Here is a 56755-nt window from a genome sequence, read left to right as displayed (position 1 = left end):
GTTCCCGGACGACGCGCCGCGGACGTCCCGTCCTGCCGTCCCGGACGGGTCCGCCCACGGTCGCCGGACGCTGGTGGCCGCTCCCCGAGCGCGAGCCCGCCGCGACCCTGCGCTCCCACGCGCTCGCCGAGGCGCTCCTGGAGCGGTACGGCATCGTCATCCGCGGCGCCGTCGCCGCCGAACGCACCCCCGGCGGCTTCTCCGCCGTCTACCCGGTCCTGCGCGCGTTCGAGGAGACGGGGCGCTGCCGGCGCGGCTACTTCGTCGAGGGCCTGGGGGCCGCCCAGTTCGCGCTGCCGGGCGCCGTCGACCGGCTCCGGGCGCTCCTCCCGGCGGCGGCCGCCGCACCGGACGACATCTCCGCCCTCTGGGAGACGCCCGGCAAACCCGCGGTCCGCGCGCTCGTGCTCGCGGCGGCCGATCCCGCCAACCCGTACGGCGCGGCGCTGCCCTGGCCGGAGCGCGCCGACGAGGTCGCCAGCGGCCACAAGCCGGGCCGCAAGGCCGGCGCGCTCGTCGTCCTGGTCGAGGGGCGCCTCGTCCTCTACGTCGAGCGCGGCGGGCGGACGCTCCTGACCTGGGACGACGATCCCGGCGTCCTGCAGCCGGCCGTCGACGCGCTCGCCCTGGCCGTCCGCGAGGGTGCGCTCGGCAAGCTGACCGTGGAGCGCGCCGACGGCGAGGCGATCGGCGACTCCCCGCTGGCCGCCGCGCTCGAGTCGGCCGGGTTCCATCCCACGCCTCGCGGGCTGCGGCTGCGCTCCTGACCGCCCGAGCCCCGAAGCGCGACGGTCACGGCGGCGGCGCATACGAGCACGCCCAGGAGTGACGGCAGGGTGAGCGTGCTGCCGAACATCAGCCATCCCCACAGCATCGTCGTGGGCGGTGTCAGGTAGAGCAGGGCGGACACGCGCGCGACCCCTGTGCGCCGGACGTTGACCCAGTACAGCCCGTACCCGCCGAACATCGCCAGCACGACGAGGATGGCGATGGCGGTCCAGAACGCGGGGTCGGCCGGCGGAACCAGTGAGCCGTCCACGCCGGCGAAGCCCGAGAACACCACGGCGCTCACGCCGGCCTGGACGGCCAGCGCCTCCGGGAGCTCCAGCGAGGGGCGCGTGCGGCGTTCGACGAGGGTGGCGCCGACGAGGGAGAGCATGGCGGCGAAGGGAAGCGCGTACGCCCAGGCCGGGGCGTCCGCGCTCAGGTCGCCGCCGACGACGAGGGCGACGCCGCCGAGACCGGCGGCGAACCCGGCGAGTTGCCGGCGGCCGACCGGTTCGCCGAGCAGGGGCGCGGCGAGCGCGACCGCGACGAGCGGCTGCAACGCCGTGATCAGGCTGTTGACGCCCTCCACGACGCCGTGCTCGGCGGCGAGGAACACGCCGGAGAGGTAGCCGACCTGCCCCAGCGTCCCGATCAGGGCGTGCAGGGCCAGGTCCCGGGGCGGGATCCGGCGGCGGCGCCACAGCAGCCAGATGCCGAGCGCGCCCGCGCCGATGACGAACCGCCAGGCCAGCAGCGCGCTCGCGGGCGCGCTGCGGGTGCCGAGCTCGGCGCCGACGAACCCGGAGCTCCACATGACGACGAACGCGGCGCCCAGCAGGGCGTCCGATCGGCGGATGTCCACTGGCCCTCCCGAGGTATACATACCGGTATACCTACAACGTAGCCATACCGGTATGTATACTCCGAGTCACCCCCCGAGGAAGGAGCCGAGATGCCCGCGCACGACCGGCCGCTCACCCCCGCCGCCCGGCGGGTCCTCCAGGCCGCGAGCGAGCTGTTCTACGAGCGCGGCATCGGCTCGGTCGGCATGGAGCTGATCGCCGCCGAGGCGGGCGTCACGAAGAAGACCGTCTACGACCGGTTCGGCTCGAAGGACGCGCTGATCCTGGCCTACCTGCGGGCCCGCGACGAGCGGTGGCGCGCCTTCACGACCGGCCGGATCGCCGAGGCCGGCGGCGCCCGCGAGCGGGTGCTCGCCACCTTCGACGCCCTCGGCGAGTGGATGGCCGCCGAGTGCGGGCGCGGATGCTCGATGGTGAACGCCTGCGCCGAGCTGCCCGACCCGTCCCACCCGGTCCACGGGGCGGCCGCCGAGCAGAAGGCGTGGGTGCGCGCCCTCTACGCCGGCCTGGTGGGCGACGGCGTGCTGGCCGACCAGCTGCTCATCCTGCACGAGGGCGCGATCGTGGCCTTCAGCGTGGCCGGCGTCCGCGACGCGGCGGCCCTCGCCCGCGCCGCCGCCGAGGCGATCGTGCCCCGGGAGCTCAGCGCCGCCGCCCCCTGAACATGTTGATCAGCCCGCGCAGGGCCCGCTCGTCCAGGGACCCGAACGGGTTGTCGTGGACGAGGTAGGTCCAGGTCGCCGACGGCCGCTTCAGCCCCGCGGAGTCGAGGTCGACGCCGTCCTCGGAGGCGGTGAGGGCCTCGAAGGCGGCCACGGACCGCTTCCGCGCGTCGGACAGGAGCCGCTTGCCCGCCGGGACGGCCTCCCGGTTGAACTCGACCAGCGGGTCCAGGCCGCGGCCGAGCGACCGCAGGTGGATGCCCTCGCGCAGGTCGGCGAGGAAAGCCAGGTGCTCGGCCCAGCAGCGGTCCAGCTGGTACAGGACGATCTGCCGCGCGGCGCCGGCCACCGCCTCCGCGCCCGCGATCGCGGTGAGCTCGGCGTGCCGGTCAGGGGTGTCGGCCGCCATGGCCTTGTCGGCGGCGTCGCCGTGCAGGACGGCGTCGCGCTCGGCGAGCACCTCCCGCCGCTGGAGCCCGATCAGGTGGTTGTACCGCCACGTGTTGCGGTGCAGCTCCAGGTCGACGCCCTCCGCGACGCGCTGGGCGTGGCCGACGATCCAGTGCGCGCCCTTGTCGGTGATGAGCCCGTCGTCTCCGGCGGGCGCCTTCGACTCCTCGTCCGGCGCGTAGCGGGTGACGAGGTCGTCCTGGAGGCTGGTGAAGAACACCGAGCCGCCGGGGTCGCCCTGCCGTCCGGCCCGGCCCCTGAGCTGGTCGTCCAGGCGGCTGCTGTGGTAGCGGCCCGTCCCGATGACCAGCAGGCCGCCGGCGCGCGCGACCCGGTCGTGGTCGGCGCCGTCCCGCTCGGCCGGGGCCGTGCCCGGGGCGGACGGCGAGGGGCTGCCGCCCAGCCGGATGTCGGTGCCCCGGCCGGCCATCTGGGTGGAGACGGTGATCGCGCCGTACGCGCCCGCCTCCGCGATGATCGCGGCCTCCTCGGCGTCGTTCTTGGCGTTGAGGACGACCCGGTCGAGCCCGGCGCGGGCCAGCCGGCGGGCCAGCCGCTCGGACTCGGCGACGTCGCCCGTCCCGACCAGCACCGGACGCCCCTCGGCGTGCGCGGCGGCGATCTCCTCGACGATCGCGACCTCCTTGTCGGCGGCGGTCGCGTAGAGGCGGTCCGGCTCGTCCTCGCGGACGCACGGCCGGTTCGGCGGGACGACCGCGATCGGCAGCGAGTAGAACTCGGTCAGCTGCCCGGCGACGGCCATCGCGGTGCCCGTCATGCCGCACCGGACGGGATAGCGCCCGATCAGCTCCTGCACGGTGATCGAGTCGAGGATCTCCCCGCTCGGGGAGGCGTCCAGGGCCTCCTTCGCCTCGACCGCCGCCTGCAGGCCGTCCGGCCAGCGCTGCAGCAGGGCGACCCGGCCCCGCGACTCGCTGACCAGCTTCACCGCGCCGTCGCGGACGATGTAGTCCACGTCGCGGTGCAGCAGGACCTCCGCGTGCAGCGCCACGTTCACCGCGGTGAGCGCGGCGAGGTTCTCCGGCGCGTAGAGGTCGAGCCCGAGGGCGCGCTCCACCTCGCGCGCCCCGGCCGCCGTGAGCTGGACGTTGCGCGCCTCGTCGTCGGTGGCGTAGTGCAGCCCGGGGCGCAGCCGCCGGACCAGGTCGGCGTGCCGCGGATCGGCGGCGTCGAGGTCGGCGGCGCCCGCGAGCACGAGCGGCACCATGGCCTCGTCCACCAGCACCGAGTCGGCCTCGTCGATCAGCGCGACGGACGGCTCGGGCAGCACGAGGTCGGCGGCGCCGGTGGCGAGCCGGTCCCGGAGCAGGTCGAACCCGACCTCGCTGACCGGCGCGTACGTCACGTCCGCCCGGTAGGCCTCGCGCCGCTCGGCGGGGGTGGACGACTGGCCGACCCAGGCGACGGTGACGCCCAGCATCGTGTAGAGCGGGCCCATCCACTCGGCGTCGCGCCGCGCCAGGTAGTCGTTGACCGACATCACGTGGACCCGGTGGCCGCGCAGCGCGTGCCCGGCCGCCGCCAGGGCGCCCGCCAGGGTCTTGCCCTCGCCGGTGGCCATCTCGGCGACGTGCCCCGACAGCATCGCGAGCGTTCCGAGCAGTTGCACGTCGAAGGGCCGCTCCCCCAGGGTCCGCCGGGCGGCCTCCCGGCCGAGGGCGCACAGCTCCGCGAGGTCCTCCTTCCGGCGGAGGGCGGACGCGGCGGCGGTCAGCTCCGCGTCCGGCAGCTCCCGGACGCGGGACTCGCGCGCCGCCGCCTCGTCCACCAGGGCGCGCAGCGGCGCGAGATCGACGCTTCCCGGCTTCTGGACGAGGCGCCGCAGACGGTCACGCAGCGCCATGAAGTCCCCTCGGTTCGTCGCTCACGGTTCCCCCAACGGGCGGGTAGAAGTCGGCGTTCCCCATGATCTCAGCGCGCCGGGCCCGCGACTGTCCAGGGCGGGCCTCCGCTGTTGGTCTGACCTCGAAGTCATTCCTCGGGCGGATACCCCCCGGCCCTTCCGTTTGAGAGCATGGCCGCATCACGGGGTTTGCGGTGGCCCAGGGGAAAGCGCCACCGCGGAACGGGGTTTCGGCATGACACCTACGGCACGCAAGGCCGCCGCTCTCCGGCGCAAGCGTCAGATCATCAGCCAGACCGTCATCGACCGCGCGCTGAACGACCCTCGGCGTCATCCGGAGGTCGCCGTCGCGGCGGCGTCCGCCAAGTAGGGGAACGGTCCACCGCGCGATCGGGAAGCGCCCGCGCCCGGCGGGCGCGGGCGCTTCCCGCTTGCGCCGACGCGCCTTCCTACGATGCCCCCGCGGCCGAGAAGACGTCGTCGCGGGCCTGCTCCAGCGCCGCGTGCAGGGCGCCTCGCAGGACGGGGTTGCCCTTCACGCCGGTGACGGCGACGGCGGGGCGGGTCGGGCTGATCCGGCCGACGATCGACTCGATGCGGGTGGCCAGCGGCCGCCCCCCGGCCCGGCCGAGGCTGCCCGACAGCACCATGAGCCCCGGGTCCAGGACGATGTTGACCGAGGTCACGCCATAGGAGATGCGGTCGGCGAGCTCGTCGAGGAACGGCCCGCCGCGGTCCTCGTCGGCGGCGGCCGCGCGGACGCAGTCCACGGCGGTCGGCTCGGCGATGCCGTGCTGGTGGGCGAGGGCTCGGACAGCGTCGGCGCCCACCAGGGCCCCGTAGCCGCCGGCAAGGGTCGGGATCCCCCAGGTCGTCGACTCGGTGACCCCCTCGTCCTGCGTGGCGCGCCGGGCGGCTCCGACCGGCAGCGGCGCCCCGGGTACGGGAAGGTAGCCGATCTCCCCCGCGCCGCCCCACCGGCCGCGGTGCAGCCGTCCGCCCAGCATCACCGACAGGCCCATGCCGCGGTCGAGCCACATGAGCGCGAAGTCGTCGGCGTCGCGGGCGGCCCCGTAGGCCCGCTCGGCGATCGCGGCGAGGTTCACGTCGTTCTCGATGGTCACGGGCCGGCGCAGGTCGGTGCGCAGCGCGGCGAGGACGCCCTCGTGCCAGGCGGGCAGGTCGAAGGAGAACTGGACGTCGCCGGAGCGCGGGTCGACGACGCCGGGCGTCCCGATGACGAACGCGCTCAGCTTCGACACCGCGACCTTGGCCGAGCGGCACGCCTTGACGACGGCGCTGTGCACCATCTTGACGGGGTCGTCGGCGCCGTTGGGGTCCACGGTCACCTGGGCGACGATGTGGCCGGTGATGTCGGCGACGCCGGCCGTCACCCCGTCGGGCCCGACCTCCAGGCCCGCGACGTACGCGCTGGACGGGACGACCGCATAGAGTGCGGCGTTGGGGCCCCGCCCCCCGGCCTGCTCCCCCACCACCGAGACGAGCCCGCGCTCCTCCAGCCGTGACAGCAGCTGGGACGCGGTCACCTTCGACAGCCCGGTGTGCTCGCCGATCTGCGCGCGGGTGAGCGGGCCCTGCTCGACGAGCAGGTCCAGCGCCGCGCGGTCGTTCAGCTCACGCAGCAGCCTCGGCGTTCCCGGGCGTCTTGCCATTGCGACCCCTGATGTCTCAATCCGCTAACGAGCAGTTTTGTTTAGGAAAGTTTCTTGTTAGTTTACGCCCAAGCGCCGACCGGCACGGTACCCCGGGTCGGGGGCGCTCGCAGAGCGCGGACTGGCGAGCAGGGCGCCCGCGAGCGATGCGAACGCGAGAGGGGCATGGCTGGGACCCTAAAGGGTCCGCGCCGTCTCCACTCGCACCGCAGGCCACAAGGCCGCGCGAGGCGATGCCGGAAAGGAACCCCCAGTGAAGTACATCAAGGTTGCGGCCGTGACGGCCGCGATCGCCCTGGCCGCCACGGCCTGCGGCGGCGACGGCAAGGACGGCGACGCGGGCGACGGCAAGGACCCGGCGCAGCTCAAGGTCTGGATGATGGGCGACGGCACGCCCGAGCAGACCAAGATCCTCGACGGCGTCGAGGCCGAGTTCAAGAAGAAGCACCCGAACACCGACGTCCAGGTCAAGTACGTGCCGTGGCCGCAGGTCGCCACCACCTTCCAGAAGGCGGCGGCCGGCGGCGAGGGCCCCGACGTCACCGAGCTCGGCAACACCGACGTCCAGTCCCACATCGAGCAGGGCAGCCTCGCCGACATCACCGACGAGTTCAAGGGCTGGGCCGACGGCAAGACGCTGAACAAGACCGCGCTCGGCAACGACACCGCGGACGGCAAGACCTACGCGGTGCCGTGGTACGGCGGCGTCCGCGGCGTCTGGTACCGGACGGACTGGTTCCAGGAGCTCGGCATCCAGCCGCCGAAGACGTGGGCGGACCTCACCGCCGCCGCGAAGAAGGTGCAGGAGGCCAAGAAGGTCCCCGGCATCGGCATCCCGAGCGACCAGACCAACGCGCTGCTCAGCTTCGTGTGGGGCAACGGCGGCGAGGTCGCCGTCGACGACGGCAAGGGCGGCTTCAAGGGCCAGCTCGACCAGCCGCAGGCGGTCGAGGCGGTCAAGTACTACGCCGGGCTCGTCACCACCGAGAAGGTCGCGCCCGCCAAGTACGTCGGCAAGAACGAGCTGGAGGGCCCGCAGCGCGACTTCGCGCTCGGCAAGCTCGGCATGTACGTCGACGGCAGCTGGGCGCTCAAGGAGATGAAGAAGATCTCCGAGAAGAACGCCGACAAGTGGGGCGTCTTCCCGATCCCGAGCAAGACCGGCGGCAACGCCCCGGTCATGGCGGGCGGCTCCGACCTCGCGGTCTGGAAGGACAGCAAGGCCAAGAGCGCGGCCTTCGACTACATCACGCTGCTGAACGACGCCAAGAACGCCAAGATCTGGGCCGACTACAGCGGCTTCTCCTCCATGCGGTCGGACGTGAAGTTCTCCGACCCCAAGCTGGAGGTCTTCACCTCGATCGCCGGCAACACCAAGTTCCCGCCGATCAGCGCCGGCTGGGGCGAGTTCGAGCAGGCCAAGAAGGTGCTGCCGAACGCCGTCAAGGCGATCATGCAGGGCAAGTCCGCCGAGGAGGAGATGAAGAAGGCGAACGAGCAGGCCAACACGCTGCTGAACCCGTAGTACCCGGCTGATCGGAACGTCCATGCTCGACACCGCTCCCGCGGTGCGGAGAGCGCCCGGCCGGAGAACGTCCGGCCGGGCGCGCCCCCGCCGCAGGCCCCGCTTCGGGCCCTACCTGCTGATCGCGCCCACCGTGCTCGTGATCGCCGTCCTGATGTTCTGGCCCATGATCCAGATCGGGGTCATGTCGTTCCAGAAGGTCGGCAACCGCCAGCTGCGCGGCGAGCCGGCCGAGACGGTGGGGACCGAGAACTTCGACAAGATCTTCAACGACCCGTTCTTCTGGCAGACCCTGCGGCACACCGTGCTGTTCGCCGTCGTCGCGGTGTCCCTGACCCTGGTCGTCGGGACGCTGGTGGGGCTGCTGCTCAACAAGCTCGGCAAGCGGATGTCGAGCTTCGTCGCCGGCGGCGTCATGGTCGCCTGGGCGACCCCGCCGGTCACCGCCGCGATCATCTTCAGCTGGCTGTTCGGCACCACCGGCGGCCTGGTCAACTGGTGCCTGGACCTGCTGCCGAACTTCCTGGTCGGCGGCGGCTGGAGCGACTACAACTGGTTCGCCACGCCGCTGTCCACCTACACCGTCCTCACCGTGTGCGTCGTCTGGCAGGCGTGCCCGTTCGTCGCGGTGTCCGTGCTGGCCGGGCTGAAGAGCGTCCCGGGCGAGCTGTACGAGGCGGCCCGCGTCGACGGCTCCGGACCGTGGCGGACGTTCTGGAGCCTCACCTACCCGATGCTCAAGCCGATCTTCCTCGTGCTGGTCGTCATGTCGATCATCTGGGACTTCAAGGTCTTCACGCAGCTGTTCATCATGGCCGGGATGGCCAACCGCGACGCGTTCAACCTGTCGCTGTACGGCTACTCCGAGGCGTTCGGCTCGCTGAATCCGAAACTCGGCATGGGCTCGGCGATCGCGCTCGTGCTCACGCTCATCCTGCTCGTCGTCACCGCCCTCTACGTGCGGGTCATGGTCCGTCAGGGGGAGACCCGATGAGGCGCCTGCCGCGCAAGCTGCTGCTGAACGGGACGGGCCTGCTGGTCTTCGCGATCGCGGTGTTCCCCGTCTTCTGGATGGCCTCCACCGCGTTCAAGCCCAACACCGAGATCTTCAGCACGACGCCGAAGCCGCTGCCGTCCCATCCGACGCTGGAGCACTTCGACCTGGTGCTGAACGGCGGCATCGCCGAGGTCTCCTTCTGGGAGTACTTCCGCAACAGCGCGATCCTGGCGCTCGTCACCGTCCTGGTGTCGGGGCTGCTCTCGCTGATGGCCGCGATCGCCGTCGCCCGCTTCCGGTTCCGCTTCCGCACCACCTTCCTGATCATGCTGCTGGTGGTGCAGATGGTGCCGTGCGAGGCGCTGGTCATCCCCCTGTTCCTGGACCTGAAGCAGCTGGACCTGCTGAACAGCCTGGCCGGCCTCGTCATCGTCTACATCGGGTTCGCCGTCCCGTTCGCGATCTGGATGCTGCGCGGCTTCGTCGCCGCGGTGCCCCGCGAACTGGAGGAGGCCGCCGCCATCGACGGCGCGGGCCCCGTCCGGACGTTCCTGCGCGTCATGCTCCCGCTCGTCGCGCCCGGCCTGGTGGCGACCAGCATCTTCTCCTTCATCACCGCCTGGAACGAGTTCATCTTCGCGTTCACGTTCCTGGACGACCAGACCAAGTACACCCTGCCGATCATGCTGCAGTTCTTCTTCGGCCGCAGCGGCAACGCCTGGGGGCCCATCATGGCAGCGTCCACGCTGCTCACCATTCCCGTCATCGCCTTCTTCCTGATCGTCCAGCGCCGCATGGTGTCCGGGCTCACCGCCGGGGCGGTGAAGGGGTGACGACCGACGACATCGCGACCACGGCCGAGATCGCCCGGCTCGCCCGCGGCACGCTGCTCCCGTCCTTCCCCGGCGCGACCGCGCCCCACTGGGTCCTGGACGAGCTGGAGGCCGGCCTCGGCGGCGTCACGCTCTTCGCGCTCACCGGCAACGTCCCGAGCCCGGAGGCGCTGGCCGCGCTCACCGCGCAGATGCGCAAGGCCGGCGACCCCTTCATCACGATCGACGAGGAGGGCGGCGACGTCACCCGCCTCGGCGGCCACACGACCGGCAGCCCCTACCCGGGCAACGCCGCGCTCGGCGCCGTCGACGACCCCGAACTGACCCGCCGCATCTACCGGTCGCTCGGCGCCGAACTGGCCGAGGTCGGCGTCAACTTCAACTTCGCGCCGTCGGTCGACGTCAACACCGCCGACGACAACCCCGTCATCGGCACCCGCTCGTTCGGCTCGGACCCCGCGCTGGTCGCGCGGCACGCCGCCGCCGCCGTCACCGGCACGCAGGAGGCGGGCGTCGCCGCCTGCGCCAAGCACTTCCCCGGCCACGGCGCGACCGTGGACGACTCCCACCTCGGGATCCCGCTCGTCGACGCCGACCTGGACCTGCTGGACCGCCGCGAGCTGGTCCCGTTCCGGGCGGCGATCGCGGCCGGCACCCGCGCGGTGATGACCGGGCACCTCAACCTGCCCGCCATCACCCACGGGGCGCCGGCCACCCTCTCCCCGGAGGCGATCACCGGCCTGCTCCGCGAGCGGCTCGGCTACCAGGGCGTGATCGTCACCGACGCGCTCGACATGCAGGGCGCCAGCGGCGCCATCGGCATCCCGGAGGCGTCCGTGCGGGCCCTCATCGCGGGCGCCGACCTGCTGTGCCTCGGCCCCCGCGAGCACGCCGAGACCGTCGAGGCCACCCTCGCCGCGATCGACGAGGCCGTCCGCGCCGGGCGCCTCCCCCTGGCCAGGCTGGCCGACGCGGCCGAGCGCACCCGCCTGCTCAGGGAATGGCTCGCCGGGCACAGCCCCGCCGCCGTCGACCGGCCCGCCGGCCTGGAGGCCGCCCGCCGCGCCGTCCGCGTCACGGGCGCGCTGCCCGGCTGGACCGCGGCGCCCCTGGTCGTCGAGACCGAGTCGACGGGCAACATCGCGGTCGGCCCGACGCCCTGGGGCCTGCGCCCGTGGGCGCCCGACGCCGTCCAGGCCGACGGCGCGGACGGGACGGCGGAACGTGTCTTGGACCGTGCCAAGGGGCGCGGTCTCGTCATCGTCCTCCGCGACGCCCACCGGCACGCCGCCCAGCGCGCCCTCACCACCGCCCTCCTCACCGCCCGCCCCGACACCGTCGTCGTCGAGATGGGCCTCCCCGTCTGGCGCCCCCGCTCCGCCGTCTACATGGCCACCTACGGCGCCGCCGCCGCCAACGCCCAAGCAGCCGCCGAACTACTGGGACTGTGTTGATTGCCTTTTTCTCCTCCTTCGGGCCTTGACGGCCCTCCATCGTCGAAAAAAGCGGGCGATCGCTGGCATCGCTCCGACTCGCCTTGGCGGCTCGCTGCGCGATCAGGTTCTCGCTTCGCTCGAACCTGCCTTCGGACGCGATCGCTGTACCTATGGCAGTGCTCTCCTCCTTCGGGCCCGGAAGCCCTCCATCGTCGAGAACTGCGGGCGATCGCTGCATCGCTCCGACTCGCCTTGCGGCTCGCTGCGCGATCAGGTTCTCGCTTCGCTCGAACTTGCCTTCGGACGCGATCGCAACCATTGAGGTTGTTGCGTGGTTGCGGTGGTGGTTGAGGTTGGTGCAGTTGGGGGTGCTGGGGCGCGCGGGGGGTGTGGGGTGACCGCGTGGCCTTCTAGACCACGGCGCATCGCCGGACAAGAGCCCGGTTCCGGCGGTGCGCCGTGCTTCGGGGTTGGCGGGAGGGGCGCCGGGAACCGAAGTGGTCCTATCGGCAAGGGATAATGCGAATATGCGATTGTCCGCCCGGGTCGACTACGCGCTACGCGCCTCCGCCGAGCTGGCGGTCGCCGGGAGCCATCCGGTGACCGCGGTCCAGCTCGCCGAGGCCCAGCAGATACCGCCCAAATTCCTGGAGAACATCCTCGGCCAGCTGCGGCGGTCCGGGCTCGTGCGAAGCCAGCGGGGGCCCGAGGGCGGCTACTGGCTGGCGCGTCCGGCCGAGCGGATCTCGATGGCCGACATCATCCGCGCCATCGACGGGCCGCTGCTCGGCGTGCGGGGCGAGCGGCCCGAGCACGTGGGGTACGAGGGGCCCGCGCGGTCCCTGCAGGAGGTGTGGATCGCGCTGCGCGCCAGCGAGCGGTCGATCCTGGAGCAGGTCACGCTCGCGCACATCGCCGCCGGCGAGCTCCCGCCGTCCGTCCAGAAACTGACCGAGGACCCGTCCGCCTGGGAAAGCCCCTCGCTGATCTGACATGCCCGAGGGCGACGTCGTCTGGCTGACCGCCCGGCGCCTGCGCGAGGCGCTGAAGGGGCGGGTGCTGACGCGCTCGGACTTCCGTGTGCCGAGGTACGCGACGGTCGACCTGCGCGGACGGACCGTCCTGGACGCGGTCTCGCGCGGCAAGCATCTCCTGGTGCGGGTGGAAGGCGGGCTGACCGTCCACACCCACCTGAAGATGGAGGGGCGCTGGCAGATCCGCAGGGCCGGGCCTCCGCCGCGCGACCACCGGGTGCGGCTCGTGCTGGCGAACGCGGAGTGGCAGGCGGTCGGGTACTCGCTGGGGGTGGTCGAGTTGCTGCGCACCGACGATGAGGCCGCGGCGGTCGGGCACCTCGGGCCGGACCTCCTCGATCCGGCGTGGGGGCCGGAGCTGGCGGCCGAGTCCGTCGCGCGGCTGGCGGAGGAGCCGGAGCGGGCGATCGGGGAGGCGCTGCTCGACCAGACGAGGGTCGCGGGAATCGGCAACGTCTACAAGGCCGAGGTTCTGTTCCTGCGGGGCGTGAACCCGTGGACCGCCGTGCGGAACGTTCCCGACATCCTGGGGCTTGTGCAGCTCTCTCACCGCCTTCTGGAGGCCAACAAGGAGCGGCACGGCCACATCACGACCGGTGAGCTGGGGCGCGGCCGGGAGCACTGGGTGTACGGGCGCGCCGGACGTCCGTGCCGCAGGTGCGGAACGCGGATCGAGCGGGCGGAGCAGGATGAGCGGGCGACCTTCTGGTGCCCGCACTGCCAGCCGGTCGGCGCCCGCCCTGCCCCCTGAGAGCCCAGGGCGGGTCGCCGCCTTTCCGGGTCGCCGGATCCTGCGCCCTTGCGCAGAGCCTGCGCCGGTCCGTGTTCCAAGTCAATTCTCGGGTTTTGTTGGACTTCTCCAAGGTCTAGCTTGGATGGGTGACTTTGGACGATCTCCGTGTGTTCGTAGCGGTCTGTGCGGCGGGGAACCTGAGCGCGGTGGCGCGGGAGCTGTCGTGCAGCCAGTCGGCCGTCAGTCAGCACGTCAAGCGGCTCGAACGCGAGACCGGGCTCGTGCTGCTGGAGCGGCGGCCGCGCGGGGTGGCTCCGACCCGCGCGGGACGCGTCCTTCACGAGGCGGCGCGGGAGGGGATCGCCGGGCTGGACGCCGCGCTGCGCCAGCTCGACGATCTTCGGCGGGGGGTGGGGGGCACCGTCCGGGTCGCGACCGGGGCCACGACCGTGCGGCATTTCATGGCGGCGGGGGTGGCGGAGTTCCGGGACCGGCACCCCGACGCGGCGCTCCAGTTCGAGACCGCCGGGTCGAGCCGCCGGTGTCTGGAGGCGGTCCGGTCGCACACGGCGGATCTGGCGTGGGTGACGATCGGGCCGGCGCTGGAGGGCGTCGAGCAGCGGGCGTCGTGCGAGCTGCCGTGGGTGCTCGCCGTGCACGCGGACGACCCGCTCGCCTCGCGGGCGTCCGTGGCGCTGGGCGAACTGGCCGCGATCCGCTACATCGAACTGCCCGCGCACTCGACGTCCCGCGTCCATCTGGAGATGCATCTGGAACGCCACGGAGTGCGGCTCGCGTCCACCACGAGCGTCGCCGACTGGGACACCGCGCTCCTGCTGGCCGAACTGGACCTCGGCCAGGCGATCCTGCCCGCACTGCCCGGATGGGGAGCGGGGCCGGGAGACGTCCGGCTGGTTCCGATCCCGGAGCTGCCGCCGCTCACCGCCGGATGGGCGGCGCGCCGCTGGGACGCCCTGAGCCCGCTCGCCGTCGAGTTCGCCGAGACCGTCCTGGCGCATCTCTGATCAGCGGACGGTCACCCGCCCGTTCGCCACGGTCAGCACCACCTGCGGGGGGCCTTCGCCGCAGTGGGGTCCGTTGGGGAACGTGGCTTTCGGTGTGACGTCGAGGCGCTGGGTGAGGGAGGTCCGGCCCTTCGCGTCGCGCAGCTTGAGGGTGATGTCGACGGGCTCCTTGGGGAGGCCGGGGAGCCGCGCGAAGCCCGACTTGCCGCCGTCCGGCGACGCGGAGGCGCCGCAGACGGCGTCGGGGCCGTCGCCGTCGCAGCCGGTCGAGACGGCCTTCGAGGTCGGCGCCAGCTCGATCCGGGGGTCCTGGCACGTCCCGTTCCAGCACGCCCGCAGGGAGGCGGCGGCGACGCGGGAGCCGTCGGGGACGACCAGGTTCACGCCGGCCTCGGATCCGATCATCGTGCAGGGACGGCCCGCGCCGTCGCTTCCGGAGCCGCAGGCGGCCAGCGCGAGCAGGGCGGCGGCGAGCGGCAGGGCTCGGGAGAGTGCGTGCATCCCTCATAATCCGCAGATCGTGGATCAAATCGGGGCGGAACGCAGAAAACCCCGGTCCTCGCCAGGCGGCGGGCCGGGGTCTTCGCCGGTGGGTCAGGTCTGCGCCTGGAACATCCAGTGCTGCTTCTCGAGCTCGGCGGTGATGCTGATGAGCAGGTCCTGCGTCACCGGGTCCGGCTCGTCGGTCGCCTCGATGCGCTCCCGGAACCGCGCGATGATCTGCGCGAGGATGTCGGTGATCGCGGCGACGACCTTGTCGTCGGCGAGGTAGCCGGCCTCCAGCTGCGGGATCGTCGTACGGTCGGCGACCGTGCGCACGCGGCCGTCGGGGTTCGCCCCGATCGCCACGGCGCGCTCGGCGACGTCGTCCTGGCCGCTGCGGGCCAGCGCGACGATCTCGTCGAGGTGCTCGTGGACGACCTTGAAGTTGCGTCCGGTGAGGTTCCAGTGCGCCTGCTTGGCGACCAGAGCGAGATCGATCAGATCGATGAGAGCGCCCTGCAAAGCGTCCCCGGCGGCCTTCAGTGCCGCGTCGTTGAGCGGGCTCTTGACCGACGCCATGAACGGGCTCCTTCCGCATCGTTACGGTTATCCGTTACAACACGGGAAGCTCCCCGGGAATGCCGAGTTCATGCCGTGAGGCCGCGCACACCCGCGACCCCGGGTCGGGGCATGAACTCGCCGGAAACGGTCAGGCGGCGACCATGTCGGCGCGAAGCTCGCCGGTGATCTCCTCCGGGGTCTCCGGAATGCTCTCGGCGGAGATGCGCTCGTGCTCCGGCGCACCCGCCATGACGGGCTCGTGCTGCAGCTCGGCGAGGGCAAGCTGATCCGCGACTTCCCTCAGCACATGCGACAGCGGGACGCCCAGGGCCTTGCAGATAGAGGACAGCAACTCCGAAGAGGCCTCTTTCTGACCCCGCTCGACCTCGGAGAGGTAGCCGAGTGACACCCGCGCTGCCGCGGACACCTCACGGAGGGTGCGTCCCTGGCGCAGCCGCAGCTGCCGCAGTACGTCACCGAGCAGCTGGCGAAGCAGGACCATCGTCTCGCTCCCTCCCTCAGTTCGGACCATCTGCCGGTTCCACCGTACCCGCCTTGGCGGCGGCGGTGGCAGACCGTTGATTTCGTGTTCGCTCGCAACGTAACGCTGTAATCAGCCCCGATCTTCCCGATCTGCCCGAGCCTCTCCGCTCCCGTCGGCGACGTCAAGTCCCAGCAGCCGGCGTCTCAGCAGCTCAAGCGCGTGCACGACGGCCATCCGACGGATCACCGCACGGATCTCCGGCCCCGTCCCGGGCACCGGGAGTTTCGGTCCGACCACCGTCAGCGAGTCTCCAGGTCCGGCCAGGCCGATATAGACCGTTCCCACGGGACGGCCGTCCTGTGGATCGGGGCCGGCGACGCCCGTGACCGCGAGCCCGTACGTCGCCCCGACCGCGTCCCGGACGCCCGCGGCCATCCCGGCGGCCACGTCCGGGTGGACGGCCCCGTGCTCGGCGAGCAGGTCGCCCGGCACGCCGAGCAGCCTCTGCTTCAGGTCGGTCGCATAGGTCACCATGCCGCCCGCGTAGGTGCCGGACGACCCCGGCGTCGCGGTCAGCTCGGCGCCGATGAGGCCGCCGGTCAGCGACTCGGCCGTGGCGACGGTCTCGCCCCGCTCCAGGAGCAGCCGGTGCACGACCAGGCCGAGTGACTCGTCGTCGACCCCGTAGACCGACGGGCCGAGCAGCTCCCGGACGCGCGACTCCACGTCCGCCAGCCGCCCGGCGGCGTCCCGGCCGGCCACGGTGATCCGGATCTTCACCTCGGCGGGGTCGGGCAGGTAGGCGAGCTTCACCCCGTCCATCGCCTCCACCTCGGCCAGGCGGGTCGCGATGACCGACTCCCACAGCCGGGCGGTGCGCAGCGTGCGGCGCGCGACGGACGGCAGCCCGGCGACCTCCGCGAGCTCCGGCAGGACGACCTCGTCCATGATCGTGCGCATCTCGAACGGCACGCCCGGCAGCGCGTAGGCGACCCCGCCGGGCAGCTCGACGCGCAGGCCGGGAGCCGAGCCGGCGGAGTTGGCCAGCAGCCGCGCGCCCTCGGGGACGTCCGCCATGCGCAGCGCCATCGGCTGCAGCTCGCGGCCGGCCCGCGCGACCCGCTCGCGCAGCCGCCGCTCCAGCTCCGGGTCGCGGACCAGGGCGACGCCCGCCGCCTTGGCGAGGGCGTCGCGCGTCACGTCGTCGTAGGTGGGGCCGAGCCCGCCGGTCGTGATGACCGCGTCGGCCCGGTCGAGCGCGGACTCCACCGCCGCGACGATCACGTCGAGCTCGTCGCCGACGACCACGCTGCGTGTGACCTCGACGCCGTGGTCGGCGAGCCGGCGGCCGAGCCACGCGGCGTTCCCGTTGATCGTGTCGCCGAGGAGCAGTTCGTCCCCCACGGTGAGCAGTTCGACCCGCATCGCGTCCCCATCCGTCCCCGCCGCGCGGGATCCGCCGCCTCGCGCGAGCGTCCTCGAATCTACCGTCGCGGGCCCGCGACGGGCCCGGCGGATCGCCGGTTCACCGGAAAAACCGACCGAATGAGGACGCCGCCGGATCCCCGCCTTCACACCCGCCCCACCGGCATAACGCTTTTCCGTCGTCGCGAAAAGAGACGGCCGCGTTTATGTCCGCCGAGCCCGGACCGCGCCGGACGCTGCGCGCGGCCGGGACGCCGCCCGGGACGCGCATCGTCGCAGCACGTCATCGGCCCCGGCCGCCGACAATGGCGAGAAGCGCAGGTCACATTGTGAGTCAAAACTCATTCCGCCGATTCGTGCACGGGGACGCCGGCAGGGATAATCGAATAGCGCGGGGGCGCCCCTAAAGCGGGGCCGCGGGGCCACGACCGGGGTGGGCGTGGTCCCGCGGCCCACCTAATCCCGCGCCAGCCGGCGCAGCACGGTTCCGCAGCGGCGGGCATAGGCCCGCTGGAACACGCGCCCGAGCGGGCCGGCCAGCCTCGCGGCCGCCGTCGCCGGACGGCTGAAGGCCGTGACCGTCAGCCACACGTCGCCCTCGTCGTCCAGGTGCACGACGAACGCCTCCTCCCCCGCCTCCGGGTGGCCCGGGAGCGTGCCGTACGCCCATCCGGCGTAGCGCTCCTCCTCCCGCGTCCACACGATCCGGCAGGGCGCCTTCAGGCGCAGCGGCCCGGCGCCCAGCCCGATCACGACGCTCACCCCGGGTGCGGCGCGCGGCGCCGACGCCTCCACCCGGACCGGCAGCGCCCGGTGCATCCAGAACTCCATGACCGCGTCCGCGGCGTTCCGGAAGGACGCGGGACCCCGCCCGACGAGCGTCCGCTGCCGCATGTGCCGGTACCCGGCCGGGCGTTCGGCGTCACGCGTCGCGCCGACCTCCGGGTAGGTGAAGTCCTGCGCGGTCATGCCCTCGGCCTCCAAGCTGACGTATCCGCGTCAAGTATCGCCCGTACGCCTGGCCGCCCGGCCGGCCGGTCCGTAACGTCCGACGCATGATCGCCGTTGTCGCCGCCCTGAACGTCTTCCCGGTCAAGAGCGCGGGGGCGGTCCCGGCCGCCGAGGCCGAGCTCTCGCCGGACGGGCTGCGCCACGACCGGGAGTTCATGCTCGTCCGTCCTGACGGGCGGCATCTGTCGCAGCGAGAAGTCCCCGAACTGGCGCTGCTCCATCCCGCGTTCGACGGTGTGAAGCTCGTCGTCCACTCCGCGCTCGCACCCGCGCCCCTGATCTGCGTGGCGGTGGAGGGCCCCGCCCGCGACGTCACCGTGCACCGCGGTCCGTGCCGGGGAGTAGACCAGGGCGACGAGGCGGCCGGCTGGTTCTCCGAGACCCTGGGACTCCCCTGCAGGCTCGTCCGCTTCACCGGGACGCGCCCCACCGCGCTCGGCGGCGGCACCCTGACGTACGCCGACGGCTACCCCGTCTCGGTGCTGTCGGAGGAGTCGCTCGACGACCTGAACCGGCGGATGGACGCCCGCCTCCCGATGGCGCGCTTCCGTCCCAACATCGTCCTGCGCGGGCTCGGCCCCTACGGCGAGGACTCCGTCACCCGGCTGCGCGGCGACCAGGTGGACATCGAGCTCGTGAGGCCGTGCGGCCGGTGCGTCATCGTCAACACCGACCAGGACACCGCCCGGCGGTCTCCCGAGCCGCTGCGCGCTCTCGCCCGGTACCGCGCGGAGCGCTTCGACGGCGCCCGCGAGATCATGTTCGGAAGGCTCGGCGTGCCCCGCGCGCTCGGCGCCCTCCGCGTGGGCGACGAGCTCACCGCCTCCTGACGGCTCGCGACGCGCCCTTGCTCAGGAGGTCTCGTCGGACGTGCGGCGCATGCGCCAGGCCTGGACGACGTAGTCGATCCCGGTGACGACCGTGACGACGAGCGCCGCGCCCATCGTGACCCAGCGCAGGTAGTCCAGGGGGCCCGGCAGGATGTAGAAGCCGATGGCGAAGACCTGGAGCGTCGTCTTCAGCTTGCCGCCCTTGCTCGCCGGGATCACGCCGCGGCGGATGACGACGAACCGCATCACCGTGATGCCGATCTCGCGGACGAGGATGGCGGCGGTCACCCACCACCACAGCTCGCCCATCGCCGACAGGCTGATCAGCGCCGCCCCGGTGAGCGCCTTGTCCGCGATCGGGTCGGCGATCTTGCCGAAGTCGGTGACGAGGCCGCGCGCCCGGGCGATGTCGCCGTCGATCTTGTCGGTGATCGAGGCGACCGCGAACACGGCGAAGGCGGCGAACCGCCAGCCGGTGCCGTCCAGGAAGAACAGCCAGACGAAGAGCGGCACCAGCGCGATCCGCAGGAGCGTGAGCGCGTTGGCGATGTTCCACACGCCGGCCTGTGGCGGATCCGGCGTGCCCGCGACCGGCTCGGGCGTGCCGGCGATCACGAGACGTCCGCGACGAGGTCCACCCCGTCGCTGCCCACGACCCGGGCCTCCACGATGTCGCCCAGCGCGAGCCCCTCGCCGCGCACCAGGACCGTCCCGTCCACCTCGGGCGCCTGGTGCTCGGCGCGGCCCTCGAAGCCGCCGTCCCGCGCCCCGTCCCCGGCCTGGTCGGCCTTGTCCTCCAGCAGGACGCGGACCACGGAGCCGACGCGGTCCTCGGCGCGCTGCGCGGTCAGCTCCTCGGCGAGGCCGGACAGCTCCTCCACGCGGGCGGCGACGTCGGCCGGGTCGAGCTTGCCGTCCAGGTTCGCGGCCTCCGTGCCCTCCTCGTCGGAGTAGCCGAACACGCCGACGGCGTCGAGCCGGGCTGCGGACAGGAACTCCACCAGCTCCTCGAAGTCGTCGTCGGTCTCGCCGGGGAAGCCGACGATGAAGTTGGAGCGCACGCCCGCCTCCGGAGCCAGCGCCCGGATCTGGTCCAGCAGCCCGAGGAACCGCTCCCGGTCGCCGAACCGGCGCATGGAGCGCAGCACCGGGCCGCTCGCGTGCTGGAAGGACATGTCGAAGTACGGCGCGACGCCGGGCGTGCCGCAGATCGCCTCGATGAGGCCGGGGCGCGTCTCGGCGGGCTGCAGGTAGCTGACCCGCACCCGCTCGACGCCGTCGACGGCGGCGAGCTCCGGCAGCAGCTTCTCCAGCGCCCGCAGGTCGCCGAGGTCCTTGCCGTAGGACGTGGAGTTCTCGCTGACGAGGACCAGCTCGCGGACGCCGTGGTCGGCGAGCCAGCGCGCCTCCTCCAGCACCTCCGCGGGCGGGCGCGACACGTACGCGCCGCGGAACGCGGGGATCGCGCAGAACGTGCAGCGCCGGTCGCAGCCGGACGCCAGCTTCAGCGGCGCGACCGGGCCGCCGCCAAGGCGCCGCCGCAGCACCCGCGGACCCGACGCCGGGGCCACGCCGTCCGGCAGGTCGTCCTGCCCGCCGTGGCCCGGGACGTGGGAGCCGTGCGCCCGCTGGCGCTCGACCGGGCTGATCGGCAGGAGGGTGCGGCGGTCGCGCGGGGTGTGCGCGTCGCGCCTGCGCCCGGCCATGACGTCGTCGAGGCGCTCGCCGATCGCGGTGTAGTCGTCGAAGCCGATCACCGCGTCGGCCTCGGGCAGCGCCTCGGCCAGCTCGCTGCCGTACCGCTCGGCCATGCACCCCGCGGCGACGACCTTGGCGCCGGAGTCGTGCGCGGCCAGCAGCGTGTCGATGGAGTCCTTCTTGGCCGCCTCGATGAATCCGCAGGTGTTGACGACCACCACGTCGGCGCCGTCCGCGCCGTCCGCCAGGTCCCAGCCCGCGTCCTCGATGCGCGCGGCGAGCTCCTCGGAATCGACCTCGTTGCGGGCGCAGCCGAGCGTGATGAGTGAGACCTTGCGGCGAGTGGACATGCCCCTAAGGTAATGGGCCTCCGCTCCGATGCCGACCATCGGCCCGCGGCATCCTCACGGGGCGTCCCGGCGTGCGGCGGGACGCACGGGCCCGCCGGCTCCGGATCAGGCCGACTCGGGGTCGCCGCGGTCGAAGGTCAGCCGCTGGACGCCCTTGCCCTTGCCGGGCGAGCCGAGGTCCTTGCCGTTGACGGTCAGGTTGACGCTGCCGCCGACGCCGATCACGAGCCGGACCTTCTTCTTGGCGGTGAAGCTCTTCTGGTCGCCCTCACGGATCATGCCGCTGAACAGCGACCTGCCCTGGTCGCCCTGGACGTTCAGCCACGTCGTCCGCTTGGCCTCGACCCGCACCTCGACCTTGGTGCGCGGCGCCTCCGCGACCGGGGCGCTGCTCCTGGGCGGGGCCGGCGCGGCGGACGGGGTGGACGGCGCGGGCGTCCCGGCGACCTGCCGGGCGGTGCGCCGCTCGCCGCCGCCGCCGTGCCCGACCACCTGGACGATCCCGTAGATGACCACGAGCGCGAGGGCGAGCGCCATTCCCGCGCTCCAGTTCGGCGACCGGCGCTCGCGGAACGCGACCGGCTGCTCCGGCTCGAACGCCGACACCGCCGAGACCGGCTGCGGGGCGCCGCCGTGCGCGGCGTCGAACTCGGCGACGAGCGGCTCCGGATCGATGCCGATCACGCGGGAGATGCTGCGGATGTGGCCGCGGGCGTAGAAGTTGCCCCCGCACGCGGAGAAGTCGTCGGCCTCCATGCTGCGGACGACGGTCTCGCGTATGCGCGTCTGGAGGCTCACCTGTGTCACCGAGAGACCGGCCCGCTGACGCTCCTCCGCCAAGGTCTCACCGATGCTCACGCCGGGCCTCCTCTGAGGAGCTCGTGGCCGATCTCGCACGACTGTGAGACCAGTCTAGGAACGGGCCTGCCCGTTCGGCGACAGCCAACACGTTCGAAACTGGGCAAGATTTCGCATCATTCCGCAATGCCCCGGCACCGCGCTCAGCCGCCGCCGCGCAGTTCCGCGAGCACCCCGGGGAGGTCGTCCGGCTTGGCCAGCACGTCCCGCGCCTTGGAGCCCTCGCTGGGCCCGACGATCTCGCGGCTCTCCATCAGGTCCATCAGCCGCCCGGCCTTGGCGAACCCGACGCGCAGCTTGCGCTGCAGCATCGACGTCGACCCGAACTGGGTGGACACGACCAGCTCGATCGCCTGGACGAGCAGGTCCATGTCGTCGCCGATCTCCTCGTCGATCTCCTTCTTCGGCGCGCCGGCCGCGGCGACGTCCTCCCGGTAGCTCGCCTCCATCTGCCCCTTGCAGTGGTCGACGACGCTGTGGATCTCTTTCTCGGAGACGTAGGCGTTCTGGAGGCGCATGGGCTTGCTCGCGCCCATCGGCAGGAACAGGGCGTCGCCCTGCCCGACGAGCTTCTCCGCGCCCGGCTGGTCGAGGATGACGCGGCTGTCGGACAGCGAGGAGGTCGCGAACGCCAGCCGGGACGGCACGTTGGCCTTGATCAGCCCCGTCACCACGTCCACCGACGGCCGCTGCGTCGCCAGGACCAGGTGGATCCCGGCGGCGCGGGCGAGCTGGGTGATGCGCACGACCGAGTCCTCCACGTCGCGCGGCGCGACCATCATCAGATCGGCCAGCTCGTCGACGATGACGAGCATGTACGGGTAAGGGGTGTAGACGCGCTCGCTGCCGGGCGGCGGGACCAGCTTGCCCGCCTTCACCGCCTTGTTGAAGTCGTCGATGTGCCGGTACCCCGACGCCGCCAGGTCGTCGTAGCGGCGGTCCATCTCCCCCACCACCCACTCCAGCGCCTCGGCGGCCTTCTTGGGGTTGGTGATGATCGGCGTGATCAGGTGCGGGATCCCCTGGTACATCGTCAGCTCGACCCGCTTGGGATCGACCAAAATCATCCGCACCTCGTCAGGGGTCGCGCGCATCAGGATCGAGGTGATCAACCCGTTGATGCACGTCGACTTCCCGGCCCCGGTCGCGCCCGCGATCAGGATGTGCGGCATCTTCGCCAGGTTCGCCACCACCGTGCGCCCCTCGACGTCCTTGCCCAGCCCCACGATCATCGGATGATGCTCGTTCGTCGCGGCCGGCGAGCGCAGCACGTCACCCAGACTGACGATGTCCTTGTCGGTGTTGGGGATCTCCACCCCGATCGCCGACTTACCGGGAATCGGCGAGATGATGCGCACATCAGCGCTCTTCACCGCATAGGCGATGTTCTTGGTCAGCGCGGTGACCTTCTCCACCTTCACCGCCGGACCCAGCTCGATCTCGTACCGCGTGATCGTCGGCCCCCGCGTGAACCCCGTCACCTGCGCATCGATATCGAACTGCTCCAACACCCCCGTCAGCGCGTTCACCACCGTGTCATTGGCCTTCGTCCGCGGCTTGGACACACTCCCGGGCCGCAACGCCGCCGGATCGGGCAGCACGTAGATCTCGCCGGACGACGACAGCGGGAGCTGCTCGGTGCGGCGCGGGGCCGGCGTCGGGTCGCGCACCTCGTGGTGCTCGGCCTCGCGCTCCTCCCCGGCCAGGGGGTCGGCCGCCGGATCGGGGGCCATGGACTCGCCGGCGACGTGCTCGTCCATCGGATCGTCGGCGGGCGGGGCCGGGGGCGGGACGTGCGCGCCGAACGGGTCGGGCTCGAACAGTTCGTCGGCGAGGTCGCGGCGTGGCCGGTCGGCCTTCTTCGGCTGGTCCTCCAGCAGCGGAGTGTCGTACGGCTTGGAGTGCTCGCCGACCTCCAGCTCGTCGCCGTCCTCGCCCTTGCTCTTGCGGCGCCGCTTCTTCGGCGCGCCCTCCTCCCCGGCCTCGCCCGCGGACGGGCGTTCGGGGCGGCTCTGCAGCGTGGCCATCGCCCACAGGTCGGCGACCCGCTCGGGGACCTTCGCGATCGGCGTCGCGGTGACGACCAGCAGCCCGAACCCGGACAGGAGCAGCAGCAGCGGGACGGCCACCCACCCGCTCAGCGCCGCGTCCAGCGGGGCCGACACGAGCCAGCCGACCACGCCGCCGGCCTCGCGGACGCCCTCCATGTCCTTGGCCGGGGAGGGGACGCCGGCGGCGATGTGCAGGATGCCGAGGACGCCCGCGGCGAGCGCGGTGATGCCGATGACGATGCGGCCGGTGTCCTCGTGGTGCTCGGGGTGGCGCAGCGTCCGCCACGCCAGCAGCGCCAGCAGCACGGGCAGGACCATCGCCATGATGCCGAGACCGCCGCGCACCACCTTCTCCAGCGCGATGGTGACGACGCCGTCGGGCCGGAACCAGGTGACGGAGGCCAGCACGATGGACGAGCCGAGCAGCGCCAGCCCCAGCCCGTCGCGGCGGTGCTCGGGGTCGAGGCCGCGGGCCCCGTTCCCGTAGGCGCGGAACACCGACCCGACCGCGACCGCCGCCAGCAGGTACAGCTTGAACAGGAGCTTGAAGAACCCGAGGACCGCCTGGGGGATCGGGTCGGGCTTCTGCGGGGGGCGCCCACGGCCCGAGCCGCGGCCCCCCTTGGAGTTGCCGCTCGGTCGCTTCCGGGGGGCCGTACCTGCGGGCTTGCGAGCCGCCGTGCCCCCCGCACGCGAGGAGGCTTTCGCGCCTCCAGACGCACGTGTGGCCATGGTTATGAGAGTAACCAAGGACCCTCGCGGTTCCGGGGATGGCGGGCGGGCGTGTCGGACGGACGGAGGGCCGCGGGCCCCCCGTCCGTCCGAGCCGCCGCTAGACCTCCACGACCACCGGAATGATCATCGGGCGGCGGCGGTAGTTCTCGCTGACCCACTTGCCGACGGTGCGCCGGATCAGCTGGCTGATCTGGTGCACGTCGTTCACGCCGTCGCCGGCGGCGTTCCGCAGCACGTCCTCGATCCGCGCGATGACCTCGTTGAAGTCCTCGTTGACGATGCCGGCGCCGCGGGCGTGCACCTCGGGACCGGCGACGAGCTTGCCGGAGGTGGAGTCGAGGCCGATGACGATGGAGACGAACCCCTCCTCGCCGAGGATGCGCCGGTCCTTCAGGGAGGTCTCGGTGACCTCGCCGACCGACAGGCCGTCCACGTACACGTACCCGGCGGGCACCGCGCCGACGATCTTGGCCTGGCCGTCCACGAGGTCGACGACGACGCCGTCCTCGGCGATGACGATGCCGTCCTCCGGCACGCCGGTGAGCGCGGCGAGCTTGGCGTGCGCCCGCAGGTGCCGCCACTCGCCGTGGATGGGCATGAAGTTCGCCGGCTTGGTCACGTTGAGCACGTACAGCAGCTCGCCGGCCGAGGCGTGCCCGGACACGTGCACGAGCGCGTTGCCCTTGTGGACGATGCGGGCGCCCCACCGGGTGAGGCCGTTGATGACGCGGTTGACCGCGTTCTCGTTGCCCGGGATCAGCGACGACGCGAGCATCACGGTGTCGCGCTCGGTGATGCGGATCGAGTGGTCGCGGTTGGCCATCCGCGACAGCGCCGACATCGGCTCGCCCTGCGACCCGGTGCACACCAGCACGAGCCGGTCGCCGGGGATGTCGTCGATCACCTTCTGCTCGACCATGATGTCGTCGGGGACGTTCAGGTACCCGAGTTCGCGCGCGACGCCCATGTTGCGGACCATGGACCGCCCGACGAAGCAGACCTTGCGGCCGTTGGCGACGGCGGCGTCCAGGACCTGCTGGACGCGGTGGATGTGCGAGGCGAAGCAGGCGACGATGAGCCGCCCCTGCGCGGTGCGGAACACCTCGTCGACGACCGGGCCGATGTTGCGCTCGCTGGTGACGAAGCCGGGCACCTCGGCGTTCGTCGAGTCCGACATCAGCAGGTCGATGCCCTCGGCGCCGAGCCGGGCGAACCCGGGCAGGTCGGTGAGCCGGCCGTCCAGCGGGAGCTGGTCCATCTTGAAGTCGCCGGTGTGCAGGACGAGCCCGGCGGCCGTGCGGACGGCGACGGCGAGCGCGTCCGGGATGGAGTGGTTGACGGCGAGGAACTCGCAGTCGAACGGCCCGAACGAGCGGCGCTCGCCCTCCGCGACCACGTGGGTCACCGGTTTGATGCGGTGCTCGGTGAGCTTGGCCTCCAGCAGCGCCAGCGACAGCCGCGAGCCGACCAGCGGGATGTCGCGGCGCTCGCGCAGCAGGTACGGGACGGCGCCGATGTGGTCCTCGTGGCCGTGCGTGACGATGACGGCCTCGATGTCGTCCAGCCGGTCCCTGATGTACTCGAAGTCGGGCAGTATCAGGTCGACGCCGGGCTGCTCGGTCTCGGGGAAGAGCACGCCGCAGTCGACGATGAGCAGGCGTCCGCCGTACTCGAACACCGTCATGTTGCGGCCGATCTCCCCCAGCCCGCCGAGCGCGACGATCCGCAGACCGTCCTTGGGCGGGGCGGGCGGTTCCGAGAGCTCCGGGTGAGGATGGCTCACCGGGCGACCTCCGGGATGACGACCTCAGGCACTTTGACTCCCCCTATCGTGAGGTCTTCGCGCAGGCGCGCCGCGAACTCCGGCGGGGCCTCCACCAGCGGCGCGCGGAGCGGGCCGCCTCCGGGGAGGCCGAGCAGGTTCAGCGCTGCCTTGACGGCGATGGCGCCCTGCGTACGGGTCATGATGGCGGCGACCACGGGCAGCAGGCGCCGGTGGATCTCCAGCGCCCGCCCGTGCTCGCCGGCGCGGTATGCGTCGATCATCTCATGGAGCTCGGTGCCCACGACATGGCCGATCACGCTGACGAACCCCGCCGCCCCCACCGACAGCCACGGCAGGTTGAGGTTGTCGTCACCGGAGTACCAGACGAGGTCGGTCTCGGCCATCACCCTGGACGCGCCGAACAGGTCGCCCTTGGCGTCCTTGACGGCGACGATCCGCGGGTGCTCGGCGAGCTGCACGAGCGTGTCGTTCTGGATCGGCACCCCGGCGCGCCCCGGGATGTCGTACAGCATGGTGGGCAGCGCCGTCGCGTCGGCCACCGCGGTGAAGTGGCGGACGAGGCCCTCCTGCGGGGGCTTGTTGTAGTACGGCGTGACCACGAGCAGGCCGTGCGCGCCCGCGGCCTCGGCCTGCCGGGCGAGTTTCAGGCTGTGCTCGGTGTGGTTGGTCCCGGCACCGGCGACGATCACGGCGCGGTCGCCGACCGCCTCGATGACCGCGCGCAGAAGCGTGCTCTTCTCTTCGTCGCTCGTCGTGGGCGACTCGCCTGTCGTCCCGTTGACGACGAGACCGTCATGGCGCCGCTCGTCGACCAGGTGGGTCGCGAGGCGCGCGGCGCCGTCGTAGTCGACGCCGCCGTCCGGCAGGAACGGGGTGACCATGGCGGTCAGCATCCGTCCGAACGGAGCGTCAGTGGATGTGCTGGGTGCCATGCAACGAACGGTACCGTTCCGGCCGTTCCACTTGGACCCGCAGGTCGAAGCGGAACGGGATAAAACAGGAGGAAGCCGCCGCCACACGCTCGGGGGTACGCGTGGCGGCGGCTCCCACAACCGACATCGTGGCACGCAAATGCCGCGTTACGGGGTCAGTCCGGCCACGTCCCGGACTCGGTTGGATAACGTGACCCAGCGGTCATCTCATGCAGGCGGACGCGGAGCTCCTCGACGTCGTGCGTGCGCACGAGATCGTTCCCCCGGACGGCCCACCATTGCCCGGACCCGCCGCGGCCGATCCGCCACCCGGCGAACTCGGCCGCCAGTGCGCCGATACGGTCGGCGTCGTGCCGCGCGGACTGCTGAGTGCCCATCGGCCCGTCCCCACTTCCCTTTGCCATCCGCCTGTCGAGGCTTGACCTTCCGCACCCTCCACTACCCCCAGGATTGTGCGGGTATCCACCCCTTTTTACCTGGGGATACGCGAGTTTCGGAACGTCGCGGCGGGGGTTTCTCAGCCGCCAAAACTTCCTGTCGCTCGGGGTAGCCAGGTGGCGCGGTAACGTGACCATTCGGCCGGGCTGGTCGTCCAGTCCGCGTACACGCCGACGCCGTACGGGCGCCTGGGCGGACGCTCCAGATCGTCGACTCCGCGCCGGACGCCGCGCAGGGCGACCGTGAGGTCCTCGGCCCACTCCATGAGGGGCCGGTAGGTGGGGACGCCCATGAAGACCGTCGTGCGGTCGCCGATGAGCTCCAGCGTCGTGCGGGTGTGCCGGGCGAAGTGCCACCCGGCGAGGGAGCGCGTGGGCAGCGACACGTCGTAGGTCATGATCGCGACCTGGTCGGCGCGGTCGGCGACGGCGCGCAGGAAGTCCCGCGTGGGGCGCGGCGGGTAGTGGATCTTCCCCGTGCGCGGGATCAGCGCCTTGTAGACCGGCTGGGCCGCGTCCATGAGGGTCTGCTGCTCCAGCGCCACCGACAGCAGCCTCCCCTTCGACCGCGTCAGCTCGCGGGTGGCGTCCATGAGCGTGAGGAACGCGCGGTCGTCGGGGTAGATGGGCTCGAAGTCGTAGTGGATGCCGTCGAACCCCAGGTCGAGGAGGGCCGCGTCCGTCCCGAGCACCCGGGTCCGCACGGCGGGGTCGTCCAGGTCGATGACGCCCTTGCCGTTCACCATCCGGATCTGCCCCAGGTACGCCTGCGCGCGGACGCCCGGCGCGTACCGGCGCATGGCGGCGAGGAGCTGCCGCGCGTAGCGGTACTTGGCCTCGGGCACGGTGCCGTCCGCCTCGAACGGTCCCGCGTGGAAGAAGACGTCGGTGATGCGATTCTCTTTCAGCAGCTGCCCGAGGGCCCGGTACTCGGCATCGCTGTGAGACTCCCCCACCCACTGGTGCCGCGCCCAGAGCGCGTTGGCCTCGGTGCCGCGCGCCTCCGGCTCGGGCTGCCACCACACCCAGGCCCCGGCGAGCACCAGGGCGGCGAGGCCGAGCACGCAGGCCGCCGCCCATCCCAGAATCCGACCGATCCGCCCGATGACGCGCATCACGCAATCATGTCGGAGAAGCCGGGCGCCGAGCGCCCGCCGTCCCAGCGGCGACCCAGCCGCGTCCCACGATCCGGCCATAAAACGATCATGGTTGGGGCGTGATCGCGCGCCGCGCGCGGCGGCGGTTGACAACGGGGGAACCTTGTATTCACGAGGCGGCTCGTGGTGTCGGCCCGTTGGTCTCGATGGGGAGCCGCTCGGTCCTTACCGTCCAGCACGGATGGAGGTCAACCGGCATGCGAGTCCCACCGAGGCAGGGTGAGCCCCGCCCCCTGATCAGCACGCGGGCCCTCGTGATCGTCCTTGTGGCGATCGGCGCCGCCGCCCTCACCGCCGCCGCCCCGGATCTGGCGATCCCGATCGGGGTGGGCGTCGCGGTCATCACGCTTCTCGCCCAGATCGTCAAGGACTGACCCCACCCGCGCCGCGCACGCCCGGCGAGGCCTCGGCCGCGCGGGCGTGCGCGACGTCGGGCAGGGTGCGCCGGACGCGGGCGCGCTGGGTGAGGGCCACGCAGACCAGCACGGCCACGGCCGCCAGCGCGGTCGTGGCGTCGACGCGCTCTCCGAGAAGGACGGCCGACCAGAACAGGGTGAGCATGGGCTGGGTCAGCTGGATCTGGCTGGCGCGCGCGATCCCGGCCCGCGCCAGGCCCTCGTACCAGGCGAAGAAGCCGAGGTAGGCGGAGAAGACGGACACGTAGCCGAAGCCGATGACGGCGTGGGCCGTCCAGGCGGGGCGGGTCGTGGCGAGCAGCACCCCGGTGACCGGGACGGTGACGGGGGCCGCCAGGACGAGCGCCCAGGAGATGACGCGCCAGCCCGGCATGTCGCGGGCCAGGCGCGCGCCCTCGGCGTAGCCGGCGGCGCAGGTGAGGAGGGCGGTGAACAGCAGCAGGTCGGCGGGCGTGACGCGGCCCGCCCCGCGGACCAGGGCGAAGCCGGTGACGCAGGCCGCCCCGGCCGCGCTCGCGAACCAGAAGGCGCGGGAGGGGCGCTCCCCCGCGCGCAGGACTCCGAGCACGGCGGTGGCGGCGGGCAGCAGCCCGACGACGACGGCCGAGTGGGCGGAGGAGGCGCCGTGGTCGAGCGCGAGCGTGGAGAACAGCGGGAAGCCGAAGATCACTCCGGCCGCGACGACCGCGAAGCTCGCCCACTGGTCGCGGCGGGGCGGACGCGCCCGGACCGATAGCAGTGCGAGGGCGGCGAGGACGCTCGCGGCGGCGGAGCGGCCGATGCCGATCACGTAGGGGTCGAGCCCTTCGAGGCCGAAGACCGTGGTCGGAATGGTGAGGGAGAAGGTCAGGACGCCAAGTGCCGCGAGCCCGAGGCCCGCCCTGGAGGTGCCCGCCGCTACCCTCCCGGGCGCAGTAGCGCTATCTTGAAGCTTCATGAAAGACGATAGCAGTGTGGCGACGCTGGCCGATCGGCTGCGCGCGGAGGTCCGCCGGATGAGCCCCGGCGAGCGCCTCCCGTCGAGCCGCGCGCTGGTCGAGCGGCACCGGGTCAGCCCGGTCACGGTGTCGCGGGCGCTCGGGCTGCTGGCCGCCGAGGGGCTGGTGGTGACGCGCCCGGGCAGCGGGGCCTTCGCCGCGCCGCGGGCCGGGAGCGCCGCGGAGCCGGCCGACTTCGGCTGGCAGGCGGTGACGCTCGGCGACCGGTCCGTCGACCCGGCCGGGGTGTCGTGGCTGCTCACCCCGCCGCCGGACGGCGTGGTCGCGCTCAGCGGCGGCTACCTGCACCCGACGCTCCAGCCGGTGCGGGCGCTCGCGACGGCGGCCGCGCGGGCGGCCCGGCGCCCGGACGCCTGGGAGATGCCGCGGCTCGGCGGATCGCCGGAGCTGCGCGCCTGGTTCGCCCGCATGGTCGGCGGCGCCGTCTCCCCCGCCGACGTGCTGATCACGAGCGGGGGCCAGCAGTCGCTGACGACCGTGCTGCGCGCGCTGCTCCCGCCGGGCGCCCCGGTGCTGGTCGAGTCGCCGACGTACCTGGGCGTCCTGGCGGTGGCGCGGGCGAGCGGGCTGCATCCGGTCCCCGTCCCGGTGGACGCGGACGGCGTCCGTCCCGACCTGCTGGCCGAGGCGTTCGCGATGAGCGGGGCGCGGGTCTTCTACACCCAGCCCGCCTTCCACAACCCGACCGGCGCGGTGCTGGCCGCCGAGCGGCGCGAGCGGGTGCTGGACGCGGCGCGCGCGGCGGGCGCGTTCGTGGTGGAGGACGACTTCGCCCGGCACCTCGGCATCGACGCTCCCCCTCCGCCGCTGATCGAGCAGGACGCCGACGGCCGCGTCGTGCACGTCGCGTCCCTCACCAAGGCGACCGCGCCCAGCCTGCGGGTGGCCGCGGTGGCCGCCCGGGGGCCGGTCGCCGAGCGGATCCGCGCGACGCAGCTCGTCGAGGAGTTCTTCCCCGCCAGGCCCCTGCAGGAGACGCTGCTGGAACTGGTCAGCTCGCCCGGGTGGCCGCGCCACCTGCGAGCCGTCCGGACCGCCCTGCGCTCGCGCCGCGACGCGCTCCTCACCGCCCTCGCCCGCGACCTGCCGGAGCTGCGGGTGAGCCGCCCGGCGGGCGGGCTGCACCTCTGGGCCCGGCTGCCGGACGGCGTCGACGACACCGCGCTCGCCGAGGCCGCGCTGCGCGCCGGCGTCCTGGTCAACGCGGGGCGGCCGTTCTTCCCCGCCGAGGCGCCCGCCCCCCACCTGCGGCTCAGCTACGGGACGGCGGCATCCGAGGCGGAGCTGGCCGAGGGCGTGCGCCGCCTCGCCTCGGTTCTGCGGTCCTAGGGCCGTTCCGCGGTCATGAGGCGGTGCAGAAGCAGAACTCGTTGCCCTCGGGGTCACGCCAGACCTGGAACGGGCGCCCCGGGTTCCCCATGGGCCCGGCGGCCGGGGTCGCGCCGAGGCTCGCCGCCCGCTCGCCGGCCGAGCGGATGTCCGCGACGTCCAGGTCCAGGTGCAGCCGGTTCTTGACCTTCCTGCCCTCGGGGACGAGCTGGAACGACAGGACCGGCCCGCCCGTCCCGAGGGGTTCCAGGTCGAGCCAGTCGTCGCTCCGCGCCGTCGTCTTCATCCCGAGGAGACCGCCCCAGAAGGCCGCCATGGCGCCGAGGTCGGTGCAGTCGATGACGAGGTTGCCCACCTTGGGGTTCATCGCACGACTCCCGCCGCGCGAACGGACCGCGCCGCGGCGCGGGCGCAGTAGGGAGCGGGAGGCGTGCGCCGCGGCAGGTGCAGCCCGCCGATCCGGTCGCGGACCCAGGCCCGCTTCCGGGCGGCCCGCTCCTGCGCCCGCTCGCGGGCGATGAGCCTCGACTCGACGATGTCGGCGTGCAGTCGGGCGTACTCGCGTTCGGCCCAGGCATGGCGCTGCGCGAGCACCGCGAAGTACGGCAGCTCGTTCATGGTCGTCCTCCCGTTCGATGACACCATCTAAAACGTAATGCCGGTGTCGGGGTTCGCGCAACCATCGAACGCTTTATGGCGGTGTCGGCGCTTGGTAGAGTTCCCATGGACGAGGAGGGCGCGATGGGCGGCACCGAGACGGGCGGGAACCCCGCGCCGCCGCCTGCGGACCCGGCGCTGCTGCTGGCGGACTTCGTCAACACCCTCGACGTCGAGTCCGCGACCGACGAGATCACGACGCCCCGCGGGCTCGCCGGATGGCTCGCTGGGCGCGGGCTCATGCCCGAGGGCGCCGGAGCCTCCGACGCCGACGTCCGCACCGCCGTCGCGTTGCGCGAGGGGCTCCGCGAGGCCATGGAGGCCCACCACCGCCCGGACGAGGCCGACATCCCCGACGACCTGGAGGACGTGCTGGCCGCCCTGCCGCTGCGCGTCAGCCTGGCCGGGCCGCGCCCCGCGCTCGTCCCGCTCGACCCGCCCGGCGCCGCCGCGGGCGGCCTGGCCCGGATCGCCGCCGCCGTCATGGACTCGGTCGCCGCCGGCACCTGGCCGCGCCTGAAGACCTGCCAGATCGACACCTGCCGCTGGGCGTTCCTGGACACCTCCAAGAACCGCTCCCGCTCCTGGTGCTCGATGAAGGTCTGCGGCAACCGCGCCAAGACCCGCGCCTACCGGGCACGGCGGCGCGCTCCCGCGTAGCCGCCGCTCGCTAGGGTGGGCCGAGATCCCGGCGAGAGGACGTGAGCACGGCATGGCCGATGTGGGGGTGCGGCCCGCGCGGCGCGCGGACGCGGCCGCCGTCGCCGGCATCCAGGTGCGGGCATGGCGGCACGGGTACCGCGAGCTGCTGCCGGCGGACGTCCTGAGCCAGGTGACCAGCGACGCCGCGGTGGAGCAGTGGCGCGACAGGTGGGCGGAGGCGGCGACGGCGCCGCCGAGCCCGCGGCACCGGCTGCTGGTCGCGGTGGCGTCCGACATCGTCGTGGGCTTCGCCGCGCACGCCCCGGCCGAGGACGCCGACCTCGACCCGGCCGCCGCCGCCGAGCTGATCACGCTGCTGGTCGACCCCCTGCACACGCGGGCCGGGCACGGCAGCCGGCTGCTCGCCGCCACCGCGGACCTGCTCCGCGATGACGGCTTCACCACTCTGGTCTCCTGGGTGTTCGAAGGCGACGAGGTGACGCGGACGTTCCTCGGCTCGGCCGGGTGGGCGCCCGACGGGACGGCCCGGACGCTCGACATGGGCGAGCCCGTCCGGCAGATCCGGCTGCACACCGACATCAGCGACACCGACATCAGCGACACCGACATCGGGGCTCCGCCCGGCGGAACGGGCTCCTAGCCAGGGGTCGGTGAGGCGCACGGGCGATCCGGCCATATCTTGGAGGTCGTGCCCGAGTCCGCTTCCCTGACGCCGCCCCGTGCCTCCGCACCGGCGCCCTCCGGCCGGCATCGCCGGCTCGGCCTGGTCGTGATGAGCCTCGGCGTCTCGCTGGTCGTGGTCGACGCCACGATCGTGGGCGTCCTGATGCCCCGGATCGTCTCCGACCTGGGGCTGTCGACCTCGGGCGCGGAATGGGCGACCTCGGTGTACTCGCTGGTGTTCGCCGCGCTGCTCATCCCGTTCGGGCGGGCGGGCGACCTGGCCGGGCGGCGCCGGATGTTCGTGCTCGGTGTGGCGGTGTTCGCGGCGGCGAGCGTCGCCGCCGCGCTGGCCCCCGTCGGCGCGGCCCTGATCGGCGCGCGGGCCCTGCAGGGCGTCGGCGCCTCCATGCTCATGCCGGCGACGCTGTCCACGGTGAACGCGGTGTTCACCGGGCGGGACCGGGCCGTCGCGTTCGGCGTCTGGGGCGCCATGATCAGCGGCATGGCGGCGCTCGGGCCCCTCGCGGGCGGCGCCCTGGCCACCGGCGGCGGCTGGCGGTGGGCGTTCGGGGTCAACCTGCCGCTCGGCGCCGTCCTGATCGCGGGGGCGCTGCGGTTCATGCCCGAGACGCGCTCGCCCGCCCCGGGCGGCGCGCGGCGCGAGATCGACTGGGCGGGCTGCGCGCTGGCCGCCCTCGGCCTCGGCGCGCTGGTCTGGGGGATCATCGAGGGGCAGACGTACGGCTGGTGGACCGCGACGCGCCCGTTCACGGCCGGCCCGCTCCGCTGGCCGGAGACCGCCCTCTCCCCCGTCCCCGTGGTCCTGGCGTTCGGCGCGGTGCTGCTCGCGGCGCTGGTCGTGGTCGAGCGGTCCCGGGCGGCGGCGGGGCGGCCGGTGATGCTCGACCTGGCGCTGTTCCGCATCCCCAACTTCCGGCGCGGCAACCTGACCTCGGCGCTGATCAACGTCGGCGAGCTCGGGCTGCTGTTCGTCCTGCCGCTGTTCCTGCTGGGCGTGCACGGCACGAACCCGCTGCAGATCAGCCTGGCGATCCTGCCACTGGCCGTGGGCGCGTTCGTGTCCGGCGGGGGCGCGGGCAGGCTCGCCGACCGGCGCGGCGCCCACCGGGTCGTGCAGATCGGGATGGTCCTGGAGGTCGCCGCGGTCCTCGGGCTGGCCCTCACGGTCTCCGCGACGACCGGCGGGCTCGGGCTCGCGCCGTGGATGCTGCTGTACGGGCTGGGCCTCGGGCTGACGTCGGCGCAGCTGGCGAACGTCTCGCTCGCGGACGTCCCGCCGGCGCAGTCGGGCCAGGCGTCCGGGACCCAGTCGACGGCCCGGCAGGTCGGCGCGGCGCTCGGCATCGCCGCGATCGGGACGGTGTTCGCGACGAGCCTCGGGCACACGATGGCCGACCGGCTGGCGGGCTCGTCGCTGAGCCCGGAGCGGCGAGCGGCCCTCGCGCACGACCTGCGCCACAGCGCCGGGACCTCCGGACGTGATCTTCACGACACGCCCGGGCTGGCGGCCGAGGCGCACGCCGCGGACGCCAGCCTCGCCGTCGCGACCAGGAACGCGGCCCTGACCACGGCGGCGATCCTCGCCCTCGGGCTCGGGCCCGCGCTGCGGCTGCGCCCGAGCACTGATCTTCATCGGGAAGAATCGAAACGCTAGACCCCCCTGTCGTCCCACGAGAACAAGCGGTGACTGTGGCCACGCTCTCCCAATGGGTCGCCGGATCCCGGCCCCGCACCCTGCCCGCGTCCCTCGTCCCGGTCGTCGTCGGCACCGGCGTCGCCGTCGGCGAGGGCGACCCCGTCTGGTGGCGCGGCGTCCTCGCCGCCGTCGTCGCCCTCGTGCTGCAGATCGGGGTGAACTACTCCAACGACTACAGCGACGGCATCCGCGGCACCGACGAGGACCGCGTCGGGCCGCTGCGGCTCGTCGGCTCGAAGGTCGCCAAGCCCAGGCAGGTGCTGGCCGCCGCGCTCGGCTGCTTCCTCGTCGCCGCCGTCGCCGGGCTCGTCCTGGCCGCCGTGACGACGTGGTGGCTGCTGCTCGTCGGCGCGTTCGCGATCCTCGCCGCCTGGTTCTACACGGGCGGCAAGACGCCGTACGGGTACCGCGCCCTGGGCGAGGTCTCGGTCTTCGTCTTCTTCGGCCTCGTCGCCGTCGTCGGCACGACCTACGTCCAGATCGAGGAGCTGCCGTGGGAGGCGTGGGCGGCGGCGGTCCCGATCGGGCTGCTGGCGTGCGGGATGCTCGTCGCCAACAACCTGCGCGACATCCCCACCGACCGGGAGTCGGGCAAGCGGACCCTCGCCGTCGTTCTGGGCGACCGCTGGACCCGGATCCTGTACGCGGCGTGCACCGCGCTGCCGTTCATGTTCGTCCTGGCCTTGGCGGCGCCGCACCCGTGGGCGCTGCTCGCCCTGCTCGCGGCGCCGCTGTCGCTGCCGCCGACGCAGAAGGTGCTGAACGGCGCGACCGGCCCCGCCCTGATCCCGGTGCTCGGCGAGACCGGCCGGCTCCAGATCGCCTACGGAGTGCTGCTGGCGGTCGGCCTGGCGCTCTGACTCGCGGTCAGGGCGCCCTGGTTCTCGGCCAGCAGGAAGGCGCCGGTCAGGCCGGTGACGAGCCCGGCGAGCACGCCGGCGAGGGCGACCAGGCCCGTGGCGGACGCGGAGTCCGTGGCCAGGAAGCCCGGCCGGCCGAGCACCACGAGCAGCCCGTAGAGGGAGGCCGCGAACATGGTGCCGGAGCCGGCCCAGGCGGCGGCGAGCGGCACGACGAACCGGCCCGGGCGGGCCGCACGCCGGACGATCAGCAGCAGCGCGACGGCGGCGGCGGCCGCGAGCAGGCCCTCCGCACCATCGGCCAGTTGCTGGGCCAGGTTCCGGTCGGCGGCCTCGCGCCCGTGGAGCCCCGCCGTCCCTCCGAACGCCCAGTAGAGCTCCATGGCCGCGAAGACAGCGGCCGGAGCGACGGCCACGCGGGCCAGAAGCACCTGCAGCGAGTGCGTCGGCCCCGTAGGCAGGTTCCTGGTGCGGATCTCGAACGTCCGCGGCCACCGGTCGCGCGCGTACAGGACGAACGCCGTCAGCAACCCGACGCCCTGCACGGTGAAGCCCGTGTAGACGACGCCGTACACCCAGCCCTGGAGCGCGTTCTCATCGCCCATGAGCGGCTCGGATGAGAAGAACGTCTGCAGGAACGTCCCGAGCGGGACGGCGAGGACGATCGGCGCGAGCAGGCCCACCGCGATCCAGATCGGCGCCAGCACCAGCCACGCCGGAATCCGGCGGCCCCAGCGGAAGGTGAACGCCGCCGCCACCAGCACGGCGGCCGCGTCCATGGCGAGGGTGATCGCGTTGCCCACGTAGAGCGCGGAGTCCTCGGCCGCGGCGGGGTCGTTCCAGCCGGTCGTGCTGCCCGACAGCCACGCGATCTTGATGGTGAGGTAGGGGACGCACGCGGCTGCCGTCGCCGCGCAGACGGCCAGGCGGGCCCGCCCGGGGCCGCCGTGCGCGGCGTGCGTCATGCCGGCGGGCCGGTGAACTGGAACGGTCATGGACCGACGATCCACCGGGCCGCCCGCCCCGTGCCTCCCGCCGCGGAGGGAGAACGCGCGCCCCGCTCCCCCGCCAGGGTGAGACGACCGGCTGTGTTTCAGAGTCCCGGCCCACTTCGCTCGCCTGGCGGCTCGCTACGTGACCGGACCTGGGCGAACGCGGCATCGCGTTCGCGCGGCATGGCCGAGGCCGCTTCGAGACGGGCCTCAGGCCCAGTCGATCTCGGTGCGGCCGGCGTCGACGAGGGCCTTGTTGACGGCGCTGAACGGGCGCGTCCCGAAGAACTTCTTCGCGCTGAGCGGGCTCGGGTGCGCCGACTCGATCACAGTGTGCTGGGGACCGGTGATCAGGCGCGCCTTCTTGCGGGCGTAGGCGCCCCAGAGGACGAACACGACGCGCTCGGTCTTGTCGTTCAGCGCGCGGATCGCGGCGTCGGTGAAGTCCTCCCAGCCCTTGCCCGCGTGCGAGCCCGCCTCCCCAGCCCGGACGGTCAGCACCGCGTTCAGCAGCAGGACCCCCTGGTCGGCCCAGCGGGTCAGGTCGCCGGACACCGGCGCGGGGACGTCGAGGTCGGCCGCCAGCTCCTTGTAGATGTTGCGCAGGGACGGGGGAAGCCGCACGCCCTCGCGCACGCTGAAGCTCAGCCCGTGCGCCTGGCCGGGGCCGTGGTAGGGGTCCTGCCCGAGGATCAGGACGCGGGCGCCGTCGAACGGGCAGTGCCGGAACGCGTTGAACAGGTCCTCGCGCGGCGGGTAGACGGTCTGCCCGGCGTACTCTCCCGCGACGAACGCGCCCAGCGCGGCGGTGCCGATCGGGTCGAGCAGCGGATCGAGCCGCTCGCGCCAGTCGCCGGGCAGCAGTTCCATCAGGTCGAGGGACATCGTCGGGCCTCCGAGAAACGTGATCTCCAGTTGCCCGGAACACTAGTGCCGGCCTCTGACACGCCAGGCCGAATCCAGGGACTCCGAACCCCCCGACCCTAGGATGAGACAAATGCCCGATTCCCCCCATCGGCGGCGCCTTCGCGCGTCCGTGCTGCTCGCGGTGCTCGTCCTGCCCGCCCTCGGCGCGGGCTGCGGCGGCCCCTCCGGACCGGCGACCCTCACCGTCCTCGCGACCAACTCGATGACGGAGGTGCTCGGCGAGGTCGGCGTGGCCTACCAGCAGCAGAACCCGGACGTCAGGCTGCGGTTCGCGTTCGGCGGGATGCCGGAGATCGCCGACCGCCTCGCCGAGCACGAGCCCGCCGACGTCCTGGTGACGGCCGACGGGGCGAGCATGGACGAGGCCGACGAGTACCTGGCCGGGCGCCGCCGCGTCATCGCCCGCGACGGGCTCACGATCGCGGTCGGGCCCGGCAACCCCCACCGGATCCGGGACCTGCGGGACCTGGCGCGGCCGGGTCTGCGGGTGGTCGTCGGCGCCGGGACGGTCCCCGTCGGCCGCTACACCCGGCAGGTCCTCGCCAAGGCGGGCGTGACCGTCCGGTGGAGCAGCGAGGAGATCAGCGCGCGGGCCGTCCTGGACCGGGTCCGCGCCGGCGAGGCCGACGCGGGCGTGGTCTTCGTCACCGACCTGAACTCGGCCGGGATCGCGGCGAGCAGCGTGCCCATCCCGGCGGCCCAGAACGTCACCGCGTCCTTCCCCGCCGCGGTCGTCCGCGACGGCGGCCACGAGGACGCCGCGAGGGCGTTCGTGGCGTGGCTGGTCACCCCGGACGCGCAGCGGCTGTTCACCAAGTACGGCTTCGTCACACCGGCCGCTCAGCAGTGACCCGCGGGGAACGGATGCGAGCCGACTTCCGTTTACCTCCCCGGAGCCCTCCAGGGCTCGGGAACACCTGATCGCCCCGGCCCCCGGGGCGCGTTGTACGGGGAGATGCGACACGTGCCGGACGAGCGACCCGCGCCACAGCCCAACGGGACACCGCGACCGAACGGGACGCCGCCGAACGCCGGCGCGCAGCGCTCCGGCACGGCCGAGCCCGGCAGACGCCAGTCGGTGCCGCCCCGCAGCGACCCCGACCAGCCCTGGCGCGCCGAAGGCGTCCCCGACCGGAGGGAAGGGCGGGCCCGCGGCCTGCGCGGGGGCGGGTGGAAGCCGAACCGCAACAACGCGGTCTTCTGGGCGCTGCTGCTCGCCGTCTTCGGGCTGAGCTACGTCTCGATGCACCTCACCGGCCAGAAGGAGCGGGTGACGGTCCCCTACACGGCGTTCACCCAGCAGGTCGCCGCCGGGAACGTGAAGGACGTCTACACCAAGGGCTACCAGATCCAGGGCCAGCTGAAGAGCAAGCGGCCGGTCCCTGGGCACGCGGAGAAGACCTACTCCTCGTTCCAGACGCTGCGCCCCGCGTTCGCCGACGACAAGATCTACACGGAGATGGTGGCCAAGGGGGTCGAGGTCGAGGCCAAGCCGGTCAACGAGGACCGCGGCCTGCTCGCCAACCTGCTGCTGTCGCTGCTGCCGACCCTGCTGTTCGTCGGCCTGTGGATCGGCGTGATGGTGTGGCTGCAGCGCCGCATGACCGGCGGCGGGGGCGGCCTCATGGGCGGCTTCAACCGCTCCCCCAAGCCCGTGGCCGCGGACGCCAAGCGCGCCACGTTCGCCGACGTCGCCGGCATCGACGAGGTCGAGGCGGAGCTCAGCGAGATCGTCGACTTCCTCAAGGACCCCGGCAAGTACCGCCGGATGGGCGCCCGCGCCCCCCGCGGCGTGCTGCTGACCGGCGCGCCCGGCACCGGCAAGACCCTGCTCGCCCGCGCCGTCGCCGGCGAGGCCGACGTCCCCTTCTACTCCGCGGCCGCGTCGGAGTTCATCGAGATGGTCGTCGGCGTCGGCGCCGCCCGCGTCCGCGAGCTGTTCACCGAGGCCCGCAAGACCGCCCCCTCGATCATCTTCATCGACGAGATCGACACCATCGGACGGGCGCGCGGCGGCGGCGCCAGCATGGGCGGCCACGACGAGCGCGAGCAGACCCTCAACCAGATCCTCACCGAGATGGACGGCTTCTCCGGTTCCGAGGGCGTCGTCGTGATCGCCGCGACGAACCGTCCCGACATCCTGGACCCGGCCCTCATGCGCCCCGGCCGGTTCGACCGGCAGGTCGCGGTGTCCCCGCCCGACCTGGAGGGCCGCGTCGCGATCCTCGGCGTGCACACCCGCGAGGTCCCGCTCGCCGCCGACGCCGACATCCTCTCGATCGCCAGGATGACCCCCGGGATGACCGGCGCCGAGCTGGCCAACCTGGTCAACGAGGCCGCCCTGCTCGCCGTCAAGCGCGAGAAGGACGCCGTGGACATGGACGACTTCCAGAGCGCCCTGGAGAAGGTGCAGCTCGGCACCCGGCGCTCGCTGGTCATGCCGTTCGAGGAGCGCCGCCGCACGTCCTACCACGAGTCCGGGCACGGCCTGCTCGGCATGCTGCAGCCGGGCGCCGATCCCGTCCGCAAGATCACGATCGTGCCGCACGGCCGCGCGCTCGGCGTCACCGTCTCCACCCCCGACGACGACCGCTACGCCTACGACGAGCGCTACCTGCGCGGCCGCATCATCGGCGCGCTCGGCGGCATGGCCGCCGAGGAGCTGGTGTTCGGCGTGATCACCACCGGCTCGGAGAGCGACCTGGAGCAGGTCACCAAGATCGCCCGCGGGATGGTGGGCCGCTGGGGCATGTCCCAGAAGATCGGCCCCCTGTCGATCCTCCCCGCGGACGGGGCGGACCCGATGGGCCAGTACGCCGCCCAGGGCACCCTCGACGCCGTCGACCTGGAGGCCCGCCGGATCGTCGACGAGTGCTACGCCGAGGCGTTGGAGACCCTCCGCGCCCACCGCGACAAGCTGGACTCCCTGGCCGCCGCCCTCCTCGAGAACGAGACCCTCGACGAGTCCGCCGCCTACGCCGCCGCCGGCATCGACCGCACCATCCGCGAGGTAGACCTCTCCAAATCCCACCGCTGAGGTCGACGCACGGCCAGGTCTTGGCTCTGAGGACGCTCTAAGCGGGTCGGGGGAGGCCTATGGGGTTGGGGAACGGCATCTCGTTCGCCAGGGCCTTGGAGGCTGGCTGGAGCCACTCGTACAGGGTGCTGGGGTCGCTCAGGACGGCGTAGGGGGTTGCTGCCAATTCGTCGGTGCGCCGCTCGATTCGTGCTTTCAGGGCGCGTCCGGCTTCTGTCGCCTCTGTCTCGGCCACGAGGCCGCGTTGGGTGAGTGCTTCGGTCGCCTCCGCCCACTCCTCGGGCGACCAGCCGCGGCTTTCATGGAATCGCTCGGCAGGCACCACGCCCAGGGCGGACGCCAGGACGTTCGCTTCCAGGCCGCTCAGGCCCTCGGCGGTGAGAAGGGCCACGTGTCCGTCACCTCGGTGCTCGCGCAAGGACGTGGTCGCCTGCCAGAGCGCCTCTACCGGGTCCTCTGGGACGGGCAGGTCACGGTTGGCCGCGAACAGAGGGCGGCCGGAGCCGTCCGCCGCCATCACGACTTCTTGCAGGAGCGGCGCGGCCTTCAACGCAACGTCCTCGATGCCGGGGAAGGCCCTGCGAAGGGCACGCGCCGCGGCGTCGCTTCGCGCTTGGAGGATGCTCTCAGGGGACGCGAAACTCCACGCGTCGGGGACGGCTCGCCGTACGCGGGACGGGTGGAAGCCGAAGAAGGTCGCCTCGATCGTCCCTGCGGAGACCCGGCCGAGTGGTGCTCCGCGGCTCCCGAAGTAGCCCATCCAGAAGCCCTTGAGGCCGACGTCCTTGTTGGCCGTCCGGCATTCCTCGGCGAAGTACGTCACCGCGTGCAGCGGCTCTATGGCCTTCCACATCTTCCGCGCGAAAGTCGCATCCACCTGGCGACGCTAGGCGCGCTCCGGTCTGCGCACAAGCCCGGTCACATCCGGGCCGCGGGGTCCGTCAGTGTGATGACCTAGTGGCATAGAGGGGGACGTGATGGACGAGCGCGAGTTTTTGGCCGAGCGGTTCGAGGGGCACCGCACGCATCTGAAGGCCGTCGCCTACCGGATGCTGGGCTCGCTCGCGGAGGCCGACGACGCCGTCCAGGAGGCCTGGCTGAAGCTCAGCCGGTCCGACTCGGACGACATCGAGAACCTGGGCGGCTGGCTCACGACCGTCGTGGGACGGGTGTGCCTGGACATGCTGCGCTCGCGCACGTCCCGTCGCGAGGACCCGCTGGAGGAACGCCTGCCCGACCCGGTCGTCAGCGCCGCCACCTCCCCCGACCCCGAGTACGAGGCGCTGGTGGCCGACTCGGTCGGTCTCGCGCTCCTGGTGGTCCTGCAGTCCCTCACCCCTGCCGAGCGGCTGGCGTTCGTCCTGCACGACACGTTCGGCGTGCCTTTCGAGGAGATCGCGCACATCGTGGGACGCTCACCCGCCGCCGCCCGCCAGCTGGCCAGCCGCGCCCGCCGCCGGGTGCGCGGCACGGCCCCCGATCCCGAACGCGACCCGGCCCGCCAGCGCGCCGTCGTCGACGCCTTCAACGCGGCCGCCAACGGGGGCGACTTCGAGGCGCTCGTCGCGGTCCTCGCCCCGGACGTGGTGCTCCGCGCCGACGTCGGCGCCATCCCCGGCGGCTGGACGCAGGTCGTCGGCGCCGAGAACGTCGCCGGGCAGGCCATCAGGTTCCGCAGGACGACCCCCGGGCAGGTCATGGACGCCCTGGTCAACGGGACCGCCGGGATCGTCTGGTTCGAGGAGGGGCGCCCGCAGTCCGTCCTGGCCTTCACGGTCGTGGAAGGCCGGGTCACCGCGATCGACATCCTGGCCGACCCCGACCGCCTCGCAGCCCTCGACCTCGTCTACTCCGGCTGATCCAGGGTAGCGGGGAGGGCCGAGACGGTGAGGGTCGTCATGCCCTTCAGGGCGGCGAGGACGGTGGGGTGCGGGGCCGCGTGGACGGTCGGGAGGATCGGGTCGTCCGGGTAGGCCAGGGCGTCGGCGGAGGCGGAGAAGCGCACGCCCGGGTCGCGGGGGTCGAGGCGGACCCACAGGTCGTCGACGAGGGCGGCGGCCAGGCCGTGGACGAAGCCGGGGCGCTGCTGGTAGCACAGTCCGGCCTGGACGCCGCCCGCGCGCAGGAGGGCGACGTAGGCGTGGGACTGGGCGAAGCACAGGCCCGTGCGCTGTTCCAGGACGTCGGAGGCCCGCCACGGGACGCGGGTGTCACCGGTGTCCATGGAGTGCGGGATCCGGTCGCGGACGTAGTCGAAGGCCGCCCGCGCGTAGGCGATGTCGTCGCCGGTGCGCAGTTCCGCGGCGATCGACTGGACGAGCGGGTGCTCGAAGTCGATCGCCTCGGACGCGGCGAGGTAGTCCCAGGGTTCGGCGTCGAAGTCCATCACAGGCCGAGGAGCGCCTCGATGCCGACCGTGAGGCGTTCGAGCTCGGGGACCCTGCGGACGGCGAGCAGCACCCCGGGCATGAACGACTCGCGGTTCATCGAGTCGTGCCGGATGGTGAACAGCTCGCCGTGGCCGCCGAGGACGACCTCCTGGTGCGCGACGGCGCCGGACATGCGGACGGCGTGCACGCGGACGCCGTCCACGTCGGCGCCGCGGGCGCCCTCGACCCCGGAGGTGGTGGCGTCCGGGGACGGGGCGACGCCCGCCTCGGCGCGGGCGGCGGCGACCAGCTCGGCGGTGCGGTAGGCGGTGCCGGACGGGGCGTCGGCCTTGTTCGGGTGGTGCGTCTCGACGATCTCGACGGACTCGAAGAACGGGGCCGCCTTCTGAGCGAAGTGCATCATCAGCACCGCGCCGATCCCGAAGTTCGGGGCGATGAGCACGTTCCCGGACGACTCCTCGGTCAGCCAGGAGCGGACCGTGTCGAGCCGGGACGGGTCGAAGCCGGTGGTGCCGACGACGGCGTGCAGGCCGCGCTCGACGCACCACCGAAGGTTGTCCATGACCACGCCGGGGTGGGTGAAGTCGACGACGACCTCGGCGGCCGCCAGCGCGTCGAGCGCCTCGCCCTGGTCGACGGCGGCGACGAGCTCCATGTCGTCGGCCCCCTCGACGGCGCGGCACACCTCGGCGCCCATCCGGCCCTGCGCGCCCAGCACCCCGACCTTTGTCACGTGTTCCTCCCGGTTGGCGTCGCCCCGAGCCTATCGTCAGAAGCGCTTGCCCAGCTCGCGCGCCTCGGCGTGCGCGGTCTGGCGCCCGGTCTCGGCGTCGGCGGTGGCGAGGTTCGGGCGGAACTCGGCGGTGCCGATGTCGGTGATCCCCGTCCAGCGGAGCCAGCCCTCCAGGAACGGGGCCTGGTGGTCGCGGCCGAACGCGGGCCCGCGGCCCTCCCCGTAGACGGCGCTGGTGTAGACGACGGCGGCCTTCTTGCCCTTCAGCAGGCCGCTGTAGCCCTTCTCGGGGTCGAAGCGGAACACCCAGCCGGGCTGCGAGACCACGTCGATGAACTGCTTGAGGATGTACGGGACGCTGGAGTTCCACATCGGGACGCTGAACAGGTAGCGGTCGTAGGAGTCGTAGCGCTCGAAGACCTCCCGGGCGGCCCGCCACGTGGCGGCCTCCGCGCCGGACGGCTCGTTCCCCGCGAGCACGGTCATCTTGGCGCCGGCTCCGGCGGGGCCGAACGCGGGCAGGCCGGCCTCCCACAGGTCGAGGTGGTCGACGGCGTCGCCGTGGGTCTCGCGGTAGGCGTCGAGGAACGCGTCGGCCAGCGCCAGCGACTCGGACGCGGCGCCCCGCGGGGACGCGGAGATGTGCAGCAGACGGGACATGAGGGTCCTCTCACCAGAAAATACGGACCAAGGTCCGCTTACTCCTCGGAGATTAGCGGACCCTGGTCCGTTTAACAAGTGAGCGGTGCGTCAGGCTCCGAACTCGCGGTCCCCCACCGGGCCGATCACGGTCAGGGCCTGCGGGCCTGCCAGCACGTCGCGGGCGATGGCGCGGACGTCGTCGGGCGTGACCGCCTCGATGCGCGCCAGGACCTCGTCCACCGGCAGCAGCGACTCGTAGACCAGCTCGCTCTTGCCGATGCGGCTCATCCGGGAGCCGGTGTCCTCCAGGCCGAGCACCATGGCGCCGCGCAACTGGCCCTTGCCGCGCTCCAGCTCCTCGTCGTCCAGACCGTCGGCGGCCTTGGCCAGCTCGTCCCGGCAGATCGACAGGACCTCCTCGGCCTTGGCCGGCTGGCAGCCCGCGTAGACGCCGAACACGCCGGAGTCGGCGTACTGGGCCGTGTAGCTGTAGACGGAGTACGCCAGCCCGCGCTTCTCGCGGATCTCCTGGAAGAGCCGGGACGACATGCCCCCGCCGAGCGCCGCGTTCAGCACGCCGAGCGCGAACCGCCGCTCGTCGGTGCGGGACGTGCCGGCGCCGCCGATGATGATGTGCGCCTGCTCGGTGTCCTTGTCGATCACCACGCTGCGCGGGTCCAGCGGGACGGGCGCGCCGTTCAGCCGCGGCGCGGCGGGCGCGGCGTCGCCGTGCAGGTGCTCGGCGAACGCCGCCGACACCAGCCGGACCGTCTCGTCGTGGTCGATGTTGCCCGCCACCGACACCACCAGGTTCGACGGGACGTAGTGCTGCCGGTAGTAGCCGTGGATCCGGTCCCGGGACAGCGCGTTGATCGACTCCTCGGTGCCGAGGATGGGACGCCCGAGCGGGGTGTCGCCGTACAGCGCCGTGGAGAACTCGTCGTGGATCAGGTCGCCCGGGTCGTCGTCGCGCATGTGGATCTCTTCGAGGATCACGCCGCGCTCGGCCTCGACGTCCTCGGGCCGGTTCAGCGACGCCGCCACCATGTCGGAGACCACGTCCACCGCGAGGGGCAGGTCGGAGTCCAGGACCCGCGCGTAGTAGCAGGTGTACTCCTTGGCGGTGAACGCGTTGAGGTCGCCGCCGACCGCGTCGATCGCCGCGGAGATCTCCAGCGCCGACCGCCGCCTGGTGCCCTTGAACAGCACGTGCTCGAGGTAGTGGCTGGCCCCGGCGTCGGCGGGGGCCTCGTCGCGGGAGCCGACCGCCGCCCAGACGCCGAACGCCGCGGAACGCACGGTCGGCATCGTCTCGGTGATGATCCGCAGCCCGCCGGGCAGGACGGTGCGGCGGACCGCGCCGGCGCCGTCGGAGTGGATCGTGGTGGTGGTGCCGGGCTCCTGCGCCCGCGCCGGCAGGGTCACGTGTGGCTCACATTCCGTCGGGGGAAAGCGGCCGGCCGGCCGGTCCGCAGCCTCATCGCGCTGCGGATCCGGCCGGCCGGTCATGGGTTCTGATCAGGAGTTGCGCTGGCCGGCGTCATCGTCGGACCCGCGGCGGGTGCGGCGGCGCCGCGGACCGCGCCGGTCGCCGTCGTCGCGGCGCTCGCCGGAGCCGCCGTCACCGGACGCCGGGGCGGAGGCGGGCTCGTCGCCGCCGTCCGTCTCGGCCTTCCCGGCGGCCTCGCGCTCGACCACCTCGACCGGCACCAGCGACAGCTTGCCGCGCTGGTCGATCTCGGTGACCTCGACCTGGATCTTCTCGCCGACGCCCATCACGTCCTCGACGTTCTCGATCCGGGCGCCGCCGTGCAGCTTGCGGATCTGCGAGACGTGCAGCAGGCCGTCCTTGCCGGGCAGCAGCGACACGAACGCGCCGAACGTGGTGGTCTTGACGACGGTCCCGAGGAACCGCTCGCCGACCTCCGGCATGTGCGGGTTGGCGATCGAGTTGATCGCCTGCCGCGCGGCCTCGGCGGACGGCCCGTCGGTGGCGCCGACGTAGATCGTGCCGTCGTCCTCGATCGTGATGTCGGCGCCGGTGTCGTCCTGGATCGAGTTGATCATCTTGCCCTTGGGGCCGATGACCTCGCCGATCTTGTCGACCGGGACCTTGATCGTGATGATCCGCGGCGCGTTCGGGCTCATCTCGGCGGGCGCCTCGATGGCCTCCTGCATCACGTCCAGAATCGCCAGGCGGGCGCCCTTGGCCTGCTTCAGCGCGGCGGCCAGCACCGAGGCCGGGATGCCGTCGAGCTTGGTGTCCAGCTGCAGCGCCGTGATGAGGTCACGGGTGCCGGCGACCTTGAAGTCCATGTCGCCGAACGCGTCCTCGGCGCCGAGGATGTCGGTCAGGGTGACGTACTCGTCGCCCTCGTTGATCAGGCCCATGGCGATGCCCGCCACCATCTGCCGGAGCGGGACGCCCGCGTCCAGCAGCGACATGGTGGACGCGCACACCGAGCCCATCGAGGTGGAGCCGTTGGAGCCGAGCGCCTCCGACACCTGCCGGATCGCGTACGGGAACTCCTCGCGCGAGGGCAGCACCGGGATCAGGGCGCGCTCGGCGAGGGCGCCGTGACCGATCTCGCGGCGCTTCGGGGAGCCGACCCGGCCGGTCTCGCCGGTGGAGTACGGCGGGAAGTTGTAGTTGTGCATGTAGCGCTTGGTGCGCTCGGGGTTCAGCGTGTCGATCGTCTGCTCCATGCGGAGCATGTTGAGCGTCGTCACGCCGAGGATCTGCGTCTCGCCGCGCTCGAACAGCGCCGAGCCGTGCACCCGCGGGATGACGTGCGCCTCGGCGGTCAGCTGGCGGATGTCCTTCAGGCCGCGGCCGTCGATGCGCAGCCCGTCGCGGATCACGCGCTCGCGGACCAGCTTCTTGGTGAGGGCGCGGTAGGCGGCGGAGATCTCCTTCTCGCGCCCCTCGAACTGCTCGGCGAGCTTCTCGGCGGCGGCCGCCTTGATCTCGTCGAGCCGGGACTCGCGCTCCTGCTTGCCGGCGATGGTCAGCGCCTGCGCCAGGTCTCCGCTGACCGCGTCGGTGACGGCGGCGAGCACGTCGTCCTGATAGTCCAGGAAGATCGGGTACTCGGCGGTCTCCTTGGCGGCCACCTCCGCGAGGTCGCTCTGCGCCTTGCACAGCGCCTTGATGAACGGCTTGGCCGCCTCGAGGCCCTCGGCGACGGTCTCCTCGGTGGGCGCGGTCGCGCCCTCGCCGACGAGCTTGATGGTGTCGCGGGTGGACTCCGCCTCCACCATCATGATCGCGACATCGCCGTCGGCCAGCACGCGGCCGGCCACGACCATGTCGAAGGTCGCGCGCTCCAGCTCGGGGTGGGTCGGGAAGCCGATCCACTGACCGTCGATCAGCGCGACGCGCACGCCGCCGATCGGGCCCGAGAAGGGCAGGCCCGCCAGCTGCGTGGACATCGAGGCGGCGTTGATCGCCACGACGTCGTACAGGTGGTCGGGGTGCAGCGCCATGATCGTCTCGACGACCTGGATCTCGTTGCGCAGGCCCTTGGCGAACGACGGGCGCAGCGGCCGGTCGATCAGCCGGCAGGTCAGGATGGCGTCCTCGGACGGACGCCCCTCGCGGCGGAAGAACGAGCCCGGGATGCGCCCTGCGGCGTACATCCGCTCCTCGACGTCCACGGTCAGCGGGAAGAAGTCCAGGTTGTCCTTGGGCTTCTTGGACGCGGTGGTCGCCGACAGCACCATCGTCTCGTCGTCGAGGTAGGCGACGGCGGAGCCGGCCGCCTGCCGGGCCAGCCGGCCGGTCTCGAAGCGGATGGTGCGGGTGCCGAACGTGCCGTTGTCGATCACGGCTTCGGTGGTCTGCGCACCGTCGATGCGCACGGCTTCTGTCACGGGAAACCTCCTCATGGGTTCCTTTTCGGTCCTCGCGGCCGTTTCCCGTTGGCTGTCACGCTGCCGGTCTTCGATCGAAGCACCCGGATCGAGAGCGCCGCCGACGCGGCGGAACGGATCCGGAAGCCACTACCGAGGACCGGCCCGCACCAGCGGTGTCCGCGAGGCTTGTCTGAAATTGGGGTCGGGGCCCGGTGGGCCCGCCGACCGTAAAAGGAAGGGAGTGGCCCGGCGGGCCACTCCCTCACCCTGCTAGCGCCGCAGCCCGAGTCGCTCGATCAGCTGCCGGTAGCGGTTGATGTCCTTGTTCGCGAGGTACTTCAGGAGCCGGCGACGACGGCCGACCAGCAGCAGGAGGCCGCGGCGGCTGTGGTGGTCGTGCTTGTGCTCCTTGAGGTGCTCGGTCAGATCGTTGATACGGCGCGTCAGCAGCGCGACCTGGACCTCCGGGGATCCGGTGTCACCCTCAGTGGTCGCGTACTCGGCGATGATCTGGTTCTTGGTGGCGGTGTCGAGCGACACGTGGCTCCTTCGATGGATTCGTCACCCGCAGATCCAGGCCCGGTGGGCGCACGGGTCCGCATGGTGCGTGTTGAAGAGGGTGGCGGGCCGCATGAGGGTGCAGCCAGCCGCGCCGGGGCCCTTCCCGGCGACTATTCACCGTACCACGGCGTGTTGGCTGCAAGCCCGGCCCGAGGTGCTCGCCTGGCGGCTCGCACCTCGACCGGTCTTGGGCGAGCGCGACCTCGCTTCGCGAGCTTCCCGGTGGGCTCGCCTTCGGCTTCGTCCCACCGGTCAGGTCGCGCGCTCGCGCGACGGTCGAGGCGGTCTGCGTCAGCGCGGCGAGGCGTGAGACGGGCTCAGGAGGTGATCTCGCGGGCTCGGGCCACGTCGCGGTGCATCTCCTCGATCAACGCTTCGACGGAGTCGAACTTCAACGTGTCGCGGATGCGGGCGGTGAAGTCGACGGCCATGTGCTCGCCGTACAGGTCGAGGTCGTCGCGGTCGAGGGCGTAGGCCTCCACGGTCCGCTCCCCCGCGCCCTCGAAGGTCGGGTTCGTCCCGATGGAGATCGCCGCCGGCCAGCGGAAGGCGGGGTAGCGGTCGGAGTCGCAGACCAGCCAGCCCCCGTAGACGCCGTCCGCCGGGATCTCCGTGTGCGGCAGCGTCTCCAGGTTGGCGGTGGGGAACCCGAGCGCGCGGCCCCGCTGGTGACCGCGCACGACGACGCCCTCGACGCGGTGCGGGCGGCCGAGCGCGTGCGCCGCCGCCTCGACGTCGCCCGCGTCGAGCCGTCCCCTGATGTAGGTGGACGAGATCGTGTCGCCGTCGGCCACCAGCGGCATGCCCTCGGCCGTGAAGTCGTACTTCTCGCCGAGCTCCCGCAGCAGCGCCACGTCCCCCTTGGCCTTGTGCCCGAACCGGAAGTCCTCGCCGACGATCACGTGGGCGGCGTGCAGCCGGTCGACCAGCACCGACTGGACGAACTCGTCCGGCGGCACCTTCGACAGCTCCAGCGTGAAGGGCACGACCACGACCGCGTCGGTGCCGAGTCCCTCCAGCAGCTCGATGCGGCGCCTGGTCGAGGCGAGCAGCGGGGGGTGCGTGCCGGGCCGGACGACCTCGTCCGGATGCGGGTCGAACGTGATGACCACCGAGCGCAGCCCGCGGCGGCGCGCCTCCTCGGCGGCGGCGCCCACGATCCGCTGGTGGCCGCGGTGCACGCCGTCGAACACCCCGATGGTGATCACCGAACGGCCCCAGTCTGCGGGAACCTCGTCGAGGCCATTCCAGCGCCGCACCATGCTCTCCCTGCGTAGGACGTTCCTGTCAGGTACTTCTTTGCCGTCCTCAAGAGTGCCATGCGGGGGCGGGGTTGGTCGCACCCAGGGGGCGTGGTGTGCGGCACCCGCCCCCTGGCGCATCCAGCGGACGGCGTCAGCCGGACTGGTAGACGACCAGCGACACCGCGATGTACTGCAGGACGTAGGCCGCCAGCGTGCAGGCGTGGAACACCTCGTGGAACCCGAACCAGCTCGGGGACGGGTTGGGGCGGCGCAGCCCGTACACCACTCCCCCGACGCTGTAGCAGATCCCCCCTGCCGCGACCAGGAGGCAGGCGGCCAGGCCCGCCCCGGACAGGAACTGCGGCAGGAACAGCACCGCCACCCAGCCGAGCGCGATGTAGAGGGCGACGTAGAGGGCGCGGGGAGCGCCGATCCAGGTCGTCCGGAACACGACCCCGGCGATGGCCCCGGTCCACACGATGGCGAGGACGGCCACGCGCACGGCGCCGTCCAGCGCCAGCACGGCGAACGGCGTGTACGTCCCCGCGATGATCAGATAGATGTTGGCGTGGTCGAAGCGGCGGAGCACCTCGATCAGCCGGTGCGACTGCTGCCGGTGGTACGTCCCCGAGATCCCGAACAGCATTCCCGACGTCGCCACGTACAGCGCCGACGCCAGCCGCGCCTCCGTACTCGGGCCGAGCGCCACCAGCACGAGCCCCGCGACGAGCACCGCGGGGAACGCGCCGAGGTGCAGCCAGCCGCGCAGTCGCGGCCGGGTGGGGGACGCCACCGGGGGGTCGTCTTTCACCGTGGTCACGGACACCTCCTCACGAACCTACGCCTAAGTAGGTTACGCGACCGTAGGTTGGTGGCGCATCCGTTCCTCCGGTGATGCTCGCCACGGGACGGCACCGCGCTCTCCCCGGGTCAGGAGACGAACACCGCGAGGGACTTGGCGACGGGGCCCCGCTCCTCGACGAGCGCGAGCAGCGTCCCGTCCGGCGCGAAGACGCCCACCGGGCCGGGCCCGAGGCCGACGGCCGGCAGCCGCCCGCCGTGCGCGACCTTGCGGGCGTCGTCGTCGGAGACGTCCCGCCGCGGGAACACCGCCGCGACGGCCTCGGCCATCGGCAGGATCTCCAGCTCCTCGGCGAGCCGGTCGAGCGTGCGCGCCATCGACAGGTCGTAGGGCCCGACGCGGGTGCGGCGCAGCGCGGTCAGATGGCCGCCGCAGCCGAGCGAGGCGCCGAGGTCGCGGGCCAGCGCCCGGATGTAGGTCCCCGACGAGCACGCCACCGAGGCGTCCACGTCGATCAGGCCGCCGTGCCGCCGGACGTCCAGCACCGTGAACTCGTCCACGGTCACCGGGCGCGCGGCGAGCTCCACGTCCTCGCCCTTGCGGGCCATCTTGTAGGCCCGCTCACCGTTCACCTTGATCGCGCTGACCTGCGGCGGGACCTGCTGGATCGTCCCGGTCAGCTCCGCGACGCCGGCCCGCAGCGCCTCCTCGGTGACGGCCTCGGCAGACGCGGTCGCGATGGTCTCGCCCTCCGCGTCGTCGGTGTTGGTCGACTCGCCCAGCCGGATCGTGGCGTCGTAGCCCTTGCGGGTCAGCGCGAGATGCCCGAGCAGGCGGGTGGCCTTCCCGATCCCGAGGACGAGCACTCCCGTCGCCATCGGGTCCAGCGTGCCCGCGTGCCCGACCCGCCGGGTCTTGGCCAGCCGCCGCATCTTTCCCACGACGTCGTGCGACGTCCAGCCGGCGGGCTTGTCCACGATGACGAGTCCCGAATCCATGCTCTTGCTTCACCTCGAAGACGGCGGGCGGACGGAGGACGGCGATTCTAGCCGTCCCCACGCCCTGGCAGGTTCTCGCCAGGGCACGGCTTCGCCCCGGTCAATGGTCGGAGGGCAGCAGGGCGCGCAACCGGTCGAGCGCCTCGTCGACCGGCCCTCCCCAGACGAACCCCGCCATCTCGCGGTGACCGCCGCCGTCGAGCGCCGCGCACACCTTGCTCAGGTCGACGTGGCCCTTGGAGCGGGCGGAGAAGTACCAGCGGCCGTCGTCGGTCTCCTTGCACACGACGGCGACCTCGGCCTCGTCGGTCCGGCGCAGCTGGTCGATGACGCCTTCGAGCTGCTCGTACGGCAGGCCGCGCCGGTCCGTGCGGGCGATCGCCGTCCAGACCAGGCCGCGGCCGCCCGCGGCGTCGCGTTCCAGCCGGGCCCGCGCCAGCGCGCCCGCGAGGACCTGCAGGTAGTCGAACGGGGCCCGGTCCCACAGCTCCCGGCTGACCGTCTCCGGCCGGACGCCCGCCGTCAGCAGCCGTCCTGCCAGGTCGTGGACCTCGGGTGTCGTGGAGGGGTACTTGAACGAGCCGGTGTCGCTGGCGAGCCCCGCGTACAGGCCCTGGGCGATGTCGCGGTCGAGCGGCACGCCGAGCCTGCGGATCAGCTCCTCGACCAGCACCGCCGTGGCGGCGGCGTCCGGGTCGACCAGCCGCACGCCGCCGAAACCGGTGTTGGACGCGTGGTGGTCGATGACGATCAGAGCGCCGGCCCGGTCGGCGGCGCCCGCGAGCGAGCCGAGCCGGGCCCGGCCCGCCGCGTCCAGCGAGATCATCAGCTTCGGGGCGCGCGGCATCCGGGCCGGGTCGACCAGCATCTCCTGGCCCGGCAGGAACCGCAGGATCGCCGGGACGCCGAACGGCTCCCCGAACGAGGCCAGGCAGCGTTTGCCGCACGAGCGCAGCGCCTGGGCGAGCGCCAGCATCGAGCCGAGCGCGTCGCCGTCGGGGACCACGTGGCAGGCGAGGCAGATCTCGTCGGCCTCGCGGATCAGCTCGACCGCGCGGTCCCAGTCGAGCGCGGCGGGCGCCCCGCCGGACCCGGCCGGAAGGGCGGACCTGGACGGCGCGCCGCGCCCGTCCGCAACACCCATCTCCGACGGACCGCCGGGCGCGGCTTCAGGCGGCACGCCGGGCGCGGGCTCGGGCTCAGGCGGCACGCCGGGCGCGGACATCGCACCGGCCTCGGCATGGCCATCGGATCTGGACGCCACGCCCGACCCAGAGCGCGAACCCGGCCCAGAGCGCGAACCCTGGCCGGGGGGCGAGCCCTGTCCGGACCGGGCACTCTGGTTGCAGAATGCGCCGGGCACGGCGCGTGCCGCGGTCTCGGCCGGGCCGTTCACGATGACGGGCGTCCGGAGCGGCCGTCCTCACCGTCCCGCGCGGCGTCTTGCTCGTCGAAGCCGCCTTCGTCCTCGTCGAGGTCGTCGTCCTCGTCCTCGTCGGAGTCGGGCTCGCGGTAGGGATTGGCGTCCCCCGCGGGGGACGCGCCCTGCGCGGCCCGCGCGACCTCGGCGTCCTTGGCGCGCGCCTGGGCCAGCAGGTCGTCGATGTGCGCCGCGTTCTCCATCAGGGAGTCCATCACGAAGGTGATGCTGGGCGTGTGGCGGACGCCCGTCTTCCTGCCCACCTCCGACCGGATGACGCCCTTGGCGCTCTCCAGAGCGGCGGCCGTCTCGGCGCGCTCGCCGTCCGACCCGTACACCGTGTAGTACACGGTGGCGTCGCGGAGGTCGTTGGTGATGCGGGTGTCCGTCACGGTCACGAAGCCGAGCCGCGGATCCTTGATCCGCCTCTCCAGCATCTCGGCGACGATCTGCTGGATGCGGTCGGCGAGCTTGCGCGCGCGAGCTGCGTCCACCATGATCGCACTCCCTTTCTATGGTCTGAGCGGGAAGGTCGGTTCCCGCTCCTTCATTGTGGGGCGGGACCCGCCCGCGTGCCCGTCAGTCCTCGCTGCTGTACAGGCGCTGCCGGGCGGACAGCAGCTCGATCTCCGGCCGTCCGGCCACGAGCCGCTCGCACTGGTCGAGGACCTCGGTGCAGTTGGCCGCCGTGCCCGACACCACCGCCACTCCGATCTCCGCCCTGCGGTGGAGGTCGTTGTCGCCGGTCTCGGCGACGGCCACCGCCGGGAAGTGCTTGTGCACCTCGGCGATGACGGGACGCAGGACGGACCGCTTCTGCTTCAGCGAGCGGACGTCCCCCAGCAGCAGGTCGAGAGTCAGCGCACCCACGTACACCTGGTCGATCACCTCGAAGTCATCAGAGATGGAACGACGGAGGTCATCCACCGTGTTCCCGGACATGACAGACGCCAGGCTAGAAGATCCGCCTGGCGCTTGGTCACCCATTTAACGATCACATCGTCGGCGTGCCCGGAGGGGCCGCCGGGCCGGCCGCCCGCGCGGCCCCCCGAGGGGCCGCGCGGACCTGCCGTCCGCCTCAGTCGCGGGGCTTCTCCCGCATCTCGAAGCACTCGATGACGTCACCGAGCTTGATGTCGTTGTACCCGACACCGATGCCGCACTCGAAGCCCTCGCGGACCTCGGTCGCGTCCTCCTTGAAGCGGCGCAGCGACGACACCGTGAGGTTGTCGGCGACCACGACGCCGTCGCGGACGAGGCGGGCCTTGGCGTTGCGCTGGATGATCCCCGAGGTGACCATCGAGCCGGCGACGTTGCCGATCCGCGGCACCTTGAAGATCTCGCGGACCTCGGCGGTGCCGAGCTGGGCCTCCTCGAACTCCGGCTTGAGCATGCCCTTGAGGGCCGCCTCGATCTCCTCGATCGCCTGGTAGATGATCGAGTAGTACCGGATGTCGACGCCCTCGCGGTCGGCCAGCTCCTGCGCGTTGCGCTCCGGCCGCACGTTGAAGCCGATGATGACCGCGCCCTCGGACGCCAGCGACAGGTTGACGTCGTCCTGCGTGATCGCGCCGACGCCGCGGCGGATGATCCGCAGGTTGACCTCGTCGCCCACGTCGATCTTGAGGAGGGAGTCCTCCAGCGCCTCGACGGAACCGGACACGTCGCCCTTGAGGATGAGCAGCAGCTCCTGCCGCTCGCCCCGCTCCAGGTCCTTGAACAGCTCTTCCAGCGAGCTGCTCTTACGGCTCTTGAGCAGTTCGGCGTTGCGCTTGCGCGCGACCCGCTTGTCGGCGATCTGCCGGGCGACGCGGTCGTCCTCGACGACCAGGAAGTTGTCGCCCGCGCCGGGCACGGCCGCGAGGCCGAGCACCATCACCGGACGGGACGGGCCCGCCTCCTCGACGCTGTTGCCGTTCTCGTCGAGCATCGCCCGGACGCGGCCGTTGGCCACGCCGCAGACGATCGAGTCGCCGACCCGCAGCGTGCCGCGCTGGACCAGCACGGTCGCCACGGCGCCCCGGCCCTTGTCCAGGTGGGCCTCGATGGCCGAGCCCTGGGCGGGCATGTCGGGGTTGGCCTTCAGGTCGAGCGTGGCGTCGGCGGTCAGGACGATCGCCTCCAGCAGCCCGTCGATGTTGGTCCCCTGCTTGGCGGACACGTCGATGAACTGCGTGTCGCCGCCGAACTCCTCGGCGACCAGGCCGTACTCGGTGAGCTGCGCCCGGACCCGGTTCGGGTCCGCGCCCTCGACGTCGATCTTGTTGACCGCGACGACGATCGGGACCCCCGCCGCGGTGGCGTGGTCGATCGCCTCGGTGGTCTGCGGCTTGACGCCGTCGTCGGCCGCGACCACCAGCACCACCAGGTCGGTGGTGTCGGCACCGCGGGCACGCATGGCGGTGAACGCCTCGTGACCCGGGGTGTCGATGAAGGTGATCTTGCGGTCCTCGCCGTCGACGACGGTCTCGACCTGGTAGGCGCCGATGTGCTGGGTGATGCCGCCGGCCTCGCCCGCCTGCACGTTGGCGTGCCGGACGGCGTCCAGCAGCTTGGTCTTACCGTGGTCGACGTGACCCATGACGGTGACGACCGGCGGACGCGACTGGAGGTTCTCCTCGCCGCCCTCGTCCTCGCCGTACTCGATGTCGAAGGACTCGAGCAGCGCGCGGTCCTCGTCCTCGGGGCTGACGACCTGGACGTCGAAGTCCAGCTCGAGCCCGAGCTCCATCAGGTCGTTGGGGTCGACCGACTGGGTCGCCGTGACCATCTTGCCGAGGTGCATCATGATCGCGACGAGCGACGCCGGGTTGGCGCCGATCTTCTCGGCGAAGTCGGTCAGGGACGCGCCCTGCGGCAGCCGGATCGTCTTGCCGTTGCCGCGCGGAGCCGAGACGCCGCCGACGGCGGGCGCCTGCATGTTCTCGAACTCTTGACGACGCGCCCGCTTCGACTTGCGTCCGCGCGCCGGGCGCCCGCCGGGCCGCCCGAAGGCGCCCTGCGTGCCGCCGCGACCGCGACCGCCGCCACCGGGACGGGGGCCGAAGCCGCCGCCACCGGGACGACCGCCGGCACCCGCGCGGGGCGCGCCGAAGCCGCCGCCACCACCGGGACGACCGCCGCCGCCGCGGCCGCGATCGCCGCTGCCGCCGCCGGGACGACCGCCGCCGCCCGGACCGCGGCCACCACC

Annotated in this window: 54 protein-coding genes and 1 pseudogene (1 of these 55 cut by a window edge); 20 read left to right on the top strand and 35 right to left on the bottom strand. The window is 72.7% G+C overall.

What is annotated here, in order from left to right:
* Positions 1-767 carry the end of an Lhr family helicase gene (locus ABD944_RS09095; RefSeq protein ID WP_345174299.1) on the top strand. 3886 nt of this gene lie to the left of the window's left edge, so only the last 767 of its 4653 coding nucleotides appear in the window; the start codon falls outside the window, past its left edge; it ends in the stop codon at positions 765-767.
* A gap of 77 nt (positions 768-844) precedes the next feature.
* Here the strand turns inward: ABD944_RS09095 and ABD944_RS09090 are convergent.
* Positions 845-1582 (bottom strand): annotated as a pseudogene (locus tag ABD944_RS09090) (DMT family transporter); the annotation flags it as partial.
* Positions 1583-1720: 138 nt separating this feature from the next.
* Here ABD944_RS09090 and ABD944_RS09085 point away from each other — a divergent pair.
* On the top strand, positions 1721-2293 hold the full coding sequence (locus ABD944_RS09085) for a TetR/AcrR family transcriptional regulator (protein ID WP_345174296.1): 573 nt from the start codon (positions 1721-1723) through the stop codon (positions 2291-2293).
* On the opposite strand, the gene secA2 is transcribed toward ABD944_RS09085, so the two are convergent.
* The gene (gene secA2, locus ABD944_RS09080; protein ID WP_345174294.1) at positions 2274-4607 is read right to left on the bottom strand and encodes an accessory Sec system translocase SecA2; all 2334 of its coding nucleotides are present in this window, start codon (positions 4605-4607) and stop codon (positions 2274-2276) included. The genes ABD944_RS09085 and secA2 overlap by 20 nt on opposite strands.
* A 235-nt stretch (positions 4608-4842) precedes the next feature.
* Here secA2 and ABD944_RS09075 point away from each other — a divergent pair, with 235 nt between their 5' ends.
* Positions 4843-4977, top strand: a complete 135-nt coding sequence (locus tag ABD944_RS09075) for a hypothetical protein (protein WP_258938661.1) — start codon at positions 4843-4845, stop codon at positions 4975-4977.
* 79 nt (positions 4978-5056) lie between these two features.
* On the opposite strand, the gene ABD944_RS09070 is transcribed toward ABD944_RS09075, so the two are convergent.
* Positions 5057-6280, bottom strand: a complete 1224-nt coding sequence (locus tag ABD944_RS09070; protein ID WP_345174292.1) for an ROK family transcriptional regulator — start codon at positions 6278-6280, stop codon at positions 5057-5059.
* A gap of 253 nt (positions 6281-6533) precedes the next feature.
* Between ABD944_RS09070 and ABD944_RS09065 the strand changes: the two genes are divergently transcribed.
* The 7 genes from ABD944_RS09065 to ABD944_RS09035 all read left to right on the top strand — a co-directional run bounded on the left by ABD944_RS09065 (position 6534) and on the right by ABD944_RS09035 (position 13863).
* The gene (locus ABD944_RS09065; RefSeq protein ID WP_345174291.1) at positions 6534-7805 is read left to right on the top strand and encodes an extracellular solute-binding protein; all 1272 of its coding nucleotides are present in this window, start codon (positions 6534-6536) and stop codon (positions 7803-7805) included.
* A 22-nt stretch (positions 7806-7827) separates the two neighbouring features.
* Complete coding sequence (locus tag ABD944_RS09060; protein WP_345174288.1) at positions 7828-8799, top strand: carbohydrate ABC transporter permease; 972 nt, start codon at positions 7828-7830, stop codon at positions 8797-8799.
* Positions 8796-9635, top strand: coding sequence for a carbohydrate ABC transporter permease (locus tag ABD944_RS09055; protein WP_345174285.1), 840 nt, complete (start codon positions 8796-8798; stop codon positions 9633-9635). The genes ABD944_RS09060 and ABD944_RS09055 overlap by 4 nt, the downstream gene beginning before the upstream one ends.
* Positions 9632-11089, top strand: a complete 1458-nt coding sequence (locus ABD944_RS09050) for a glycoside hydrolase family 3 protein (protein WP_345174283.1) — start codon at positions 9632-9634, stop codon at positions 11087-11089. The genes ABD944_RS09055 and ABD944_RS09050 overlap by 4 nt, the downstream gene beginning before the upstream one ends.
* A gap of 509 nt (positions 11090-11598) precedes the next feature.
* Positions 11599-12063 (top strand): RrF2 family transcriptional regulator, encoded by a 465-nt coding sequence (locus tag ABD944_RS09045; RefSeq protein WP_345174280.1) that lies wholly within the window; start codon positions 11599-11601, stop codon positions 12061-12063.
* 1 nt (position 12064) lies between these two features.
* Positions 12065-12856, top strand: coding sequence for a DNA-formamidopyrimidine glycosylase family protein (locus ABD944_RS09040; RefSeq protein ID WP_345174278.1), 792 nt, complete (start codon positions 12065-12067; stop codon positions 12854-12856).
* A gap of 128 nt (positions 12857-12984) precedes the next feature.
* Entirely contained in the window at positions 12985-13863 is an 879-nt protein-coding gene (locus tag ABD944_RS09035; RefSeq protein WP_345174276.1) for a LysR family transcriptional regulator, read from the top strand.
* On the opposite strand, the gene ABD944_RS09030 is transcribed toward ABD944_RS09035, so the two are convergent.
* The 5 genes from ABD944_RS09030 to ABD944_RS09010 all read right to left on the bottom strand — a co-directional run bounded on the left by ABD944_RS09030 (position 13864) and on the right by ABD944_RS09010 (position 17785).
* The gene (locus ABD944_RS09030; protein ID WP_345174274.1) at positions 13864-14364 is read right to left on the bottom strand and encodes a hypothetical protein; all 501 of its coding nucleotides are present in this window, start codon (positions 14362-14364) and stop codon (positions 13864-13866) included.
* Positions 14365-14457: 93 nt separating this feature from the next.
* A complete protein-coding gene (locus tag ABD944_RS09025; RefSeq protein ID WP_345174272.1) occupies positions 14458-14925 on the bottom strand; it encodes a Dps family protein in 468 nt (155 codons plus the stop codon).
* Positions 14926-15055: 130 nt separating this feature from the next.
* Positions 15056-15409 (bottom strand): helix-turn-helix domain-containing protein, encoded by a 354-nt coding sequence (locus tag ABD944_RS09020; protein WP_089313015.1) that lies wholly within the window; start codon positions 15407-15409, stop codon positions 15056-15058.
* A 111-nt stretch (positions 15410-15520) separates the two neighbouring features.
* On the bottom strand, positions 15521-16816 hold the full coding sequence (locus tag ABD944_RS09015; protein ID WP_345174270.1) for a CinA family nicotinamide mononucleotide deamidase-related protein: 1296 nt from the start codon (positions 16814-16816) through the stop codon (positions 15521-15523).
* Between the two features lie 456 nt (positions 16817-17272).
* A complete protein-coding gene (locus ABD944_RS09010; RefSeq protein WP_345174268.1) occupies positions 17273-17785 on the bottom strand; it encodes a DUF1990 domain-containing protein in 513 nt (170 codons plus the stop codon).
* Between the two features lie 86 nt (positions 17786-17871).
* Here ABD944_RS09010 and ABD944_RS09005 point away from each other — a divergent pair, with 86 nt between their 5' ends.
* Positions 17872-18657: an MOSC domain-containing protein gene (locus tag ABD944_RS09005; protein ID WP_345174266.1), complete on the top strand. Its 786-nt coding sequence runs from the start codon at positions 17872-17874 to the stop codon at positions 18655-18657.
* 21 nt (positions 18658-18678) lie between these two features.
* On the opposite strand, the gene pgsA is transcribed toward ABD944_RS09005, so the two are convergent.
* The 8 genes from pgsA to ABD944_RS08965 all read right to left on the bottom strand — a co-directional run bounded on the left by pgsA (position 18679) and on the right by ABD944_RS08965 (position 28619).
* Positions 18679-19272 (bottom strand): CDP-diacylglycerol--glycerol-3-phosphate 3-phosphatidyltransferase, encoded by a 594-nt coding sequence (gene pgsA, locus ABD944_RS09000; protein ID WP_345174265.1) that lies wholly within the window; start codon positions 19270-19272, stop codon positions 18679-18681.
* Positions 19269-20705, bottom strand: a complete 1437-nt coding sequence (rimO, locus tag ABD944_RS08995) for a 30S ribosomal protein S12 methylthiotransferase RimO (protein ID WP_345174263.1) — start codon at positions 20703-20705, stop codon at positions 19269-19271. Before rimO ends, pgsA begins: the two co-directional genes overlap by 4 nt.
* Positions 20706-20810: 105 nt before the next feature.
* Entirely contained in the window at positions 20811-21563 is a 753-nt protein-coding gene (locus ABD944_RS08990; RefSeq protein ID WP_345174261.1) for a helix-turn-helix domain-containing protein, read from the bottom strand.
* A gap of 143 nt (positions 21564-21706) precedes the next feature.
* Positions 21707-24346, bottom strand: a complete 2640-nt coding sequence (locus ABD944_RS08985) for a DNA translocase FtsK (RefSeq protein ID WP_345174259.1) — start codon at positions 24344-24346, stop codon at positions 21707-21709.
* A 100-nt stretch (positions 24347-24446) separates the two neighbouring features.
* Positions 24447-26132 carry a ribonuclease J gene (locus tag ABD944_RS08980; protein ID WP_345174257.1) on the bottom strand — a complete coding sequence of 562 codons (1686 nt, stop codon included), beginning with the start codon at positions 26130-26132 and terminating at the stop codon, positions 24447-24449.
* Entirely contained in the window at positions 26129-27067 is a 939-nt protein-coding gene (gene dapA / locus ABD944_RS08975) for a 4-hydroxy-tetrahydrodipicolinate synthase (protein ID WP_345174255.1), read from the bottom strand. Before dapA ends, ABD944_RS08980 begins: the two co-directional genes overlap by 4 nt.
* A gap of 155 nt (positions 27068-27222) precedes the next feature.
* Positions 27223-27444 carry a hypothetical protein gene (locus ABD944_RS08970; RefSeq protein WP_345174252.1) on the bottom strand — a complete coding sequence of 74 codons (222 nt, stop codon included), beginning with the start codon at positions 27442-27444 and terminating at the stop codon, positions 27223-27225.
* Between the two features lie 140 nt (positions 27445-27584).
* A complete protein-coding gene (locus ABD944_RS08965; RefSeq protein ID WP_345174250.1) occupies positions 27585-28619 on the bottom strand; it encodes a glycoside hydrolase family 18 protein in 1035 nt (344 codons plus the stop codon).
* Positions 28620-28858: 239 nt separating this feature from the next.
* Between ABD944_RS08965 and ABD944_RS08960 the strand changes: the two genes are divergently transcribed.
* On the top strand, positions 28859-29035 hold the full coding sequence (locus ABD944_RS08960; protein WP_345174248.1) for a hypothetical protein: 177 nt from the start codon (positions 28859-28861) through the stop codon (positions 29033-29035).
* Here ABD944_RS08960 and ABD944_RS08955 read toward each other — a convergent pair.
* On the bottom strand, positions 29025-30014 hold the full coding sequence (locus ABD944_RS08955; RefSeq protein ID WP_345174247.1) for a DMT family transporter: 990 nt from the start codon (positions 30012-30014) through the stop codon (positions 29025-29027). The two genes, ABD944_RS08960 and ABD944_RS08955, sit on opposite strands and share 11 nt — an antisense overlap.
* Here ABD944_RS08955 and ABD944_RS08950 point away from each other — a divergent pair.
* Positions 30013-31404, top strand: a complete 1392-nt coding sequence (locus ABD944_RS08950) for an aminotransferase-like domain-containing protein (protein ID WP_345174244.1) — start codon at positions 30013-30015, stop codon at positions 31402-31404. The genes ABD944_RS08955 and ABD944_RS08950 overlap by 2 nt on opposite strands.
* Positions 31405-31417: 13 nt before the next feature.
* Here the strand turns inward: ABD944_RS08950 and ABD944_RS08945 are convergent, their stop codons facing one another.
* Positions 31418-31771, bottom strand: coding sequence for a VOC family protein (locus ABD944_RS08945; RefSeq protein WP_345174242.1), 354 nt, complete (start codon positions 31769-31771; stop codon positions 31418-31420).
* Positions 31768-32022 carry a hypothetical protein gene (locus ABD944_RS08940; protein ID WP_345174240.1) on the bottom strand — a complete coding sequence of 85 codons (255 nt, stop codon included), beginning with the start codon at positions 32020-32022 and terminating at the stop codon, positions 31768-31770. Before ABD944_RS08940 ends, ABD944_RS08945 begins: the two co-directional genes overlap by 4 nt.
* Positions 32023-32127: 105 nt before the next feature.
* On the opposite strand from ABD944_RS08940, the gene ABD944_RS08935 reads away from it, so the two are divergent.
* Genes ABD944_RS08935 through ABD944_RS08920 form a run of 4 tightly spaced genes read left to right on the top strand, consistent with a single transcriptional unit; the run spans position 32128 to position 35964 of the window.
* Positions 32128-32721, top strand: coding sequence for a CGNR zinc finger domain-containing protein (locus ABD944_RS08935; RefSeq protein WP_345174238.1), 594 nt, complete (start codon positions 32128-32130; stop codon positions 32719-32721).
* A 52-nt stretch (positions 32722-32773) separates the two neighbouring features.
* Entirely contained in the window at positions 32774-33364 is a 591-nt protein-coding gene (locus ABD944_RS08930; RefSeq protein WP_345174237.1) for a GNAT family N-acetyltransferase, read from the top strand.
* 48 nt (positions 33365-33412) lie between these two features.
* Entirely contained in the window at positions 33413-35062 is a 1650-nt protein-coding gene (locus tag ABD944_RS08925; protein WP_345174234.1) for an MFS transporter, read from the top strand.
* 35 nt (positions 35063-35097) lie between these two features.
* The gene (locus tag ABD944_RS08920) at positions 35098-35964 is read left to right on the top strand and encodes a 1,4-dihydroxy-2-naphthoate polyprenyltransferase (RefSeq protein ID WP_345174744.1); all 867 of its coding nucleotides are present in this window, start codon (positions 35098-35100) and stop codon (positions 35962-35964) included.
* Here ABD944_RS08920 and ABD944_RS08915 read toward each other — a convergent pair.
* Both ABD944_RS08915 and ABD944_RS08910 read right to left on the bottom strand, forming a co-directional pair.
* Positions 35928-36959 (bottom strand): hypothetical protein, encoded by a 1032-nt coding sequence (locus tag ABD944_RS08915; protein WP_345174232.1) that lies wholly within the window; start codon positions 36957-36959, stop codon positions 35928-35930. The two genes, ABD944_RS08920 and ABD944_RS08915, sit on opposite strands and share 37 nt — an antisense overlap.
* 207 nt (positions 36960-37166) lie before the next feature.
* Positions 37167-37841: a uracil-DNA glycosylase gene (locus ABD944_RS08910; RefSeq protein WP_345174230.1), complete on the bottom strand. Its 675-nt coding sequence runs from the start codon at positions 37839-37841 to the stop codon at positions 37167-37169.
* 112 nt (positions 37842-37953) lie between these two features.
* Here ABD944_RS08910 and modA point away from each other — a divergent pair, with 112 nt between their 5' ends.
* Together modA and ftsH are read left to right on the top strand one after the other, a co-directional pair.
* Positions 37954-38733 (top strand): molybdate ABC transporter substrate-binding protein, encoded by a 780-nt coding sequence (gene modA / locus ABD944_RS08905; protein WP_345174229.1) that lies wholly within the window; start codon positions 37954-37956, stop codon positions 38731-38733.
* Between the two features lie 114 nt (positions 38734-38847).
* The gene (gene ftsH, locus ABD944_RS08900) at positions 38848-40920 is read left to right on the top strand and encodes an ATP-dependent zinc metalloprotease FtsH (RefSeq protein ID WP_345174225.1); all 2073 of its coding nucleotides are present in this window, start codon (positions 38848-38850) and stop codon (positions 40918-40920) included.
* Positions 40921-40957: 37 nt separating this feature from the next.
* Here the strand turns inward: ftsH and ABD944_RS08895 are convergent, their stop codons facing one another.
* Positions 40958-41797 (bottom strand): SCO6745 family protein, encoded by an 840-nt coding sequence (locus ABD944_RS08895; protein WP_345174223.1) that lies wholly within the window; start codon positions 41795-41797, stop codon positions 40958-40960.
* A gap of 100 nt (positions 41798-41897) precedes the next feature.
* On the opposite strand from ABD944_RS08895, the gene sigJ reads away from it, so the two are divergent.
* Positions 41898-42779, top strand: a complete 882-nt coding sequence (gene sigJ / locus ABD944_RS08890) for an RNA polymerase sigma factor SigJ (RefSeq protein ID WP_345174222.1) — start codon at positions 41898-41900, stop codon at positions 42777-42779.
* Here sigJ and ABD944_RS08885 read toward each other — a convergent pair.
* From ABD944_RS08885 to infB, 13 genes are all read right to left on the bottom strand, one after another.
* Complete coding sequence (locus ABD944_RS08885; RefSeq protein ID WP_345174219.1) at positions 42767-43306, bottom strand: transglutaminase-like domain-containing protein; 540 nt, start codon at positions 43304-43306, stop codon at positions 42767-42769. The two genes, sigJ and ABD944_RS08885, sit on opposite strands and share 13 nt — an antisense overlap.
* Positions 43306-44043 (bottom strand): 4-hydroxy-tetrahydrodipicolinate reductase, encoded by a 738-nt coding sequence (gene dapB, locus ABD944_RS08880; protein WP_345174218.1) that lies wholly within the window; start codon positions 44041-44043, stop codon positions 43306-43308. Before dapB ends, ABD944_RS08885 begins: the two co-directional genes overlap by 1 nt.
* A gap of 36 nt (positions 44044-44079) precedes the next feature.
* Positions 44080-44703 carry an FMN-dependent NADH-azoreductase gene (locus ABD944_RS08875; RefSeq protein ID WP_345174217.1) on the bottom strand — a complete coding sequence of 208 codons (624 nt, stop codon included), beginning with the start codon at positions 44701-44703 and terminating at the stop codon, positions 44080-44082.
* A 90-nt stretch (positions 44704-44793) separates the two neighbouring features.
* Complete coding sequence (locus ABD944_RS08870) at positions 44794-46110, bottom strand: M16 family metallopeptidase (RefSeq protein ID WP_345174215.1); 1317 nt, start codon at positions 46108-46110, stop codon at positions 44794-44796.
* Positions 46111-46203: 93 nt separating this feature from the next.
* Positions 46204-48573, bottom strand: coding sequence for a polyribonucleotide nucleotidyltransferase (locus ABD944_RS08865; RefSeq protein WP_425550303.1), 2370 nt, complete (start codon positions 48571-48573; stop codon positions 46204-46206).
* A 237-nt stretch (positions 48574-48810) separates the two neighbouring features.
* Complete coding sequence (gene rpsO / locus ABD944_RS08860; RefSeq protein WP_067792110.1) at positions 48811-49080, bottom strand: 30S ribosomal protein S15; 270 nt, start codon at positions 49078-49080, stop codon at positions 48811-48813.
* Positions 49081-49418: 338 nt separating this feature from the next.
* Positions 49419-50360 (bottom strand): bifunctional riboflavin kinase/FAD synthetase, encoded by a 942-nt coding sequence (locus ABD944_RS08855; protein ID WP_345174213.1) that lies wholly within the window; start codon positions 50358-50360, stop codon positions 49419-49421.
* A 136-nt stretch (positions 50361-50496) separates the two neighbouring features.
* Positions 50497-51165 (bottom strand): PAQR family membrane homeostasis protein TrhA, encoded by a 669-nt coding sequence (gene trhA / locus ABD944_RS08850; RefSeq protein ID WP_345174210.1) that lies wholly within the window; start codon positions 51163-51165, stop codon positions 50497-50499.
* A gap of 110 nt (positions 51166-51275) precedes the next feature.
* Positions 51276-52145, bottom strand: coding sequence for a tRNA pseudouridine(55) synthase TruB (truB, locus tag ABD944_RS08845; protein ID WP_345174209.1), 870 nt, complete (start codon positions 52143-52145; stop codon positions 51276-51278).
* 100 nt (positions 52146-52245) lie between these two features.
* Positions 52246-53289, bottom strand: a complete 1044-nt coding sequence (locus ABD944_RS08840) for a DHH family phosphoesterase (RefSeq protein ID WP_345174208.1) — start codon at positions 53287-53289, stop codon at positions 52246-52248.
* Positions 53290-53537: 248 nt separating this feature from the next.
* Positions 53538-54062 (bottom strand): 30S ribosome-binding factor RbfA, encoded by a 525-nt coding sequence (rbfA, locus tag ABD944_RS08835; RefSeq protein WP_345174206.1) that lies wholly within the window; start codon positions 54060-54062, stop codon positions 53538-53540.
* Between the two features lie 82 nt (positions 54063-54144).
* Entirely contained in the window at positions 54145-54453 is a 309-nt protein-coding gene (locus ABD944_RS08830; protein WP_345174204.1) for a DUF503 domain-containing protein, read from the bottom strand.
* A 190-nt stretch (positions 54454-54643) separates the two neighbouring features.
* On the bottom strand, positions 54644-56755 hold a 2112-nt coding region (infB, locus tag ABD944_RS08825; protein ID WP_345174201.1), incomplete at its 5' end, for a translation initiation factor IF-2.

Origin of the sequence: Actinomadura verrucosospora, from assembly GCF_039540335.1 — a bacterium.
Classification (GTDB): Bacteria; Actinomycetota; Actinomycetes; order Streptosporangiales; family Streptosporangiaceae; genus Spirillospora; species Spirillospora verrucosospora.
The sequence above is the reverse complement of the archived record's forward strand: the minus strand, read 5'-3'. Positions and strand labels throughout refer to the sequence as shown.

Bases quoted from the DNA above. Each gene is read 5' to 3' on its own strand.
- ABD944_RS09085 (WP_345174296.1), top strand. From the start codon at position 1,721: ATGCCCGCGCACGACCGGCCGCTCACCCCCGCCGCCCGGCGGGTCCTC.
- secA2 (WP_345174294.1), bottom strand. From the start codon at position 4,607: ATGGCGCTGCGTGACCGTCTGCGGCGCCTCGTCCAGAAGCCGGGAAGC.
- ABD944_RS09075 (WP_258938661.1), top strand. From the start codon at position 4,843: ATGACACCTACGGCACGCAAGGCCGCCGCTCTCCGGCGCAAGCGTCAG.
- ABD944_RS09070 (WP_345174292.1), bottom strand. From the start codon at position 6,280: ATGGCAAGACGCCCGGGAACGCCGAGGCTGCTGCGTGAGCTGAACGAC.
- ABD944_RS09060 (WP_345174288.1), top strand. From the start codon at position 7,828: ATGCTCGACACCGCTCCCGCGGTGCGGAGAGCGCCCGGCCGGAGAACG.
- ABD944_RS09055 (WP_345174285.1), top strand. From the start codon at position 8,796: ATGAGGCGCCTGCCGCGCAAGCTGCTGCTGAACGGGACGGGCCTGCTG.
- ABD944_RS09045 (WP_345174280.1), top strand. From the start codon at position 11,599: ATGCGATTGTCCGCCCGGGTCGACTACGCGCTACGCGCCTCCGCCGAG.
- ABD944_RS09040 (WP_345174278.1), top strand. From the start codon at position 12,065: ATGCCCGAGGGCGACGTCGTCTGGCTGACCGCCCGGCGCCTGCGCGAG.
- ABD944_RS09030 (WP_345174274.1), bottom strand. From the start codon at position 14,364: ATGCACGCACTCTCCCGAGCCCTGCCGCTCGCCGCCGCCCTGCTCGCG.
- ABD944_RS09025 (WP_345174272.1), bottom strand. From the start codon at position 14,925: ATGGCGTCGGTCAAGAGCCCGCTCAACGACGCGGCACTGAAGGCCGCC.
- ABD944_RS09020 (WP_089313015.1), bottom strand. From the start codon at position 15,409: ATGGTCCTGCTTCGCCAGCTGCTCGGTGACGTACTGCGGCAGCTGCGG.
- ABD944_RS09015 (WP_345174270.1), bottom strand. From the start codon at position 16,816: ATGCGGGTCGAACTGCTCACCGTGGGGGACGAACTGCTCCTCGGCGAC.
- ABD944_RS09010 (WP_345174268.1), bottom strand. From the start codon at position 17,785: ATGACCGCGCAGGACTTCACCTACCCGGAGGTCGGCGCGACGCGTGAC.
- ABD944_RS09005 (WP_345174266.1), top strand. From the start codon at position 17,872: ATGATCGCCGTTGTCGCCGCCCTGAACGTCTTCCCGGTCAAGAGCGCG.
- rimO (WP_345174263.1), bottom strand. From the start codon at position 20,705: ATGTCCACTCGCCGCAAGGTCTCACTCATCACGCTCGGCTGCGCCCGC.
- ABD944_RS08985 (WP_345174259.1), bottom strand. From the start codon at position 24,346: ATGGCCACACGTGCGTCTGGAGGCGCGAAAGCCTCCTCGCGTGCGGGG.
- dapA (WP_345174255.1), bottom strand. From the start codon at position 27,067: ATGGCACCCAGCACATCCACTGACGCTCCGTTCGGACGGATGCTGACC.
- ABD944_RS08970 (WP_345174252.1), bottom strand. From the start codon at position 27,444: ATGGGCACTCAGCAGTCCGCGCGGCACGACGCCGACCGTATCGGCGCA.
- ABD944_RS08965 (WP_345174250.1), bottom strand. From the start codon at position 28,619: ATGCGCGTCATCGGGCGGATCGGTCGGATTCTGGGATGGGCGGCGGCC.
- ABD944_RS08960 (WP_345174248.1), top strand. From the start codon at position 28,859: ATGCGAGTCCCACCGAGGCAGGGTGAGCCCCGCCCCCTGATCAGCACG.
- ABD944_RS08950 (WP_345174244.1), top strand. From the start codon at position 30,013: ATGAAAGACGATAGCAGTGTGGCGACGCTGGCCGATCGGCTGCGCGCG.
- ABD944_RS08955 (WP_345174247.1), bottom strand. From the start codon at position 30,014: ATGAAGCTTCAAGATAGCGCTACTGCGCCCGGGAGGGTAGCGGCGGGC.
- ABD944_RS08945 (WP_345174242.1), bottom strand. From the start codon at position 31,771: ATGAACCCCAAGGTGGGCAACCTCGTCATCGACTGCACCGACCTCGGC.
- ABD944_RS08940 (WP_345174240.1), bottom strand. From the start codon at position 32,022: ATGAACGAGCTGCCGTACTTCGCGGTGCTCGCGCAGCGCCATGCCTGG.
- ABD944_RS08935 (WP_345174238.1), top strand. From the start codon at position 32,128: ATGGACGAGGAGGGCGCGATGGGCGGCACCGAGACGGGCGGGAACCCC.
- ABD944_RS08930 (WP_345174237.1), top strand. From the start codon at position 32,774: ATGGCCGATGTGGGGGTGCGGCCCGCGCGGCGCGCGGACGCGGCCGCC.
- ABD944_RS08915 (WP_345174232.1), bottom strand. From the start codon at position 36,959: ATGACCGTTCCAGTTCACCGGCCCGCCGGCATGACGCACGCCGCGCAC.
- ABD944_RS08910 (WP_345174230.1), bottom strand. From the start codon at position 37,841: ATGTCCCTCGACCTGATGGAACTGCTGCCCGGCGACTGGCGCGAGCGG.
- modA (WP_345174229.1), top strand. From the start codon at position 37,954: ATGCCCGATTCCCCCCATCGGCGGCGCCTTCGCGCGTCCGTGCTGCTC.
- sigJ (WP_345174222.1), top strand. From the start codon at position 41,898: ATGGACGAGCGCGAGTTTTTGGCCGAGCGGTTCGAGGGGCACCGCACG.
- ABD944_RS08885 (WP_345174219.1), bottom strand. From the start codon at position 43,306: ATGGACTTCGACGCCGAACCCTGGGACTACCTCGCCGCGTCCGAGGCG.
- ABD944_RS08875 (WP_345174217.1), bottom strand. From the start codon at position 44,703: ATGTCCCGTCTGCTGCACATCTCCGCGTCCCCGCGGGGCGCCGCGTCC.
- ABD944_RS08865 (WP_425550303.1), bottom strand. From the start codon at position 48,573: ATGAGGAGGTTTCCCGTGACAGAAGCCGTGCGCATCGACGGTGCGCAG.
- truB (WP_345174209.1), bottom strand. From the start codon at position 52,145: ATGGATTCGGGACTCGTCATCGTGGACAAGCCCGCCGGCTGGACGTCG.
- ABD944_RS08840 (WP_345174208.1), bottom strand. From the start codon at position 53,289: ATGGGTGTTGCGGACGGGCGCGGCGCGCCGTCCAGGTCCGCCCTTCCG.
- rbfA (WP_345174206.1), bottom strand. From the start codon at position 54,062: ATGGTGGACGCAGCTCGCGCGCGCAAGCTCGCCGACCGCATCCAGCAG.